Raw genomic sequence first — 57,126 nt, forward strand, 5'->3', positions numbered from 1 at the left:
CCACACTTGGACCGGCGAAAGCAGAAAGACATCGAGAAGGAGCAGGCCAAGAAGGTCTCGCTCGGCCGCATCTGGCGGCTCTTCCGCCCGCACCGGGCCCAGCTCGCCGTCGTCACCGCGATCATCGTCGCGGCCTCGGTGATCGCCATGGCCCAGCCCTTCCTCCTGCGCGAGGTCATCGACGTCGCGCTCCCCCACTCCGATCTCCGGCTGCTGAGCTGGCTGGTGGCCGGCATGGTCGCCGTCGCCGCCGTGACCGCCGCGCTGGGCGTCGTGCAGACCTGGATCGCCACCACCATCGGCCAGCGGGTGATGCACCGGCTGCGCATCGACGTGTTCGGACACCTGCAACGGCAGTCCGTGGCCTTCTTCACCAGAACACGCACCGGCGAGGTGCAGTCCCGCATCACCAACGACATCGGCGGCATGCAGTCGGTGGTGACCTCGACGGCCACCTCGATCGCCTCGAACCTGACCACCGTGCTCGCCACCGTGGTCGCCATGATCGCGCTGTCCTGGCAGCTCACGCTGATCTCGCTGGTGGTGCTCCCGCCGTCGGTGCTGCTGTCGCGCCGGGTCGCCCGGATGCGCCGGGCGATCACCGCCCAGCGCCAGCGCGAGCTCGCCGACCTCAACGTCACCGTCGAGGAAGGCCTGTCGATCAGCGGCATCCAGCTCAGCAAGACCATGCACACCGGCCCGGAACTGGTCCGCCGCTTCACCGACTCGTCGACCCGGCTGATCGACCTCGAGCTGCGCTCCGAGCTGGCCGGCCGGTGGCGGATGGCGACGATGAGCATCATCTTCGCGGCCATCCCGGCGGTCATCTACCTGAGCGCCGGCCTGCCGATGAGCGCGGGCGCGATGAGCATCGGCACGCTGGTCGCCTTCACCGCCCTGCAGACCGCGCTGTTCCGCCCGCTGACCCAGCTGCTCAACGTGGGCGTCTCGGTGACCGCGTCGCTGGCGCTGTTCGCCCGCATCTTCGAATACCTGGACCTCCCGGTCGAGGTGGACGACCCGGCCCACCCCGCCGACGTCTCCCACGTCGCCGGCCACCTCCGGCTCGAGGGCGTGACGCTGACCTATCCGGGCAGCCCCGGGCCGGCCGTCGAGGGCGTGACCCTGGACGTTCCGGCGGGCACCTCGCTGGCCCTGGTCGGCGCGACCGGCTCGGGCAAGAGCACGATCGCCGGCCTGATCGCCCGGCTGCACGACCCCACCGCCGGCCGGGTCACGATCGACGGCGTCGACCTGCGCGACATGAGCCTGGCCGACCTGGCCGGCATCGTCGGCGTGGTCAGCCAGGAGACCTACCTGCTGCACGCCTCGGTGCGCGAGAACCTGCGTTACGCCCGCCCCGGCGCGAGCGACGAGCAGATCGAGCGGGCCGCCCGCGCCGCGCAGATCCACGACCTGATCAGCAATCTGCCTGAGGGGTACGACACGGTCGTCGGCTCCCGCGGCCACCGCTTCTCCGGCGGCGAGAAGCAGCGCATCGCGATCGCCCGCACGCTGCTGCGCGACCCACGGATCCTGGTCCTCGACGAGGCCACCAGCGCCCTGGACACGACGACCGAGCGGGCCGTGCAGGCCGCCTTCGACGAGTTGTCCCGCGGCCGCACCACGATCACGATCGCCCACCGCCTCTCCACGGTCCGCGACGCCGACCGCATCGCGGTCCTGCACCACGGTCGCGTCCTGGAGTCCGGCACCCACCAGTCCCTGGTCCGGGCCGACGGCCGCTACGCCGCCCTCGCCGCATAGGGTTGCCTAACCTATCCTGGCGGGGAGCGCGTGACAGCGGCCTCGAGGGATGGAGTGCTTCGGATGAGCGGGACCACGTTGCCGATGCGAGTCTGGACCGGCACGGTGGTGCGGGCCGAAGACCTGACGCCGGGGATGCGGCGGGTGGTGTTCGGCGGCGCCGGCCTTTCCGGGTACGCGACCACGGGCGTCGGGGACGAATACCTGCGGCTGATCTTCCCGCGGCGGCGGGGCGAGGCGCCGCTCCTGCCGACGGTCACCGACGGCTGCCTCGACTACGACTCGATCGACCTCGCCACCATGCGGACCTACACCGTGCGCGACTTCGAGCCGGCCACCGGCGAGGTGACCGTCGACTTCGTCGTCCACGACGGCGGTGTCGCGGCCGAGTGGGCCCGGTCGGCCCGGCCCGGTGACCTGGTCGGGCTCAACACCCCGGACGGCATGTACGACGCGCCGGCCGGGCTGAGCTGGCAGTTCCTGGTCGCCGACTGCGCCGCCATCCCGGCCGCCGCGCGCCTCATCGAGAACGCGCCGAGCGGTGTGCGTACCCGGGCGATCCTGGAAGTTCCCGACCCGGCGCACCACCTCGATCTCACCACCACCCCCGACGTCGAGGTGACCTGGATCTACGGCGGCAACGGGCACGGGCCGAGCCGCCTCGAACAGGTCGTCCGCTCGATCCGGACCCCGGCCGAGGGCATCGGCTACATCTGGGTGGCCGGCGAGACCAAGGAGCTGCGCGGCGTCCGCCGCTATCTGCGGCGCGAGCTGGGGCTGCCGTCGTCCGCCTACAAGACCGTGGGCTACTGGACCGACGGCGCCGAGAAGTGGCGCGACCGCTACGCGGCGCTCGACGCCGAGACCAGGAGCGCGCTGGACGCGATCTGGGAGAGTGACGCTGATCTCGGTGAGATCGAGATCCGCTACGACGAGCAACTGGCCCGCCTCGGCCTATAAATGAGGCCGTGACCAAGACGATCTGGCGTGCGGCCGCCCCGGCGGTGCTGATGGCGGCCTGGGGCGGCAACCACTTCTCGCCGCTGCTGCTGCTCTACCGGCGGGTCGACGGCTACAGCCAGGTCGAGGTGAACCTGTTCTTCGCGTTCTACATCCTCGGGCTGGTCCCCGGCTTCCTGCTCACCGGCCCGATCGCCGACCGCCACGGCCGCCGCGGCACCGTGGCCGTGGCCCTCGGGCTGGGCGTGCTGGGCAGCGTCATCCTGATGACCGGGCACACCAGCGTCCTCTGGATGTGCGCCGGGCGGCTGGTCTGCGGGGTCAGCGTGGCCGCGGCGATGGTCGCGGGCACCAGCTGGATCAAGGAGCTGTCCGAGCACGACGCCGACCCACCGGCCCAGGCCCGGCGCGCTTCGCTGACGCTCACCGCGGGCTTCGGGCTCGGCGCGGGCGTCTCCGGCGCGCTCGCCCAGTGGGGCCCGGCGCCGACGATCCTCCCGTACGCGGTGCAGATCGCCCTGTCGCTCCTGGCCGCCGTCCCGCTGAGCCGCGCGTTGGAGACCGCCGGGCCACACGCACGCACCCCCGGGCCACACGCCCGCACCCCCGGGCCCGCGCCGGCTCCCGCGGGACTGTTGCCTATAGGTGCGCAGAGCAGCTCTGCGCACCTATACGCGTCACTGTGCCTGCCGCCGGGCGGATGGCGGCGCTTCGCCGGGGTGGTGGCGCCGATGGCGCCGTGGGTGTTCGGGGCGCCGGCGCTCGCCTTCGTGGTCGGTCCGGCCCTGGTCGCCGACCGCACCGGCGACCTGGGCATCGCCTTCGCCACCCTGCTGGCCGTGCTCACGCTGGTCACCGGGGCCGGCGTCCAGCCCTGGGTGCCACGGCTAGCCCGGCTGCTGCGCGGGCGTCAGGGCGTGGCCGGGCTGGGCGTGTTCGCGGTCGCCGCCCTGCTGCTGGCGGCCGACCCGGCGCCGCTGGGCGTGGGCGTGGCGGCGCTGCTGTTCGGCGTCGCCTACGGGGTGTGCATCGTCTCGGGGCTGGTCGAGGTGCAGACGATGGCGCCGCCCGGGAGCCTGGCCGCGCTGACCGGCGTGTACTGGTCGATCACGTACGTCGGCTTCGCGTTCCCGGTTGTTCTCGCCGCGATCGCGGGGGCCGGCGCCGGCTACCCGTTACTGCTTTCCGTGGTCGCCGTGATCACGCTGGGTTGTGCGGTTATCGTGGCCATCGCCCTCAGAAAGGACGGGAATGTCCGATGACCAGCGCGGCCTGAACCGATTCGGGACAGGTGTCGTACTAGGTATGTGCGGCACATGCCCGGCCGCGCGCGTGCTCGTACCGAAGGATCTGGTTCTGTGTCTGTTCCCGTCCTGTCCGCCGAGCGGTCCGAGGATCGGATGACCCCGGAAGCCGGCGTGAAGCGGCCCACCTGGCGGCGCGTCGTCGCGGGTGCGCTCACCGCCCTGGCCGGCGTGCTGGTGTTCCTGGCCCTGGCCACCCCGAACAACGTCAGCCGGCTCCCCGAGGGGTCGAACACCGCTCAGGCGTTCATCCGCATCCCGATCGAGGCGCTGATCGGCATCGCCGTGCTGCTCGTGCTGCCCGCCCGCGTCCGCCGGGTCGCGGCGGTCGCCGGCGGTGTGCTGCTCGGCCTGCTGACCGTGGTCAAGGTCATCGACATGGGCTTCTACGCGGCGCTGGCCCGGCCGTTCAACCCGGTGCTCGACTGGGTGCTGCTGGACGACGGCCTCAGCTTCCTCGGCGACTCGATCGGTGACACCCTGGCCAAGTTCGCCGCCGTCGGCGCCGGTCTCGTGCTCCTCGGCGTACCCGTGCTGATGGGTTGGGCCGTGCTCCGGACCACCCGCTTCGCCGAACGGCACCGCCCGGCGGCCGAACGCAGCGTGCTCGCGCTCAGCGCCGCCTGGGTGGTGCTCGCGCTGCTCGGCAGCCACTTCGTCTCGACCGTGTTCATCTCGTCGGACGCCGCGGTCACGCTGGCCCGCGAGACCGCGCAGAAGGTGCCCGACGGGATCCGCGACAAGCAGGCGTTCGCGGCCGAGGCGTCGGTCGACAAGTTCCGCACCACCCCGCCCGACCAGTTGCTCAGCGGCCTGGCCGGCAAGGACGTGATCTTCACGTTCATCGAGAGCTACGGGCGCAGCGCGGTCGAGGACCCGGACTACGCGGCCGGCATGGACGCCACCCTCAAGAGGGGCACCGAGCAGCTCACGGCGGCCGGTTACGGCACCCGCAGCGGCTGGCTCACGTCCCCGACCGCGGGCGGCGGCAGCTGGCTGGCCCACTCCACGTTCCAGTCCGGGCTGTGGATCAACAACGAATCCCGCTACCGTACGCTCACAGCCAGCGACCGCATGACGTTGACCAGCGCCTTCGGCCGTGGCGACTGGCGGACCGTCGGCGTCGAGCCGGGCCTGACCTACGCGTGGCCCGAGGGCCGGTTCTACGGGTACGACCAGATCTACGGCGAGCAGGCCCTGAACTACCACGGCCCGAAGTTCAGCTGGGCCACCATGCCCGACCAGTTCACCCTGGAGCGGTTCGAGCAGCTGGAGCACAGCAAGCGGGACCGGGCGCCGCTGATGTCCGAGATCACCTTCGTGTCCAGCCACACGCCGTGGGCGCCGATCCCCGACCTGGTCGACTGGGACCAGCTGGGCGACGGCTCGATCTTCGGCCCGATGACCGCGAACGACCCGGGCCCGGGCGAGGTGTGGAAGGACGAGAAGCGGGTCAAGGCCGAATACCTGCGCTCGGTCCAGTACTCGGTGGACAGCCTGGTGTCCTACGTGCAGAAGTACGGCGACGACGACCTGGTGCTGGTCTTCCTCGGCGACCACCAGCCGTCCCCGATCATCACCGGGCAGAACGCCAGCCGGGACGTGCCGATCAGCATCGTCGCCAAGGACCCGGCGGTGCTCGACAAAGCCGGCGGGTGGCAATGGTCGTCCGGACTCAAGCCGCTGCCCAGCACGCCGGCCGCCCGGATGGACCAGTTCCGCGACATGTTCCTCGGCACCTTCAGCCGGTGACGTCCCTTCCGCCATCCGATGCATGAAGGGGGACGCCCCCAGCGCCCCCTTCATGAGCCTCGTCGATCAGGCCGAGGCCTTCGCGCGCTCCTCCGGCTCGCCGCCGTGGGCCGCGGCCTCCGCCTCGGCGACGATCGCCTTCTCCTCGTCGGCGTTCTTGCGGTACTGGAGGAAGGAGTAGACGACCGCGGCCGCCCAGACCACGTAGATGACGCCGTAGACCGTGTAGCGGGCGGCGTCCGGCGCGTCGATCCAGTCGCTGCGCAGCAGCGTGCGGATGTTGGTCAGGATGATGACGCCGCCGACCAGCGAGCCGAGCACCCGCGGCGGGACGAGCCGGACCAGCCACGCGGCGATCGGCGCCGCGATGACGCCGCCGAGCAGCAGCATGAGGACCCAGGCGAAGTTCACACCCTCGGAGCCGATGCCGACGATGAAGCCGATGCTGGCCGCGATCGCGACCAGGAACTCGCTGGTGTCGATCGAGCCGATCGTCTTGCGGGGCTCGAGCCGGCCGCTGGCCAGGATCGCCGGCGTGCCGACCGGGCCCCAGCCGCCGCCACCGGTGGAGTCGACGAAGCCGGCCACCAGGCCCAGCGGGGCCAGGAACCGCTTGCGCAGCGGCTTGCCCAGGTGGCCCTTGGGCAGGCCCTGGGTGGTGAAGCGGATGAAGACGTAGAGGCCGAGGGCCAGCAGGATGATCGACATCAGCGGGGCGGCGGTCTCGGTGGACAGGCCCGACAGGAACGTGGCGCCGGCGAAGGCGCCGATCGCGCCCGGCACGCCGATCTTGAGCACGACCTTCCAGTCGACGTTGCCGAACCGCCAGTGCGCGACGCCGGACACCAGCGTGGTGCCGATCTCGGCCAGGTGGACGGTGGCCGACGCGGCAGCCGGGTTGGTGCCGATGGCCAGCAGCAGCGTCGTGGAGGTCACGCCGTAGGCCATGCCGAGGCTGCCGTCGACGAGTTGCGCGCCGAGGCCGACCAGGGCCAGCAGGATCAGCTTTCTCATGAGTCGGTCCCATCGGGGCAGTAGGTTTTCTAATTCCTACCCTGCCAGTCGGCTTAGAGCAATAGGGCGTCCCGGCTGATGGACCCGCGGCCGCACCCGTAGAATCGCCGCATCATGCCTAACGGTCGCGTCGTGATGCTGGTGGACAACGGTGTGCGGGGCGACTCCCGGGTGCAGAAGGCGGCGAGGTCGGCCGCCTCCGCGGGCTGGGAAGTCACCCTGCTGGGGTGCTCCCCGACCGCGGCCGAGGAACGCTGGCGCCTCGGTGACGCTGAGGTGCGGCTCCTGCCGCTCGACGGCGGCGGCGGTGCCGGTCCGGGCGGACCGGGCGGCCTCAAAGGACGCCTCCTCGCCAGCGGCGGGCTGCCGCTGCGGACGGCCCGGCTGGCCCGGCGCCCGGTCGAGCTGGCCCAGGTGCGCTACTACGGCGCGACGCTCGGCGACCGGTCGTGGCGCCGGCTCGAGCCCGGGCTGTGGACCTACGAGAAGGCGTTCGGCCAGGTCATCGACGAGCTCGCACCCGACCTGATCCACGCCCACGACACCCGGATGCTCGGCGTCGGCGCCCGCGCCAAGGAACGCGCCCGGGCCGCCGGCCGACCGGTGCGGCTGGTCTGGGACGCGCACGAGTTCCTGGCCGGGGCCCGGCCGCGCCGCGACAACGCCCGCTGGCTTCCGGCCCACCTGGCCTACGAACACGAGTACGCGACCGCCGCCGACGCCGTGGTCACCGTCTCCGACGGGCTGGCCGAGCTGCTCCAGCGCGAACACCACCTGCCCGCCACGCCCGGGGTGCTGCTCAACGCGCCCGAGTTCGGCGAGCCGGCCGATGACGTGCCCGACCTCCGCGAGCTGTGCGGGGTCGGCCCCGAGACGAAACTGCTCGTCTACAGCGGGTCGGCGTCACCGCAGCGGGGCATCGCCGACGCCGTCGAGGCGATCGACCAGCTTCCCGGCGTACACCTCGCCCTGGTTGTCGAAGACCCCTCGAAAGCGCCGCGGCACGAGCGGGTGCACGCCGTCCCCTACGTGCCGTACGACCAGGTCACCCGCTTCCTGGCCGGGGCCGACGCCGGGCTGATCCCGATCCACCACTGGCCCAACCACGAGATCGCCCTGATCACCAAGTTCTTCGAGTACGCGCACGCGCGGCTGCCGATCATCGTCAGCGACGTCCGCACGATGGCCAGGACGGTCCGGGAGACCGGCGTCGGCGAGGTGTTCCGGGCCCGCGACTCGGCCGACCTGGCTCGCGCCGCCCGCGAGGTGCTCGCCGATCCCGCGCGCTACCGGGCCGTCTACGACGGGCCGGACAGCCCGCTGCCCGGCTGGACCTGGGCCGCGCAGGCCGAGAAGCTGGACGCGCTCTACCACCGGCTGCTCGGCCCGCCGGACGTCAGCGTCGTGCTGGCCGTACACGATGTCATGCCCTATCTCACCGAATGCCTGGAATCGCTGGCCGCGCAGAGCATCGGACCGGCCGGCATGGAGATCGTCGCGGTCGACGACGGCTCGACCGACGGCAGCGGGGCCGAACTCGACCGGTTCGCCCGGCGGTGGGCCGGCCGGATGACCGTGGTGCACCAGCCCAACTCGGGCGGCCCGGCCCAGCCGTTCAACCGCGGCCTGGAGGCGTCGACCGGCCGGTACGTGTTCTTCGCCGGCGCCGACGACCGGCTCGGCCCCGAGGCGCTCGAGCGGATGGTCACGGCGGCCGACGAGTGGGGCTCGGACGTGCTGCTGGGCAAGGTGGTCGGCGTCAACAGCCGGCACATCTTCCAGGACATCTTCGTCCGCGACGAGGCCGACCTCGACCTCTTCGACTCACCGCTGCCGCGCTCGCTGGCCAACACCAAGCTGTTCCGCCGGTCGCTGCTCGACTCCGTCGGCATCCGCTACCGCGAGGACATGCGGATCGGCTCGGACTTCCCGTTCACGCTGGCCGCGTGCTTCCACGCGCGGCGGGTGTCGGTGCTGACCGGGTACGACTTCTACTACGCGGTACGCCGGTTCTCCGGCACCAACGTCACCTATCAGAGCCGGCAACCGCTGCGGGTGCAGACCGCCGAAAAGATTGTCGGGTACGTCGCCGAGCTGCTCCCCGCGGGCAAGAAACGCGACGCGCTGATGGTCCGGCGTTTCGACCACGAGCTGGCCCGGCTGCTCGAGGATGATCTGCTCGGGCTGGACCGGGCGACGCAGCAGATGGTGCACGACTCGATCGGCTCGATCGCCGCCGACCACCTGACCGACGAGATCGCCGCGCAACTGGCGCCCGAGACCCGCGTCCGGCTGACCGTGGCGCGCGACGGCGACCTCGACGACCTGCTGGCCGTGATCCGGCAGGACGCGAAGCACGGCCTGCCCAAGACGGTCGAGCGCGGCGGCCGGCGCTATGCCGCGTACCCCGGCTTCGGTCGCCTCCCGGACGAGGACTTCGACGTCACGAGCATGCCCGACTGGGACGCGAAGCTCGACGTCACCGCCGCGGTCTGGCACCGCGACCAGCTCGTGCTGACCGCCACCGGCAACGGCGCGGCCGACCTGTCGGCCGGCGCCGAGGAGATCGAGGCGCGGGTCAGCCGGGCCGGCCAGCGCGTGGAGATCCGCTTCGACCTGCCCGCATTGATCGCCGCCAGCGACACGACCGGCCAGCGCCGGATTCTGTCGGCCCAGGTCGGCGCGTACGACCCGATGAAGGCGCCGGGCCGGTTCAACGCGACCGGCGCGGCGGGCGGGGCGGCGCTGCGTGCCACCAAGCTCGACCGGCCGCGCCCGCGGGTGCTGCTGGCCGGCCGCCCGTCGGTCGTCGCCCTGGTCACCGAGGGGTCCGGCCGCCTGCTGATCTCGGTCATCCCGCTCAACGCACGGCAGATCGCCGCCCGCGTCACCAAGCGCTAGCTTCCCGGCGTCTTGCCGTAGACGAGGCGCAGGATCCCGTCGGTGAGCGTGTCGAGCAGCTCTTCCTCATCGAAGGCACCCGGGTTCGCGTACACCTCGGCGAAGGTGATGCTGCGCAGATGGACGGCGAGCTTGGCGAGCAGGTCGGGCCGGCCGCCCACGGTCCGGCCGGCCCGCGCGTCACGCGCGATGCGTGCGCTGAACTGGGTGGTCACCGCCAACCTGCTCGCCGCCACGGTGTTCACCCCCATGCTCGGCCGGCTCGGCGACCTGCACGGCCGGCGTCCCGTCATACTCGGCGTGCTGATCGTGGTGCTGCTCGGCTCGGTGCTCGCCGCCACCACCTCCAGCCTCCCCCTGCTCCTGGCCGGCCGGGTCGCCCAGGCGGCCAGCTTCGGCCTCTTCCCCCTGGCCATCGGCCTGCTCCCCGAGGAACTACCGCCGCAGCGCCTGACCGGCGCGATGGCCCTGGTCAGCGGCATGCTCTCGGTCGGCGCCGGTTTCGGCCTGGCCGTCACCGGCCTGCTGATGCGCGACGGCGGCGACTACCACCAGCTGTTCTGGCTGGCCGCCGCCCTCACCGCGGTCGGCCTGGCCGGGGTCTGGCTGCTCCCCCGCCGCGCCGGGGTGGCCACCGGCGGCCTCGACTGGGCCGGCGCCGCCCTGCTCGGGCTCGGCCTGGTGCTGCTGCTCCTCCCCCTGGAGGAGGGCAACGGCTGGGGCTGGGGCTCGGTCCCGGTGCTCGGCTGCCTGACCGGCGCGGTCATCGTCCTCGTCGGCGTCGTCCGGTTCGAACGCCGGGTCACGCACCCCCTGGTCAGCACGCGGATGCTCACCCACCGCGCGATCGTGGTGGCCAACGCGGCCGGCCTGTTCCTCGGCTTCTCGATGTTCGCCGTCTTCCTGGCCGTCTCCGCCCTGGTCCAGACGCCGCCCGCGGTCGCCGGCTACGGCTTCGGCGCCTCGGTGCTCGCCGCCAGCCTGGTCTACCTGCTCCCCGGCACGGCCGGCGGCATCATCTCGGCGCCCCTCGGCGGCCGTCTGGTCGCCCGCTTCGGGGCGAAATCCACCCTGGTCATCGCGGCCGTGCTGGCCGGCGCCGGCTTCACCATGCTCGCCGCGCTGCACGCGTCAACCTGGCAGGTCATCGTCGGCGCCCTGATGGTCAACACCGGCGTCACCTTCGGCTACGCGGCCCTGCCCGCCCTGATCGTCGCCCAGGTCGAGCCGGCCGAAACCGGCATCGCCAACAGCGTCAACTCGATCGCCCGCTCGGTCGGCATGTCCCTCGGCACCGCCTTCGTGGTAACGATGATGACCCGCAACCCGATCGCCGGCCCGGTCCCGCTCCCCCGCGAGTCCCAGCTCGTGACGGTCTTCATGGTCGGCGCAGCCTTGGCCGCGATCGCCGCCGTGGTGGTCGCCCGAGCCCTCCCCCGAGCGCAGCCACCCAAGCTCACCGTCCCCGAGGTCGAGGCCGACGAGGTGTACGGCGCGGCCGGCCTCGACGTCCCGGTCCGCCAGCCCTGACGCAGACGCCTGTCGCCTGTCGCCTGTCGCCCGTCACCCGTCACCCGTCACCCGTCACCCGTCACCCGTCACCCGTCGCCATCTTCTCCCCGGGGCTCTTTTGCTCTGAGCGCGTATAGGCAACACCCATTTGTTCTGAGCACATAGGCGCATCACCTCGGCCTTCGCTCTGGCAGGCGATGCCTACGTGGGCTCAGAGCAGGAACAAGGGTGTTGCCTATACGCGCTCAGAGCTGGCGTGTCACCCCGGCGTGTCGCGGATGACGGGCAGCGTGATCAGCGCCTTCGCGTGGAGCCGGGTGTTGCCTATACGCGCTCAGAGCAAAAGGGCCGCGGTGGTGCACGTATGTGCTCAGAGCAAAGCGCCGCGAGGATGTCCGCTGTGGAGGGACAGTCGGCACGGGTTCCGATGACCGCTGCGGCGGTGCGGCGGAGACGGCGGAGACGGCGACCGCAGCGGCTCCGGGACTCTGCGACGCGGGACCGAACGAGCTCAGCGCGGCCCTTGCGCTGTAACGGCGCTTCGCAGGAACATGTCGGGCTTCTCGCCCCACTCGTCATGCTCCGCGGCCAGCTCATACCGATCGGTTAGTTCGATCAATACCTTGGTGTACGGGAGTTCGTCGTCGGTCTTTCCGCGGTGGTCCTGGTGTTTGATTGAGGCGTGCCTCCAGCGGAGCGGGCGGTAAACCTGGACCTGGCAGCCGGTGACAGCTTCTCCAGCTCACGCCGGTCGAGTGACATGACGCGAGCATGGCATGCAGCTCCGCCTCGAGCCGGGAGCCTCAAGCCGGCATGATCGCGAGGTTGAGGCGATCACGACCCGGTCGGCACACCGGCCGGCACGAGGCCGAGTGTCGTGAGCATTCGGCGAAGCCCTTTTGCTCATGCGTGACCGGCGCCGATCAGGTTGTCGCGGAGGTGGCCGCGCTGGTCCACGACCTGCTGTGTCTGCCCGGCGTCACCAGCACCGGGGCTGGATCATGCAACGGACCGGGGTGCGCCTGGGCGGATGGCTTTCTGCGCCAGTGAGTCGTAGAGGTCTTCGAGTTTGGCGGACTGCTTGACCAGGTCGAAGTTCTCCACCACGTGGGCGCGGCCGGCGGCGCCCAGTTTGGCTCGCAAGGCGTCGTCGGCCAGGAGGTGCTCGATGTTGGCGGCCAGGGCCGCCACGTCGCCCTCGTCGCCGAGCAGGCCGGTCTCGCCGTCGAGGACGGCCTCGGGGATGCCGCTGTGGCGGGTCGCCACGACCGGGAGGCCGTAGGCGGCGCCCTCCAGGATGGTGGTGGGCAGGCCCTCCTCGTCGCCGTCGGCGGCGGTTCGGGACGGGGCGGCGAGCATGCGGGAGGCGGCCAGATGTGCGGCTACCTCGTCGGGTGGCAGGGAGCCGGTGAAGGTGACGTCGAGGCCGGAGGCGGCGGCTCGGAGGTCGGCCAGGAGGGGGCCGTCGCCGATGATCACGGCCTTGGCGGGTGTGCGGCGCAGGGCGGTCAGGAGGTCCGCTACGCCCTTCTTCTCGACCAGGCGGCCGACGAAGGCCACGTCCCAGCGTGGGGTGGTCGGGGTCAGGGACGCGGGCAGGGGGATGCCGGTGTGGTGGACGCGGACGCGGTCGGGGTCGGCGCCCAGGGACAGGGCTCGGGTGCGGATGCGGTCGGAGACGGCCAGGATCACGCGGGCGCGGCGGAAGACGTCGCGGAGGTTGCGGCGATAGCGGATGCCCAGCGGGCCGGGGGTGTTGGGCTGGCGGGTGACGTCGTGGCCGTGGACGGTCAGCACCAGGGGGGCGCCGACCGCGGCGGCCGCGCGGGCGACCAGCCAGCCGTCGCCGCCGAAGTGGGCGTGGACCACGGCGGGGTTGAGCGTACGCAGGGCGGCCGCGAGACGAGGCGACGAACCGGTCAGCCGCAGGCGCAGGAAGCCTTTGCCGTCGGGGAACGCGATCACGTCGGACGGCAGCGACAACGCCGACGTGATGCGGGTGGCGCCGAGGTAGGCCGGCGACCACCGGGTCAGGTAGGCGCCGTGGTTGCGTACGAAGGTCTCGGAACCGGGCAGCAGGGCGCTCCGCCAGACCACCACGGGCCGGCCCACGGGATCAGCCGACATCTACCCGCGCGGAGCGCTTGGCCTGGGCGGGCACGGACGTGGGGGCGGCGGTGCGGCCGAGCACCCTGTCGCGGAGGCGCGACCGGATGCCGGGCGGCAGCGCCCAGATCTGCAGGAACGTCACGTAGTCGATGATTCCAGGTCGCCCGTAGCCGCGCGCCTCGGCCAGGATCTCGCGGAAGACGGCGAAGCTTCGGGTGGTCGCGGCCATCGAGGACATCACGCTCATTGTGAACGCGGCGTACGCGCGCGGCGTGAACAACGTCTGGTTGGCGCGCAGCCACTTGAGCTGTTCGCGCCAGGGTGCGGTCAGGGTGATCCGTTCGCGGTCCTCATCCTGGTGCCAGAGGACCAGCGGCTCGGACGCGTAGACCAGCTCGGCGCCCTCCTGCTGCAGCGCCCGCAGCGTCCAGTCGAGTTCCTGCTGGCGGCGCAGGCCGACGGTGAACGGCACCAGCCGGAACAGCTCGGCCGGCGCCATGATGGTCGAGGTCTGGATGAACCCGTCGCCGTAGAACAGGCCGCGGCGTACGGTCAGGTATTCGCTGATCGGCTCGTCGGGGCCGGGCAGCCGCCGCGGCATGATCGAGTCGGCGCGCGGCGTGCGGTTGATCAGCCGGCTGGCCACGACCGGCAGCGCCGCCGTCGACGCGGCCGCGGCGGCGAGCTGAATCTCCAGCTTGGACGGCAGCCACTCGTCGTCGTCGTCGAGGTAGGCCACCCACTTACCGGTGGCGGCCCGGGCGCCCTGGTTGCGGGCGTTGGGCGCGCCACCCTTCTCGGGGAGCGTGATCACCCGGACCCGCACGTCGCCGAGGGCGGCCAGGGCTTTCTCGGTCGGCTCGTCCGGACCATCGATCACCACGACCACTTCAAGGTCGCCATGGGTCTGCGCGAGCGCGCTGCGCACCGCCCGGACGACGAGATCGGGGCGGAACCTGGTGGGCACGACAACGCTTACGTCCGGATTCGCAGACATCCGCGCCACTATAGGGACTTCGGGCGTCGCGGTGGTGACAACTAGCCGACTGTCCGGTCCGTTTTCACTACGGGAGTGTGAACTTCTGGATAACTGACAACCGTTCGGGTGACAGCAAGCGTCTAGGAACCGAGATCTTTCCGCCCGCGACGTCCGCCGCCCCGAGGAGCCCTTCGTTGTCCAAACGCCGTACCCCTCGCTGGGCTCTTGTTCTTGTCTGGGTCGGCGCCCTGCTCGTGGTGGGCAGCGGTGGCGCCGTCGCCGCGATGAAGGCGACGGTCAGCTCGGCGACCAGGACGGTGACCAAGCAGAACCTGCTCGGGTCGGTGCGCAAGGCGCCCGAGCGGGAACACGTGTCGGTCACCGGGGCCAAGAACATCCTGCTGGTCGGCGTGGACACCCGGAAGAACCAGGACCCGTCGGCGCTGACCCGCTCCGACTCGATCATCCTGCTGCACATCCCGGCCTCGCATGACGCCGGCTACATGGTGTCGCTGCCGCGGGACAGCTACGTGTCGATCCCCAAGTACGACAACGGCGCGGTTCCCTACCCCGGCGGCAAGGCGAAGATCAACGCGGCGTTCGCGTTCGGCAGCCGCGGCCTGACCGGGCCGAAAGCGCTGTCCGGCGGCTTCGAGCTGCTGGCGCTGACCGTGAAGAAGCTGACCGGGATCACCCCGGACGCCGGCGCGATCATCGACTTCGAGGGCTTCGCGGACGTCGTCAAGGTGCTCGGCAAGGTCTGCATGTACGTCGACGAGACCACCAAATCGGTGCACAAGGGGCGGAACAACAAGACCGGCGAGCCGACGGTCCCGTACAAGCTGAACACCGACGGCACGATCCGCCACAAGATTTCGGGGACCACGCCAAACACGTACAAGAAGGGCGATCACTGCTTCAACCCGACCGAGGCGCTCGACTTCGTACGGCAGCGCGACCTGCTCGAGAACGGCGACTACGACTACGGCCGGCAGCGCCACCAGCAGCAGTTCCTGCGCGCGCTGATGAAGCAGGCGGTGGACGACGGGCTCAGCTCGCCGCAGAAGCTGCCCGGGCTGCTCCAGGCGGTCGGTAAGACGATGACCGTGGACGACGGCGGCATCCCGCTGGAGGACTGGGTCTTCGCGATGCGCGAGGTGAAGCCCGACGAGCTGGTCACGCTCAAGACGAACGACGGCGAATTCCACAGCGACGAGATCCCCGGCATCGGCAGCGTTGAGATCTTGACCGAATTGAGCCTTCAGATGCTCAAAGCGGTACGCAACGATGACCTGGCGGCATTCATCCGGTCGCACCCCGAGGTCGTGGCCCAAACCTGAGTCACTGGTCAGCTGAAGTTTGCCTAACCGCCTACTGCCCTCGGCCAAGATCAACGCTGACCCCCGAGGAGGATTTCAGTGCGGACCCTTGCACGTTCAGCCGTCGCCGTCGTGGCGGCCACGGCTTTCGCGGCTACCGCGGCTTGCGCACCACCCGAGGACAAGGACTCGGGCGGCGGCGCGTCCGGCACCGCCGCCGGGACCGCGGCGTCGGCGGCCGACCTGGGCGGCCTGGACGCCCTGATCGCCGAGGCCAAGAAGGAGGGCCAGCTCAACGTCATCGCGCTGCCCCCGGACTGGGCCAACTACGGCGAGATCATCAAGGCCTTCGGCACCAAGTACGGCATCAAGGTCAACTCGGCCCAGCCGGACGCGTCCAGCCAAGACGAGATCAACGCCGCCGACCAGCTCAAGGGTCAGGACAAGGCGCCCGACGTGTTCGACCTGGGCGGCGCCGTGGCCGGCGCCAACACCGCCAAGTTCGCGCCGTACAAGGTGTCGACCTGGGCCGAGATCCCGGACAACCTGAAGGACGCGAGCGGCGCCTGGACCAACGACTACGGCGGCTACATGGCCATCGGGTTCGACAGCTCCAAGGTGCCCGCCCCGGCGAGCGTGACCGACCTGCTCAAGCCCGAGTACAAGGGCAAGGTGGCCCTGAACGGCGACCCGACCCAGGCCGGCGCGGCGTTCTCCGGCGTGGTCATGGCCTCGCTCGGCAACGGCGGCTCGGCCGACGACATCGCGCCCGGCGTCGAGTTCTTCAAGAAGCTGAAGGCGGCCGGCAACTTCCTCCCGGTCGACCCGACCCCGGCGACCATCGAGTCGGGCCAGACACCGGTGGTCATCGACTGGGACTACCTGAACGTGGCCCAGGCCAAGAAGACCCCGGCCTGGAAGACCGTGGTGCCGGCCGGCGCCGTGGTGGGCTCGTACTACGTGCAGGCGATCAGCAAGGACGCCCCGCACCCGGCCGCGGCGCGGCTGTGGCAGGAGTTCCTCTACTCCGACGAGGGCCAGAACCTGTGGCTGAAGGGTGGCGCCCGCCCGGTTCGGGCCGAGGCGATGGACAAGGCCGGCACGATCGACAAGGCCACGTACGCCGCGCTGCCCAAGACCGAGGGCACGCCGGTGTTCCAGACCGACGCGCAGACCACCAAGGCCAAGGAATACCTGACCGCCAACTGGGCCAAGGCCATCAGCTGACGTGCTGGGTATCGCGAAAAGAGCGCTCGGCACGGTCCCGTTCTTCGCCTACGTCGCGATCTTCCTGATCACCCCGACGCTGGTCGTGGTGGTCGGGGCGTTCGCCGGCGACGAGGGTGGCGTGACCCTGGCCAACGTCCGGGCGCTCGGCCAGGGCTACATCCTGGACGCCTTCGGGCGCAGCATCCTGCTGTCCGCGAGCACCGCGCTGATCGGCGCGGTGCTCGGGGCGCTGCTGGCGTACGCGCTGGTCACGGCCAAGCCGGGCGGTCTGCTCCGGCGCGCGGTGACCGCCGCGTGCGGGGTGCTGGCCCAGTTCGGCGGCGTCACGCTGGCGTTCGCGTTCATCGCCACCATCGGCCTCTCCGGCTTCGTCACGGTCGCCCTCAACGACGCGGGCGTGGACATCTACTCCGGCGGCGTGTGGCTGTTCGACCTGCCGGGCCTGGTGCTGGTCTACACCTACTTCCAGATCCCGCTGATGGTGATCGTCTTCCTGCCGGCGCTGGACGGGATCCGGCCGCAGTGGCGGGAGGCCGCCGAGAGCCTGGGCGGCACGACCTGGGTCTACTGGGCGAAGGTGGCCGGCCCGCTGCTGGCGCCGTCGTTCCTGGGCAGCACGCTCCTGCTGTTCGCCAACGCCTTCTCCGCGTACGCCACCGCGGCCGCCCTGGTCAGCCAGGGCAGCCCGATCATCCCGCTGCAGATCCGCGGCGCGCTGACCAGCGAGGTCGTGCTCGGCCAGGCCAACGTCGGCAAGGCGATGGCGCTCGGGATGATCGTGGTCGTCGCGGTGGTCATGACGCTCTACGCCCTGCTCCAGAGGAGGACGGCGCGATGGCTCGGCTGACGTTCCGAAGGCGCCAGAGCGTCTTCCGATGGGTCGTCCTGGGTCTGCTGGGCGTGTTCTTCGTCCTCCCCCTGGTGGCGATGGTCGAGTTCACCACCCGTGGCGACCAGAAGACCTGGTCGACCCTGGTCGACTGGCCGCAGCTCAGCGAGACGTATCCCGACCTGGCCGACGGCATCGTGATGTCGCTCGGGCAGGCGGCGCTGACCGCGGTGCTCATGCTGGTGCTGCTGGTGCCGACCGCGATCTGGGTACGCCTGCGGCTGCCCGGCCTGCGCCGGCTGGTCGAGTTCCTCTGCCTGTTGCCGCTGACCATCCCGGCGATCGTGCTCGTGGTCGGGCTGGCGCCGGTCTACGCGTGGGTCAACTACCTGATCGGCGGCTCGTCGCTGACGCTGACCTTCGCGTACACGATCCTGGTCCTGCCGTACGCCTACCGATCGATCGACGCGGGCCTGTCGGCCATCGATGTCAGGACGCTGGCCGAGGCGGCCCGTAGCCTGGGCGCGAGCTGGTTCACGGTGATCACGCGAGTCGTCCTGCCGAACATCCGCTCGGCGGTGCTGTCCGCGGCGTTCCTCACGGTCGCCCTGGTGCTCGGCGAGTTCACCATCGCCTCCCTGCTCAACCGCACCAACCTTCAGGTGGCGATCAACCTCCTGGGCAAGAGCAGCGCCACCATGTCGGTGGCCGTCTCGCTGGCCGCCCTGCTGCTGGCGTTCGTGCTGCTCCTGCTGCTGTCCCTGGTCGGCGATCGAAGGAAGAAGGCGTCATGATCGAGCGAAGCGAGCATCATGATCGCGGTCTTGTCATTTTCTGGTTGGGAGACACTGCATGAGCGGCGTCGCCGTACATCTGCAAGGCCTGCGGCGCACCTTCGGCACCGTACACGCGCTCGATGGTCTTGATCTGGAACTGCACCCGGGCGAGCTGATCGCGCTGCTCGGCCCGTCCGGCTGCGGCAAGACCACCGCCCTGCGGATCCTGGCCGGGCTCGACGACGCCGACAGCGGCAAGGTCGTGGTGGACGGCAAGGACATCACCCGGCTGCCCGCCAACCGGCGCGACATGGGCATGGTGTTCCAGGCCTACAGCCTGTTCCCACACCTGACCGCCCGGCAGAACGTCGAGTTCGGCCTCAAGCTCCGCGGCCGCGAGAGGACGACCGGACGGGCGACGGAGATGCTCGAGCTGGTCGGCATCGAGCAGCACGCCGACCGCTACCCACATCAGCTCTCCGGCGGCCAGCAGCAGCGGGTCGCGCTGGCCCGGGCGCTGGCCATCCGACCCAAGGTGCTGCTGCTCGACGAGCCGCTGTCCGCGCTCGACGCCAAGGTCCGGGTGCAGCTCCGCGAGGAGATCAAGCGGATCCAGACCGAGGTCGGCACGACCACGCTGTTCGTCACCCACGACCAGGAGGAGGCGCTCGCCGTCGCCGACCGGGTCGGGGTGATGCGGGCCGGCCGGCTGGAGCAGCTGGGCGCGCCGGCCGACGTCTACCTCTCCCCCGCGAGCGCGTTCGTGGCCGACTTCGTCGGGCTGAGCAACCGGCTGCCCGGCGTCCTCACCGGCGAGGGCGTCGAGGTGCTCGGCACCACGCTCCCCCTGGTGTCGCCGGCCACCGGGGCGACGAACGTCACCGCCCTGGTCCGGCCCGAGTCGGTCGACGTGGTGCCCGACCCGGCGGGCGCCGGGAAGGTGCTCACGGCGAGCTTCCTCGGGCCGTTCAGCCGGGTGATCGTCCAGGTCGGTGACGACCTGGTGACCGCTCAGGTGGCGTCCGGAACCGTCGCCGACCTGGCCCCCGGCACCCCGGTCCGGGTCGAGTTGCGGCCGGTAGCGGTAGCGCTGGAGGGCATTTCCTGACCAGTATCGGAGCATGCACTCCGAGGACATCACCCAGCATCGGCTCGACCGCGCCCTCCGTGACCGCCTGCTCCCGGCCGTCGCCACCCCGGTGGCAGACGTCGAGGTGCAGGCGTGGGAGGTGCGTGGCGAGCCGATCCCGTTCAAGGTCGCCAAGGAAGCCGACTACCACCCTTTCCCGATCGGCGGCCGGTGGGGCCGGCCGTGGGACACGACCTGGTTCCGGCTCACCGGCACGATCCCGGACGACGCCCGCGGTGGTCGCGTCGAGCTGGAGGTCGACCTGGGCTGGGCCGGCGAGCAGATGCCCGGGTTCCAGTCCGAAGGGCTGGTGTACGCGGCCGACGGCACCGTGATCAAGGCGGTCGAGCCGCGTAACACCTGGATCCCGCTGCCCGGCGAGGGCCCGGTCGAGCTCTACCTGGAGGCGGCGGCCAACCCGAAGTTCTTCGGCAACGGCATCTCCCAGTTCGCCCCCTCACCCCTGGGCGAGCGCTCGACGGCGAGCGACGACCCGCTCTACACGCTGGACGCGGCCAGGATCGTGGTCCGCGACCTGGCCCTGGCCGGCCTGGTGCACGACATCGAGATGGTGGCCGGGCTGCTCAACGAGGAGGGCATCGACATCACGCTGCGGGCGCTGGCCACCCGCGCCCTCGACCGGACGCTCGACCTGCTCGACGCGTACGGGACAAGCGATGTTGATCTTCTTCGTGAGCCGCTGGTCAAGGTGCTCGAAGCGCCGGCCAACGCCAGCGCGCACACGGTCAGCGCGGTCGGCCACGCGCACATCGACTCGGCCTGGCTGTGGCCGCTGCGCGAGACGCGGCGCAAGGTCGCCCGCACGGTGGCCAACGTGCTCCAGCTGATGGATGAGAACGAGGACCTGGTCTACGTGATGTCGGCCGCCCAGCACTGGGCCTGGCTCCGCGACGACCACCCGGCGCTGTTCGAGCGGGCCAAGCAGCGGGTCGCCGAGGGCCGGTTCGTGCCGGTCGGCGGCCAGTGGGTGGAGTCCGACACCGTGCTGCCCGGCGGCGAGGCGATGGTCCGGCAGTTCACCGAGGGCGCCCGGTTCTTCCGCGAGCAGCTCGGCCACGAGACCCGGGTGGCCTGGCTGCCCGACTCGTTCGGCTACTCCGGCGCGCTGCCGCAGATCGTCCGGCAGGCCGGCATCGACTACTTCCTGACCCAGAAGATCTCCTGGAACCGGGTCAACCGCTTCCCGCACCACACCCTGGAGTGGGTCGGCATCGACGGGACCTCGGTGTTCACCCACTTCCCGCCGGCCGACACGTACAACGGCGAGGTCACCGTCAAGGAGCTCAACTACGGGGCCCGCAACTTCAAGGAGAAGGGCGCGGCCACCCGGTCGCTGCTCCCCTTCGGGTTCGGCGACGGCGGCGGTGGTCCGACCCGCGAGATGCTCGCGCGGGCGCGGCGGGCCGCCGATCTGGAAGGCGTCCCCCGGGTACGGCTGGAAGCGCCCGAGGCGTTCTTCGACGCCGCGCGGGCCGAGCTGCCGCACCCACCCCAGTGGTACGGCGAGCTCTACCTCGAGCTGCACCGGGGCACGCTCACCTCCCAGGCCGGGATGAAGCGCGGCAACCGGCGCAGCGAGCACCTGATGCGCGAGGCCGAACTGTGGGCGACGACCGCGGCGGTGGCCGGGGTGGCCGACTACCCGTACGACCGGCTCCGCGAACTGTGGCAGACCGTGCTGCTGCACCAGTTCCACGACATCCTGCCCGGCTCGTCGATCTCCTGGGTGCACCGGGAGGCCCGCGAGACGTACGCCGCGCTGGCCGCCGAACTGGGCACGCTGATCGAGACCACCCAGAAGGTCCTGGCCGGCGCCGGTGACAACGCTGTCGTGTTCGACGCCACGGCCGGCGCCGCCACCATCCAGTCGCCGGTGCCGAGCCGCCGGGCCGAGGTCGACGGCCGGACCCTCCGGACGGACCGGACCGAGGTCACCTTCGCCGAGGACGGAACCATCGCCTCGCTGGTCGACGTGGCCACCGGCACCGAGGCCATCGCTCCGGACGGGCGCGGCGCCCGGCTCCAGCTGCACCCCGACTATCCCGCCCACTGGGACGCCTGGGACATCGACCGGCACTACCGGGAGACGGTCGAGGACGTCACCGAAGTGGTGTCGTTCGAGACCGGGGTGGCCGCCGACGGCTCGGCGTTCGCGGTGGTCGAGCGGGCGTTCGGCCGGTCGGCCGCCAGGCAGACGTTCACCGTACGGCCCGGCCAGGCCGGCGTGGAGATCCGCGTCGACGTCGACTGGCACGAGCAGCACCGGTTGCTCAAGCTCGGTTTCGACGCCGACGTGCACGCCGACCGGGCCCGCTTCGAGACCCAGTTCGGGCACGTCACCCGCTCCACCCACGACAACACGTCCTGGGACGCCGCCCGCTTCGAGGTGGCGGCGCACCGCTGGGTGCACGTGGGTGAGCCGGTCGGCGTGGCGCTGGCCAACGACGCGACGTACGGCCACGAGGTGCGCCGGGTGGCCCGGCCGGGCGGGGGCATGGCCACCCAGATCCGGGCCACGCTGGTGCGCGGGCCGAAGTTCCCCGACCCGGACACCGACCAGGGCAAGCACACGTTCGGGTTCCGGTTCGTCCCGGCGGCGTCCCCGGCCGACGCGATCGCCGCGGGCTACCAGCTCAACCTGCCGCCGTCGACCCGCACCGGCGGGCGCAGGGTGCCGGCGCTGGTCCGGCTGGAGGGCGACCCCGGCGTGCTGATCGAGGCGGTCAAGCTGGCCGACGACCGCTCCGGCGACGTCGTGGTCCGGCTCTACGAGTCGCTGGGTACGCCGGGCCGCACGACTGTGAACACTTCGTTCGAGGTGGCCGGCCTCGTGCGGACCGACCTGCACGAACGTCCGCTGGCCGGCTCGAGCGAGAACGAACGTTCTTTCTCTCTCCGGCCGTTCGAGATCGTCACGCTTCGGATCAAGCGGGCGAGCTGATCACCGACGGCGCCGCAACCGAGTCGCGGGCGCGCAACCTCATCACGAGCTTGTGCACCCGCGGCTCGGCCGCCCCGGTTGCGCTGGTCTCGGCGAGCAGCAGTTCGATTGCTCGGCAGCCCATGTCGAAGTACGGCGTAGACGAACCGGTCGACGCCGCGGGCCAGCAGCGCCCGGATGGCCGGCTCCTCCAGTTCGTCGACGCCCTCGCTGTCGGCCATCAGGACCACGTGGCCGCGTTCGGTGGCGGCCGAGATGCAGCCGCGGATCATCTTTGACACATTGATGAAACACGGCACAGACTCGCGCTAAAGATTTAGCCGCTCGGAGGTCGCCGATGCTTGTCGCGTTGTCCGCTGCCGGTGTCACCGTGCTCGTCGACCTGCGCGACGGGCGATTGCCCGCGATCGTCCACTGGGGCGCCGAGCTGCCCGGGCTGGACGCCGCCGAGGCCGAGGCGCTGGCCGACGCGGCCGAACCGGTGCTGGGCAGCAACAACGTCGAACCGGTGCCACGGCCGTCGGTGCTGCCCGAGCACCACCTGGGCTGGACCGGGCGGCCGGGCATCCGTGGCTCGTACCAGGGCCGGGGCTGGTCTCCGTTCTTCCGCACGACCGTCGTACGGCTGAACGGCGAGCCGGTGGACGGCTTCGTGGCGAGCGGGCCGGGCGTGCTCGAGGTGACCGCCATCGACGGCGACCGGCTCGGCCTGACCGTCGTCCTCGAGCTGCTGCCGAGCGGGCTGCTCCGAGCCAACGCCACGCTCACCAACCACGCCGACGACACCTACCAGCTGGACGACCTGGTGCTGGCCTTCCCGGCGCCGGCCGAGGCGGCGGAGTTGCTGGACTTCGGCGGGCGGCACAACTTCGAACGGCGGCCGCAGCGGCGACCCCTGACCACCGGCACCCACCTGCGCGAGAACCGGAAGGGCCGGACCGGGGCGGACAGCGCCTACCTGCTGCACGCCGGAACGCCCGGGTTCGGCTTCGCCGACGGCGCGATCTGGGCCGTGCACACCGCGTGGAGCGGCAACCACACGCACTACGCCGAGCGGGTCTTCACCGGCGAGCAGGTGCTCGGCGGCGGCGAGTTGCTGCTGCCCGGCGAGGTGCGGCTGGGCGCCGGCGAGAGCTACCGGAGCCCGTGGCTCTACGGCGCCTTCGGGACCGGGCTGGACGAGGTGGCCCGGCGCTTCCACCGGCACCTGCGCGCCCGCGAGCCCCGGGTGTCGCCCGACCGGCCGGTCACGCTGAACGTCTGGGAGGCCGTCTACTTCGAGCACGACCTGGACCGGCTGCTCGACCTGGCCGAGCGGGCCGCCGCCGCGGGCGTCGAGCGCTACGTGCTGGACGACGGCTGGTTCGGGAGCCGTCGCAACGACCACGCCGGGCTGGGCGACTGGGTGGTCTCGGCCGACGTGTGGCCGCGCGGCCTGCACCCGCTGATCGACCGGGTGCGCAAGCTGGGCATGCAGTTCGGGCTGTGGTTCGAGCCGGAGATGGTCAACCCCGACTCCGATCTGGCCCGGGCGCACCCGGAGTGGATCATGGCGGCGCGCGACGAGTGGCCGGTCGAGTCCCGGCACCAGCAGGTGCTCAACCTCGGCCTGCCGGAGGCGTACGAGCACGTCAAGGGTCAGATCCTCGCCATCCTAGACGAGTACGACATCGGGTACGTCAAGTGGGACCACAACCGCGACCTGATCGAGGCGGGCACCCAGCCCCTCGGCGGCCGGCCCGGCGTCCACGAGCAGACGCTGGCGTTCTACCGCCTGCTGGACGAGATCCGGGCCGCGCACCCGGGGCTGGAGATCGAGTCGTGCTCGTCCGGCGGCGCCCGGGTCGACCTGGGCGTGCTCGAACGTACCGATCGCGTCTGGGTCTCGGACAACATCGACCCGCACGACCGGCAGTCGATGCTGCGCTGGACCACCCAGCTGGTCCCGCCGGAGTACCTGGGCGCGCACATCGCCTCGGGCGCCTCGCACACCACCGGCCGCCGCCACGACCTCGGCTTCCGCGCGGCCACCGCGATCTTCGGCCACCTCGGCATCGAGTGGGACCTGGCCAAGGCGACCGAGGCCGAGTCGCGGGAGCTGGCCGGGTGGATCGCGTTCTTCAAGGAGCACCGCGGCCTGCTGCTCGGCGGCGACCTGGTGCGGATGGACACCGCCGACCCGAACGTGCTGGTGCACGGCGTGGTGTCGCCGGACCGCGACCACGCGCTGTTCGCCCTGGTGACGCTGGACAGCGTGGCGCCCGACCCGCCCGGCCGGCTGCGGTTGCGCGGGCTCGACCCGGCCCGCCGCTACCGCATCCGCCCCCGGTTCGTCGGCGCGGCGCAGTCGGCGCCGTCGCACGGCACGGGCGCCGGGTTCGGGACCGGGCCGGCGTGGTGGGGCGCCGCGAACGAGGGCGTGACGCTCAGCGGCGCCGCCCTGGAGCACGCGGGGCTCGCCTTCCCGCGGATACGACCTGACCAAGCCGTGCTGTGCAGCGTGGACGCACTGGGGGCCACGCCTAAGGAGTGAGATGGCCACAACGACGACAAGGAGTCCGGCTGCCACCGGAACGACCACCGCCCCACGAACACCGAAGCGCCGCGATGACACGCGGCTCGCCCTCCTCTTCATCCTGCCCGCGCTGATCGGCTTCCTGGTCTTCATGGTGTGGCCGACCCTCCGCGGCATCTATCTCAGCTTCACCAAGTTCAACCTGCTCACCCCGCCGGAGTTCAACGGGCTGGACAACTACGTGCGGATGGTCCAGGACCCGGTGTTCTGGAACTCGCTCGAGGTCACCATCTGGTACGTCTTCCTCAACATCCTCTTCCAGACGATTCTGGCGCTGGTCATCGCCGTGATGATGCAGCGGCTGACCAAGCGCACCTGGCTGCGCGGGATCGTGCTGACGCCGTACCTGGTGTCCAATGTGGTCGCTGCGATGATCTTCCTCTGGGTCCTGGACTATCAGCTCGGCATCGGCAACAAGCTGCTCGAGGTGATCGGCGTCGAGCGGATCGCGTTCTTCTCGTCCGAGGCCTGGGTGATCCCGACCATCGCGGCGGTCAACGTGTGGCGGCACGTCGGCTACACCGCCCTGCTGATCTTCGCGGGTCTGCAGACCATCCCGGAGACCATGTACGAGGCCGGGCGGATCGACGGCGCCAGCGAGCCCCGGATGTTCCGCAGCATCACCGTCCCGTTGCTGCGGCCGATCCTGGGGCTGGTCCTGATCATCACCGTGGTCGGGTCGTTCCAGGTGTTCGACACGGTCGCCATCGCCACCCGCGGCGGGCCGGTCGACTCGTCCCGGGTGCTCCAGTACTACATCTACGACGTCGCGTTCGGCCGGTTCCAGTTCGGCTACGCCTCGGCCATGTCGGTCGCGCTGCTCATCGTGTTGATGATCATCACGTTCCTGCAGTACCGGCTCACCCGGGCCGCCACGTCGGATCTGAACTGAGAGGCGGGCGACGATGACCGCAGTAACCGCAGACGCCACCGCTCCCCCGCGGTTCAGCATCGGCCGGGCGGCCGCCTGGACCTTCATGATCCTGGTCATCCTGGCCAGCCTGTTCCCCTTCTACTGGATCCTGCGCACCGCGCTGTCCAGCAACAACGCGCTCTACGCGGGCGGCGACAGCATCCTGCCGGTGCAGCCCGGCCTGGGCGGCTTCGAACGGGTCTTCGGCACGCAGACCGGCCAGGAGGCGATCGACCAGGGCGGCGCCGGCCAGGAGATCTTCTTCTGGCGCTACCTGCTCAACTCGGTGGTCGTGGCCACCCTGGTCACCGTGGGCCAGGTGTTCTTCTCGGCGATGGCGGCGTACGCGTTCGCCCGGCTGAAGTGGCGGCACCGGGACAAGGTGTTCGGCTTCTTCCTGGGCGGGCTGATGATCCCGGCCATCTTCACGCTGCTGCCCAACTTCGTCCTGATCAAGCAGCTCGGCCTGGTCGACACCCTGCTCGGCATCGCCCTGCCGACCATGCTGATGACCCCGTTCGCGGTGTTCTTCCTGCGCCAGTTCTTCCTCGGCATCTCGTCCGAGGTGGAGGAGGCGGCGCTGATCGACGGCGCGTCGAAGACCCGGGTCTTCTTCCGGCTGGTCCTGCCGATGTCGTCGGCCCCGATCGCCACCCTGGCCATCCTGACCTACATCGCCGCGTGGAACGAGTACTTCTGGGCGCTGATGGTCAGCTACACCGACCGGTCGCGGGTGCTGACCGTGGCGCTGGGCGTGTTCAAGTCGCAGACACCGCAGACCGGGCCGGACTGGGCCGGGCTGATGGCGGCCACCCTGGTCGCCGCGCTGCCGATGCTGCTGCTGTTCATGCTGTTCGCCAAACGCATCGTCAACTCCATCGGCTTCAGCGGGATCAAGTGAGGAGGGCCCGGCCATGTTGCGGAAACTGAGAGTGGGTGCGGCCGCGCTCACCATGGGCCTGCTGACCGCGTGCGGCGGCAGTGCCGCGGGCGGCGCCGACGGCGTCATCGAGTACTGGCTGTGGGACTCCGGTCAGCAGCCCGGCTATCAGAAGTGCGCGGACGCGTTCGCACGGCAGAACCCCGGTCTGAGCGTACGGATCTCGCAGTACGGCTGGGACACGTACTGGCAGAAGCTGACCGCCGGATTCATCGCCGACGCCGCACCGGACGTCTTCACCGACCACCTCGCGCGGTTCGCCCAGTTCGCCGACCTGAAGGTGCTCCGGCCGCTGGACGAGCTCGGCCCGACCCAGGACATCCAGGACACCGACTACCAGCCCGGCCTGGCCGAGCTGTGGAAGGGACAGGACGGCCACCGGTACGGCTCGCCGAAGGACTGGGACACGGTCGCCCTGTTCTACTCCAAGAAGGCGCTGTCCGACGCCGGGGTCGACCCGGCCGAGCTGCAGAACCTGAGCTGGAACCCGCAGGACGGCGGCTCGTTCGAGAAGCTGGTCGCCCACCTGACCGTGGACGTCAACGGCAAGCGCGGCGACGAGCCCGGCTTCGACTCCCACCGGGTGAAGACGCACGGGATGTCGGCCGAGGGCTCCGGCGGCCAGGGCTGGGGGCAGACCCAGTGGTCGGCGTTCACCGGCAGCGCCGGGTGGCAGGTCACCGACAAGAACCCGTGGGGCACCCACTTCAACCTCGACCAGCCCGCCTTCCAGGACACCCTGAAGTGGTACTTCGGCCTGGCCCGGAAGGGCTACCTGCCGACGTACGCGGAGATCGGCGGGGCCAACCCGATCAACACCGACAAGCAGATCCAGTCCGGCATCGCCGCGATGGGCATCAGCGGCTCGTGGATGATCTCCACCTTCAGCAAGCTGACCGACGAGGCCGGCAAGCCGCTGGAGATCGGCGTCGCGCCCACCCCGATCGGGCCGACCGGCAAGCGGGCGTCGATGTTCAACGGTCTCGCCGACTCCATCACCACGCTGTCGAAGCAGCCGGAGAACGCGGCCAAGTGGGTCAAGTTCCTCTCCGGCGCCGAGTGCCAGAAGATCATCGGCGAGTCGGGCGTGGTGTTCCCGGCCCGGCCGGAGGCGACCGAGCTGGCCATCCAGTACAACCAGAAGGAGCGGAACCTGGACGTCACGCCGTTCACCGATCAGGTCAAGAACAAGACCACGTTCCTGTTCCCGGTGACCAGCAACGCGGCCGACATCATCGCGCTGGTCAATCCCCGGATGGACTCGGTGTACATCGGCAGCGATCCGCCCAGCTCGCTGACCAAGGTCAACGACCAGCTCAACGACCTCTTCAAGGTGGTCGGATAAAGAGGTGGTCGGATAAATCGGTCGCCTCGCGGTCGGCACGGCCGTATTTTCGAGGCATGTTGCGCTTCGTGATGACGACGACGCCGGATCTCCCCGGCGCCGCGTAACAACGCGACTTTTCCAGGCCCGGGGCACCTCGCCCCGGGCCTGGCGCCTTTCTCGGGGCGTGTGCTCACGGCGTACACCGAGAAGGAGACCGTGATGGCCGACCACCGCAAGCTGGGCCGCGAGCTCGAGCTGTTCGATTCCGACCCGCTGGCCGGCGCGGGCCTGCCGTTCTGGCTGCCGGCCGGCGCCGCGGCCCGGCACGCCGTCGAGGAATACCTGCGCGAGCTGGAACGGCGCAACGGCTACCAGCACGTCGTGTCACCACCGCTGGGCCGCCCGGCCCTGTTCCAGCTGTCCCGGCACCTCGACCACTTCGCCGACGACATGTTCCCGGCCGTCGCGTTCGACGACGACGATCAGCTCATGCTGCGGCCGAGCCTGTGCCCGCACCACGCGCTGGTCTACCGGTCCCGCGGCCGCTCCCATCGTGAGCTGCCGCTGCGGATCGCCGAGATCGGGCAGATGTTCCGGGCCGAGCGCTCCGGCGTGCTCGGCGGGCTGAGCCGGGTCCGGGTGATCGCGCTCAACGACGGGCACACCTTCTGCGCGCCGTCGCAGGTCGTCGACGAGGTCGGCCGGGAGCTGCGGCTGATCCGGCGGGCGCACGCCGACCTGGGCGTCCGGGCGTCCAGCTTCCGGCTCTCGCTGCGGGACGGCAGCGCGAAATTCATCGACGACGACGCGATGTGGGCGCAAGCCGAGCAGGTGCTGCGCGATGCGCTTGATCGCGCCGGAGTCGAGTACGAGGACGCGCCCGGCGAGGCGGCCTTCTACGGCCCGAAGATCGACATTCAGGTACGCGACGACGCCGGCCGTGAGCAGACCCTGTCGACCGTGCAGGTCGACTACGACAAACCGGCCCGTTTCGCGTTGGACTACGCGGCGGCGGACGGCTCCCGGCAGCGGCCCGTGATGATCCACCGCAGCCTGGCCGGCAGCATGGAGCGGCTCTTCGCGCACCTGATCGAGGTGCACGAGGGCGCCTTCCCGGCCTGGTACGCGCCGGTCCAGCTGGCCGTCCTGCCGGTGTCGCCCGCGCAGGACGGCGCCGCGCGCGCCCTGGTCGAGGCGGCGTCGGATCTGCGCGCCGAGCTGTCGTTCGAGGGGTCGCTCGGTGCCCGCATCAGGCAGGCGGCGCTGCGGAAGATCCCGTACGTCGGGATCATCGGCGAGCGGGAGGCCGCCGCCGGCCAGGTCTCGCTGCGCCTCCGCGACGGCCGGGAAATCCCAGCTCAGGAGGTGTCTTCGGCGCTCGGACGGATAGCCGAGGTGGTGGAATCCCGATCACATGATCTCCACGGCTGAACCGTTGTATGCGGATCGTCCGTAACAAGAGGGCGTGACCAACCGCCTACGCTCGATCCTCGCCGTGTCCCTGACGGTGCTGGCCGCTCTGCTGGTGTTCGTCGCCCTCGTGGTGCCCGACGGCATCGGCCGGCTGCGGCCCGGGACCTGGGTGCCCGGCGCGTTCCTGCGCCTGCCGATCGAGGCGATCGTCGCGGCGGCGGTGGTGCTGGTCGCGCCGGCCCGGTTCCGGAAGCCGGCCGCGCTGATCATGGGCGCCGGGATCGGCGTACTCACGATCCTCAAGATCATCAACATCGGTTTCCTCAACGTGCTGGCCCGGCGCTTCGACCTGGTGCTGGACTGGCCGCTCCTCGGCGACGGCTACAACTACGTCACCGAGACCTCGGGCAAGCCGGCGGCGGTGGCGGCCGTCGCCGGCGCGATCCTCGGCGGCATCGGCCTGATCGGCCTGATGGCCTGGTCGGTGCTCCGGCTGTCCGGGCTGGTGGCCCGGCACCGGACGGGCGCGCTGCGGGCGGTGCCGGCCGGGATCGCCGCGTGGGTGGCGCTGGCGCTGGTCGGTGTGACGCTGTTCCCGTACGCGCCGGTCGCCTCCGACACCACCGCGATGCTGGCGCGGAACACGCTGACCGGCATCCCCCGGTCGATCAACGACCAGCGGGCGTTCGCGATCGAGGCGGCGAACGACCCGCTGGCCAAGGTCCCGGCCGGCCAGCTGCTGCGGGCCCTGCGCGGCAAGGACGTGCTGATCGGCGTGGTGGAGAGCTACGGCCGGTCGGCGCTGGAGAACCCGAAGATGGCCGCCATCGTCGACCCGGCGCTGCAGAAGTCGAACGCCGAGCTGGAGGCGGACGGCTTCCACGCCCGCAGCGCCTTCCTGACCTCGTCCACCTACGGCGGCGGCAGCTGGCTCGCCCACGCCACCTTCCAGTCCGGCATGTGGGTCAACCAGCAGCAGCGCTACCGCCAGCTGACCTCGGGCGCGGGCAACCGGCTCACCATCACCAAGGCGTTCCAGAAGGCCGGCTGGCACACCGTCGGCATCGAGCCCGGCAACAAGCACACCTGGCCCGAGAAGGACTTCTACGGGTACGAAGAGGTCTACGACGCCCGGAACCTCGGCTACAAGGGCCCGCAGTTCGGCTGGTCCTCGATGCCGGACCAGTTCACGCTCGCGTCGTTCCAGCGCAACGTCTACTCGCGACCCGACCGCGGCCCGCTGTTCGCCGAGGTCACGATGACCTCCAGCCACACGCCGTGGGCGCCGCTGCCCGAGATGATCGACTGGAACCAGGTCGGCGACGGCTCGGTGTACGGCCCGCAGATCGCCAACGGGCCCAAGGAGGACACCTGGACCTCGACCGGCAAGGTGCGCACCGCGTACGCCACCTCGGTCGGCTATTCGGTCAACGCCCTGACCTCGTGGGCCACCACGTACGGCAGCGACGACCTGGTGATGATCATGTTCGGTGACCACCAGGCCGCGCCCCGGGTCAGCGGCGTCGACGCCAGCCACGACGTGCCGATCTCGATCGTCAGCAAGGACCCCGCGGTCCTCGACCGGATCGCGTCCTGGGGCTGGCAGGACGGCCTGCGCCCGGACGAGGACGCGCCGGTCTGGAAGATGGACAGCTTCCGCGACAAGTTCCTCACCACGTTCGCCGCCCCGGCGGGCGCCAAGTCGCACTGACGCTCTTGCCCGCACCCCCACGTACTGATAGTCGTTGATGTATGGTCAGCAGGCGGCACGTCCTCGGCGGCGTGGCCGCCTCTTTCCTTCCCCTCCCCTCTTCCGCGTCGTCGACCCGGGTCACCATCACGCGGGACGACTGGGGTATCCCGCACGTCGCCGGGCGGACCGACGCCGACGCGGTCTTCGGGATGATGTACGCCCAGGCCGAGGACGACTTCCCCCGGATCGAGCGGAACTACCTGGTCAGCCTGGGCCGGCTGGCCGAGGCCGAGGGCGAGACCGCGATCTGGCAAGACCTGCGGCAGCGCCTGTTCGTGGATCCCGCCGCACTTCGCCGCGACTTCCTGAAGTGCCCCGCCTGGCTCCGCAAGCTGATGACGGCGTGGGCCGACGGGCTCAACCACTACCTCGCGACGCACCCCTCCGTGCGGCCGAAGGTGATCACCCGGTTCGAGCCGTGGATGCCGCTGAGCTTCTCCGAGGGCAGCATCGGCGGCGACATCGAACGGGTGGTGCTGAGCCAGCTCGAAGCCTTCTACAGCGGGCGTACGCTGCCGATGACCGACGACGAGCTCGCGCTCACGTTCCGCGAGCCCGGCGGCTCGAACGGCTTCGCGATCGCGCCCGGCCACACCCGGGACGGCCACGCGCTGCTGCTGATCAACCCGCACACCAGCTTCTTCTTCCGCTCCGAGCAACACGTGACCAGCGACGAGGGGCTCAACGTCTACGGCGCCGCGACCTGGGGCCAGTTCTTCATCTACCAGGGCTTCAACCAGCACACCGGCTGGATGCACACCTCCAGCGGCGTCGACAACGTCGACGAGTTCGCCGAGACGATCGTGACCGGCGCCGGCGGCCGGCTGCGGTACCGCTACGGCGACGCGCTGCGGGCCGTGACGACCAAGGAGATCACCCTGGCCTACCGCGCCGCCGACGGCTCCCGGATGACCCGCACCTTCACCACGTACGCCACCCACCACGGCCCGATCGTGCGGGAGGCGGACGGCAAGTGGATCGCGTTCGCCCTGATGAACAAGCCGCTCGAGGCGCTGCAGCAGAGCTTCCTGCGCACCAAGACCCGCGACTACGCGGACTACCTGCGGGTGGCGCGCCTCAAGGCCAACAGCTCGAACAACACGCTGTTCGCGGACACCCGGGGCGAGATCGCGTTCCTGATGCCGCAGTTCATGCCGATCCGCGACGACCGGTACGACTACCGCCGCCCGGTCGACGGCAGCGACCCGGCGACCGACTGGCACGGGCTGCACAGCCTGGCGAGCCTGCCGCAGGCGGTGAACCCGCGCACCGGGTGGGCGTACAACTCGAACAACTGGCCGTGGACCGCGGCCGGCCCCGACAGCCCCCGGCGCGACGACTTCCCGCGCTACTTCGACCAGGCCGGCGAGAACCCGCGCGGGCCGCAGGCCATCCGGGTGCTGACCGCCCGGCGCCGGTTCACGCCGCGGACGCTGATGTCGGCCGCCTTCGACCCGTACCTGACCGCCTTCGACCGCCTCGTGCCGCTGCTGATCGCGGCGTGGGACCGGGCACCCGACCCGCGTCTGGCCGACCCGATCGCCCTGCTGCGGCGCTGGGACTATCGCTGGGGCACACACTCGACCGCCACGTCGCTGGCCGTCTTCTGGGCCGAGGCGCTGTGGGCGCCGCTGGCCCAGGCCGCCCGGGACGCGGGCCTGTCCATGTGGGACTACCTGGCCGAACGCGCCACCGACGCCCAGCGCCTGGCCGCGCTCGACGAGGCGGTGACCCGGCTGACCCAGGACTTCGGCCGCTGGCCGGTGCCCTGGGGCGAGATCAACCGCTTCCAGCGCAACGACGGCGCGATCACCCAGACCTTCGACGACACCAGGCCCAGCCTCCCCGTCCCGTTCACCTCGGCGCAGTGGGGTTCGCTCGCCTCGTTCGGGGCCCGCCGCTACCCCGGGACGAAGCGCTACTACGGCACCAGCGGCAACAGCTTCGTGGCCGTCGTCGAGTTCGGCCCCCGCCTGCGAGCCTGGGCGATCACGGCCGGCGGCGCCAGCGGCCACCCCGAGTCCCCGCACTTCAACGACCAGGCCACCCGCTACGCCGCCGGCGACCTCCGTCCGGTCTACTTCTACCCCGAGGACCTCGCCGGCCACATCGAACGCCGCTACGTCGTTCGGCGCCCCTGACGCGCCGGCGCCCTCGCCGGGCCCGAATGGCCTGGTCCGGCGGCGTGGACAACTTCACCCCTGCGTACAATTCGGGGCATGCGAAGCTTTCCCGGATGCAGCAAGGCGGGCCTTGTTCGCGGTGACGAGGACACAGAATGACACTCGGGGGCCAGGCGGTGCTCGTGGTCGAATACCCCTGCGAACAGTTCTGCCGCATCGAGGTCGACCTGAGCGGCGAGCAGAGCGGGGTCACCTTGAAGCAGCTGCGCGAGAAGGCTGACACGGCACACGAACGGGTGCACAACCCCGATTCCGCCGAGCCCGCCGAGCCGATCGCCGACGAGCCCGTGACCGGCCGTCCCGCGGCCACCATCTTCCTCTCCGCCCCCGGCCGCAACAGCGACCAGCGCCGCCGCTGACCAGGCTGCGGCCGCCTTCGCACCAGGAAGGCGAGCGTCCGCGTGGCGGGCTGCCGGTGGGCCGGGCTCCGTGGGCGGGGACAAAATCAGAGCCGCGGCCGGTAATCATTCGCGTTATGGCTCGCTTGTCGTGGCCCGGATCTGGGCGGGACGGGATATCCTTAGCGCATATGGCTACCTTTCGCAGCGCCTCAGTGCTTCTCGCCGCCGACGGCACCCGGATCCCAGGAACCGCCGCGCTCTTCGCCGAGCCCGCCCGTAAGGGCGGAGTTCCGCCGTGGGCCGGGGACTTCCGTCTCGCCAACGACGCCGGCAACGGCCCCAAGAACGCGGTCGGTAAGACGTTCACGTTGGAGTTGCCCGACGGCAGCACCGGCAAGGTTGTGGTCCAGAACCTCAAGAGCGGCAAGGGCGGCGTCGTGCTGGCGTTGATGGGCCAGGACGCACCACCCTTCTGATCATGACGTCAGCGCCGCCGTGATCGGGTCGAGGCCGGTGATCAGTTCGTCGAGCTCGTCCGCGCTGAGCACTTCGTAGGCCGGCGCGGCCAGCTCGTCGGTGACGGTTTCGATCCGTTCCCGGAGGTCTCGGCCGGCGTCGGTGAAGTCGCCGGCCGCGTTCACCAGGCCTCGGGCGCGCAGGCCGTCGACGACGGCGGCCAGCCGCGCCGGGGGCAGGTGGTGGACCCGGCCGAACTTCTCCGCCCGCAGGCCCATTTTCAGGGCCATCAGGACGTGCGCCTCGGTGCCGCCGATGTGGTGGGCGACCAGGACGGCGTTGTGGCCGTCCCCGCGGTGCTCGCGCCGCTCGGGCTCGCGCCGCCCGAAGTCGTGCACGCGGTCTTCTACAACTTCGCCGAGGGCGAGGTGGCCCGGACCTGGCCCAGTTGGTGTGGCATCGGTCGGCACCTCCCGTGGTCGTGACCGCACCCTGGTGGGCGGCCGTTCACCATGGCTACGAACGGCGAGGCCCGGATCGGACAACGGTCAGCGGCGGGCGGTGGCCAGGTCGGCGGCGGCCCGGACGGCGCGGGCGGCGATGTGTTCGGCCGAGCCGTTGTGCATCGCGAAGAAGCCGTCGGTGAGCAGCGTCGTGTAGCCGTGCGCGACCGCGATGATCTCCTGGAGGAGGTGCAGAACCTCGTGGTACGAGCTGGGCTCGACCGCCACGGCCAGGTCGATCAGGGTGGTCATCAGGGCCCGGGTGTGCTCGCGGCGATCCTCGTCGGGCAGCTCGGACAGGCCGGCCGCGAAGATCACGTGGAAACCCGCGCCGGTCCGCGTCATGTACCGGACGTAGGCGCCGGCCAGCGCGGCCAGCCGATCGACCGGGTCGGCGCCCGCCGCGTCGGCGGCGGTGACGACGGCCTCGCGCAGGTCGCGTGCGGCCACGCCGGAGACCGCGCTGAGCAGGTGATCCCGGTCGGGAAAGTGCCGGTACGGCGCCGCCGAGCTGACCCCGAGCCGGCGCGCGACCGCGGCGACCGAGAACCGCTGCAGGCCGTGCTCCCCCAACGCGTCGAAGCTGGCCTCGATCAACGCCGCCCGGAGGTCACCGTGGTGGTAACCCATGCCTTCTTGCCCTCCTGTAAGAGGGCTCTTACATTAACATGTGAGAGCCCCCTTACATCGGCGTACGGAGTCATCATGAGCATCCGGCTCGGTTACCAGATCCCCAACTTCACCTACCCGGGCGTCGCGCCCGGCCAGCTCTTCGACACCGTCCTGGCGCAGGCCCGGGAGGCGGAGGGCGCCGGCTTCGACACCGTGCTGGTGATGGACCACTTCTATCAGCTGCCCGGCATCGGCCCGGCCGAGAACGCGATGCTCGAGTCGTACACGACGCTCGGCGCCCTGGCCACCGGCACCTCGACCGTGCAGCTGTCCACACTGGTCACCGGCAACACGTACCGCAACCCAGCCCTGCTGGCCAAGACCGTGACCACCCTCGACGTGGTCTCGCACGGCCGGGCCGTCCTGGGCATCGGGGCCGGCTGGTACGAGCGCGAGCACCACGACTACGGCTTCGAGTTCGGCACCTTCGGGCAGCGCTTCGAGCGGCTCGAGGAAGCGCTGACGATCATCTCGCCGATGCTGCGCGGTGAGGAGGCCACGCACGACGGCAAGTGGTACACCGCGCGGGGCGCCATGAACAATCCCCGGTTCCGCGAGAGCATCCCGATCATGCTGGGCGGCAGCGGCGAGCAGAAGACGTTCCGGCTGGCCGCGCGGTTCGCCGACCACATGAACATCATCTGCGACGTGGCCGACCTGGCGCGCAAGGTGTCGGTGCTGCGCGAGCGGTGCGAGGAGATCGGCCGCGACCCGGCCACCCTGAAGACCAGCTTCCTGGCCATGGGCATGGTCGGCGAGACCGAGCAGGAGGTGACGGAACTCGCCGGGACCATCCCCGAGGACCGCCGCAACCGGGCCTTCCTCGGCGCCGCCGACCAGGTGGCCGAGCAGCTCCAGGAGCGGGTCCTGGGCGCCGGCATCGACGGCATCACCATCAACCTGATGCGCAACGGCCACCGCCCCGGCGTGGTCAGCATGGTCGGCGAGGCCCTGCGCCCGCTGGTCGCCGCCTGAGCGGTTCGGGGCGCGTGACGTGCTGAGATAGGGCGTGGAGTTCGTCTTCGAGGCTCGTCAGCCGCCCGCGCTCGCGCGGTTCGTGGAGTCGATCTGGTATGCCCGCGGCCAGATCGGCTACCGCCGCGAGCTGATCGCGCCGACCGGCTCCACGGTCGCCGTCGTCGTGCTCGGTGACCCGATCCGCCTGGTGGCCGGCGATGGTCCGGCGCTCGTGGCCGGCGAGGGCTTCCTCCTCGGCCCGCACGACCGCCCGGTGATCAACGAGCCCCTCGGGGAGACCCACTGCTTCGGGGTGGTCACCACGGCGGTCGGCGGCCAGGCCCTGTTCGGCCTGCGGCCCGCTTCCGTACGCGGAAAGGTCGTTGATCTTCTTCAAGCCTGGCCGGGCGCGGTGGCTCTGCGGAGCGCGCTTCTCGCCGACGGCACCCTCGATGTGGTCGAGAAGGCGCTGACGCCCGGGGCGCCCGGCCCGGCGCTGCTGCGCTGCGAGGCGGCCGTGCACGCGCTCGAAGCCGACCCGCTGCGGCCGATCGCCGGGCTCGCGGCCGAGCTGGGTGTCTCGCACGGGCACCTCGACCGCGAGTTCACCACGACGGTCGGGCTCGGCCCGCGGGTGGTGTCCCGGATCCTCCGGTTGCGGGCGCTGCTGGCGGCGATCGACGTCTACGCGCCGGTGGACTGGCCCGGCCTGGCCGCCGCGTACGGCTGGTTCGACCAGAGCCACTTCATCCGGGACTTCCGGCGGCACACCGGGGTGACACCGTCCGCGTACGTCACGGCTCAGCGGGCCGCGTACACCCCCGACCAGGCCGCCCCGGGGTTTGTGCCGGAACTGACAAAGCCGCCGGAGATCGATGTGAAATCCGTCCAAGACGCGGATCGAGCCGACCGGCCACGCTGACCGCCGTGACCACAGCCTTCATCGTCTCCGCCACCATCGATCGTCCGGCCGCCGAGGTGTGGGCCCGGCTGACCGACTGGCCCGCCGCCACCGCCTGGATGCCCGGCGTGCGGAGCATCCGGGTGAACGACGACGAACTGATCTTCCACACCCGCGGCCGGGACCGCACGGGCCGGGTCGAGACGGTCGAACCCGGCCGTACGGTCGTCGTGCACTCGGCCCAGGGCGGCGTGTCCGCCGCGTACACCTACACCTGCGTGCCCGACGGCGGCCGGACGACGGTCACCCTGACCGCCGACTGCCGCGTCGAGGGTGTCTGGCGCCCGTTCGCCGGCCTGCTCCGCACCGCGATCCGCCGCACCGATGGTGGGCAGGTCGCCGCCCTCAAACGGGTGATCGAGGCGGTCAGCCCTGACGGCCGTTCCAGCGCGGGTTCTTCCGGTTGATCACCACGAGCCGGCCACGCCGACGGGTGAGGACCGAACCGGGCTTGTTCTTGAGCGACCGGAGTGAGTTGCGAACCTTCATCACGAACCTCGTTCCCAGCCGGCCGGGAAGCCGGCACCGTCAGCGGAACGTCGGCGCGCGGCGCGGCATTCCGGCCCGGGACCGCCGTGGCAGGATGGTCCGGCGGGTGCGAGTCGGCGGGGAGCGGTGGGGTTGGATCTGTCGAGAGCGAGGCAGCTGGCCTCCGATCTGATGGCCGAGCACGGGCTGGCCGGGTGGCGTCTGGTGTTCGACAACGCCAAGACGCGGGCCGGGGTCTGCCGGTTCGCCACGAAGGAGATCGGGCTGTCCCGGCCGCTGATCTCGCTCTACGACGTCGAGCACGTCACCGATACGGTGCTGCACGAGATCGCCCATGCCCTGGCCGGTCCGAGGCATGGTCACGACCGGGTGTGGCGGGCCGTGGCCCGGCGGATCGGCTGCTCGGGCGAGCGATGCGTGCCGGCCGACGCGCCCGGCGTCGACGGACCGTGGGCCGGGGTCTGCCCGGCCGGTCATCGCACGACGGCACACCGGCGGCCGATCCGGGTCAAGTCGTGCCGCGCCTGCTCCCCCGGCTTCGATGTGTCCGCCGTCTACACCTGGTCCCATCGTGGCCGGCCGGCCGAGATGGACCCGCGCTACCAGGCCGAGCTGGCGCGCATCCGGGCCGGTCAGGTCGCCACGCAGCTCCCGCGCGTGCCGCTCCAGGTCGGCGAGCGGGTCCGGGTGATCGGCCCGGGCAAGTACGCGGGCGTGGCCGGCACCGTGGTCAAGCGGGGCCGGACCCGTTACCAGGTCCAGACCCGGGCCGGCCTGTTGAGCGTGGCGTTCACCGCCGCCCAGCGTGATCCGTCGGCAGGGTGAACCGGGTCAGGACCGGCGGGCCTGACGGGCCGCGCGCAGGCGGCGGATCGCGGCGACGATGCCGAAGCCGAAACCCACGGTCAGGGCCAGGCCGAAGATCAGAAGAAAGACCGACCCGCTGCGTACGTCGGGATCGGGATCGTTCATCGTGATCAGCGAGACCGACCCGAGCAGGCACGACACCAGCATCAACGGGATGAACACGGCGAGCATGATGATCGGGCCGGTCGATCGGCCGGTCCTGGCCTTCGCCTGGGCCTGCGGCTCGGGGCGCGGGATGTTGTCGGGGCTGCGGGGCGGCTGGTTCACCCGGGCGGCCGCCGGGACGCGGGCGTCGAGGTGCGGGATCGCCGCCGCCGAGCCGCCGTAGAGGGTCGGCTCCACCCGCAGCGTGATGCCGTCCGCGCCGATCAGGAAGCGGCCGCCGTCGGGCCAGGCCAGCATCGCCGACACCTGGTCGAAGCGGACGGTCGCGACGTCGGTGTCCTCGATGATGCTGACGCCGTCGTTCCCGACGACCAGGCGGGCGCCCTTGGATTCCAGGCTGGGGTGGGCGTGGCCCTGGACCGCGGCGTGCGAGCCGGTCGGCGCGGCGGCCAGGCCGGCCCAGTCGGCGGACCGGCCGCCGGGCGTCATCAGCAGGCCGGTCGACCAGGCCTGGCCGGCGATCTCGGTCAGCCGCTCGGGGGTGACCGCCCGGATCTCGGCCAGGATCTGCTCGAGGGCCTCCATCGGGCGGCCGGAGACCAGGTTCAACGCCTGGCCGGGCAGCCGGCCGCCGCGCTCCTCGGCCTGGCTCAGCTCGTCCACCCGGTGCCCGATCACGGTGGCGACGTCCTTCTCGTCGACCTGACCGAAGCGCAGCGCGGCCAGCACGTCGAGGAAGCCGCCGAGGACGGCGCCCCGCTTCTCCGGCAGCGAGTCGGCCGCGGCGGTGATCAGCGCGGTGCCGTCCGTACGCGGGTCGTAGTCGGTGTTGACCGAGTAGGACAGGCCCTGCTCCTGGCGCAGCGACCGCATCAGCGACCGTTCCAGCACGGCGGTGAACACGCCGGAGGCGGGCTGCCGGGGCACCACCGCGTCCCAGACGACCGTGCCGGACGAGCCGGGGAACCAGGCCGGGGTGCGGGGCAGCGCCGACGACGGGCGAGGGGCCGGGCGGCTCGGGCCGTCGGGCAGGTCGAGCGTCAGGCCGGCCGGCACGTCGTCGGCGGCGATCCAGAGGGCGGCGTTGCCGCGGGTGAAGTAGGTCGCCACCCAGGCGCGCAGCTCCTCGGGGCCGATCGCGGGCAGGCCCCACTCGGGGTAGCCGGTCAGGCCGTAGTCGCGGGCGCCGTGCCGCCACAGCGCCATCGAGTCGCCCAGTCCGCCCTGACGGCCGTTGCGCTCCGTACGCAGCAGCTCCTTCTCGACGTCGAGGCGGTGCATCGGCAGGTCGCGCAGGGACCGGCAGACCCCGGCCAGGAACGCGGCGATCTCGTCGGCCGTGCCCTGGGTGTGGAAGTAGGTGAACTCGGGCGTCGTGGTGCCGTTGTAGTGGTGGTCGGCCACCCCGAAGGTGTGCAGCGCCAGATGTTCGACCAGATGCGTGATGCCGCGCCGGGCGAGCGTCTCGTCGGCCTGCCCGACCCGGAAGGCCAGCCCGGCGTGCATCGGCCCGGTGGTCGGGCCGACCATCGCGGGGATGCCGTCGATCTCGATCCGCCGCATCAGTTCTGCCCTCCCAGGGCCCAGGCGCGGGCCGCGTACAGCGCCCCGGACGGCATGTCGGAGTAGCCGTCCCACGGCGGCATCGCGGCGCGGTTGCCCATCAGCCGGAAGACCCGCCCGGCGTACTCGCGGTCGCCGAACCGCTGCAGAACCACGGCGAACGTGCCCAGGGCCAGGTCGGCGGCGTAGGTGCCGGTGACGAAGCCCGGGTTCAGGACCGACCGGTCGGCGGCCGCGCGCAGGTCGGGCCCGGCCTGCTGGAGGTACGCGCGCTGCTCGTGGCCGCTGAGCTCGAGGACGTGTTCGATGTGCGCCTCGGCCACCAGCACGCCCTGGGGGTATCCGGGCGGCGCGGCCGCCGTGCGTTCCCGCGCGAAGGCGTGGGCCAGCTCGAAGCTGCCGCTCCACTTCGGCAGCAGCTGCTGGAGGTGGTGGGCCTGCCCGGGCAGGTGGTGCTGGTCGATCGCGGCGAGCCGGTTGTAGCGGCGGGTCTCCTCGTCGACGCCGAGCGAGATGCCGCGGGCCGAGGGCAGCCGGGCGGTCCAGATCGCCGGGTCGCCCGGGTGCCGGGCCGCGCCTTCGAGCAGCACCTGCTCGGCCAGGTTGAGCCAGTGGTAGAAGGCCCGCCACTGGTCCTTGCTCACGTGCTGGGCCCGGGCCGCGGTGCGGATGTTCCAGCCGGTGACGGTCAGGAACTTGCCGAGCAGGGCGAACGCCGCCGGGTCGTCGGGGTTGGTCCGGACCAGCCCGCGCAGGAAGTCCTCGCTGAGCCGCTGCTCGGAGCCGAGCGTGATCAGCTCGGTACGCTCCGCCGGTGTGACGGAGTCGAGCACAACGCGGGCGGCCGACCAGTCGAGCCGGAGCAGCGCGTCGCGGAACGTCGCGAACGCGGGCCACAGCTTGGCGACGTCGGTTTCGAGCGTGAGGGGCACCGACGCATCGTAGAGATCGATGGATCATCCCGTGCGGATGGGGGCACCGACTGTGCACCCGCCGTCCTTCCCTCGGACACGCTGACCTCTTAGATTCACATCCATCTATTGAGACGCATCCGCGGGAGAGCATCATGCGAGGTCGCAGCAGGATCGCCCTGGTCATTGCCCGGGTGCTGGCCGGGGTGCTGGCCGGGGTCGGGCCGGCCGCGCCGGCCCATGCGGCGGTCAGCCGGGAACAGCTGGCGTTGCGCTGGGCGCCGATCCACTACCAGGACGTGGACGCCACCGGAGACCACGCCCTGGGCGGCCGGTCCGACTACATCACCGCGTACGACTTCGACGGCGACCTGTCCGGCCGGAACAACTGGGACCGGACCGGCGCCGGGTCGATGGCCGCCACCGCCTACTACTCGGTGGTGGAGACCAGCAGCCACTGGTACCTGACCTACTTCTTCTACCACCCGCGGGACTGGGTGGATCACCCGTTCTTCGAGACCGAGCACGAGAACGACGGCGAGGGCCTGCTGCTCACGGTCGAGCGGGACGGTTCCGACTACGGGCTGCTGCGCTCGGCGGTCACGGTGGCGCACAGTGACTTCTACTCGTACACGCCGGTCGGGAGCACCTGGTCGAGCGGGCGCGAGTCGGTCGACGGGACGCTGCAGACGCAGTCGTCGCCGCACGACTCGTTCCAGCACCCGGTGACCGCGCAGGAGGCCAAGGGGCACGGGCTGAAGGCCTACCCGCAGTACAACATCAACGGCGACGGCATCGTCTACTACCCGTCGACGGTGGCCGAGGCGCCGGCCAACGGCGACGACCGGGACGTGCGGTACCAGCTGGTCGACATCTTCGCCCCGGGCGGGCTGTGGGCGCAGCGCACCAACACGGCCCTGTTCGCCTCGCTGGGAACCTTCGCCGGCGACACCAGCGGAGGCTGCGGCCAGGGCACCTACTCCTGCGGCACCAACTCGGCCAACTCGCCGTGGGGCTGGGACGACGGCAACGACGTGCCCGCCCGCGGCGAGCTCGCGTCGGACCCAGCGAGGCTCGTCACCGAGTACTTCACCATCCCGGCCGCGGTGTCCCGGACGTACACCTACAACCCGTACCGCTCGGAACTGGCCGAACTGGCCCGCCTCGACAAGGTCGCGCCCCGCCCCGAGGATTAGGCCGTATTTCGTAACGAGGCGTAGGTCGGGCTACGAAACACGGCCTACGCCTCGACCAGGTTCTTCAACGTGAGAAGGTCGGCGCGTACGGCCTCGGCGTCGCGGTCGAACTCCTCGTCGCTCATCTCCGGGCGGCGGCGGACGGTGAACACCAGTTCACACCCGTCGCCGTCCGGAAGCAGGCGCATCGGGTTGTGGAAGGTCTCCCCCGAGGCCACGGTCACGTCGTGGTCGAGGACGCCGAACTCGTTGCGCGGCGTGAAGTCGATCACGACGCGTCCCATCGGCGATTCCGCGACCCAGCGCCCGTCGGCCGGCTCGATCGAATTGAGCAGGCCGGGCGCCCATTCCGGCAGGTGCGACGGGTCGGAGGCGTAGTCGTAGACCTCCCCGAACGGGCGGTCGATGTGTGCGCTGACATGACGGGATTCCATACCGGCGAAGCTACCGCCGACCGATCACGCCGTCTTGACGAAACCGGACAGGCCTACTCGCCGAGGTCGATGAGGACCTGGCGGAGGATCTCGGGGGTACGCTGCGGCGGCTCCGCCTCGATCGACAGCCGGCCCATGGCCTCGGCGTACTGGTCGACGTCTTCGCGTTTGTCCAGGTAGAGGCCGCTGGTCAGGTGTTCGATATACACCACGTCGGGCACGTCGGAGTGGCCGAAACGCAGGATGGAGAATGCACCGCCGGCAGCCGCGTGCCCGCCCGACCGGAAGGGCATGACCTGCAGGCGTACGTTGCGGAGCTTGCTGACCTCGAGCAGGTACTCGATCTGCTCCCGCATCACCGCCACCCCGCCGATCGGACGGCGCAGCACCGCCTCGTCGAGCACCGCCCACACCCGCGGCGGGTCGGGGCGGGTCAGCAGCTGCTTGCGGGCCATCCGGAACTCGGCGCGGCGGGCGATCTCGGCCTGCGCCTTGGAGCCGTGGCCGAGCATGATGACGGCCCGGGCGTACGCGTCGGTCTGGAGCAGGCCCGGCACGAACTGGATCTCGTAGGTGCGGATCAGCTCGGCCGCCTGCTCGAGGTCGAGGTAGTTCTGGAACCACGTGGTGAGCACGTCGCCGTACGCGTGCCACCAGCCCGGCGTGTTCGCCTCGCGGGCCAGCGCCAGCAGCCGGGCGTGTTCGCTCTCGTCCTCGATGCCGTAGAGCCGGAGCAGATCGGTGACGTCACGCTCCTTGAACGCGACCCGGCCCAGCTCCATCCGGCTGATCTTGGATTCGGAGCCCCTGATGGCCCAGCCGGCCTGGTCACGGGTGATGCCCTTGGCCTGACGGAGGTTACGCAGGCGGGCGCCCAGCTGCATCCGCCGGACGGTGGGGCCGCCGTTCTGCTGTGTTCCGGCCACGTCAGGCTTCCTGCGGCAGGCTCAGATCCATGATGGAGGAGTGGTCCATCATGGATGAGTGCGGCAAGGAGGCAACGGCCACGTCAGCATCCCTCGATCAGGTGACAGAGAAGATCGGCGCAAGCATAGACCGGTCCAACGTGCAATTTGCACCGGCCGGAGGGACTAGGCACCACCAACCAGGCGTACCAGGTATCCGGAGCGCTCCTACCGGGCGCCGGACGCGGCGTAACGGGCCAGCCAGGCGCGGCCGACCGCGGTGAACGGCTCGGCGCCGGCGGTCACCTCGGCCATCAGGCGGTCGGCCTCGATCTGGGCCGCCGCGATCACATGCGGCGGATAGCCGTAGCGGACCTGGTGCGCGGCGAACTCGTCCTCGTCGTCCAGCATCACGCGGCCGTCGCGGGCCCGGAGGACGTCCAGGTCGAGGTCGACGGCCTCGATCAGGTCGCCGGTGATGGTGGGCGGGGTGCTGATGTCGATGTAGAGGTCGATCCGCCAGTTGGCGTGGGTGTTGAAGGCGGCCACGTACCAGCCCTCGGCCGGGATCAGGGTGACGAAGTCGTGCTCCTGGACCTGGGCCGGCTCGTGGCCGCGCTGGATGCGCGCGCCCTGTGGGGTGCCGTACCAGCTGCCCCACTCGTCGGTGCCCAGCGGCGTCACCGGGAAGTGCCAGTGGAGCTTGCCGCCCCACTTGGTGAATCGCATCTCCACACCGACCAACGTAGTGGGAGGAGCGGCCAGGCCGCCCCTCCCACGGAAGAGTCAGGCCGCCGGCGTACCCGTGACCTTGAAGCTGTTGGTCCGTCCCACGTTGTCGAACGAGCCGAAGCCGACCCGGCCGCTCTGGAAGGTCGTGTCGCGGGCGGTCATCAGCGGGTCCTTGGCGCCGTCCAGGTAGACCGCGATCTCACCGGTGGCGGGCAGGTGCTTGACCCGTACCTCGTGGTAGGCGCTGTCGGTGATGGCCGGGTTGGCGCCGCGGCTGCGGCCGTTCCACTGGTAGTCGAGGCGTTCCCGGTCGGCGTTGTTGACCTTGAAGATGCCGTTGTGCGGCAGGATCGTGTTGTCGGTCGAGACGTGCGCGTAGTAGAACTCCGTGTCCGACTTGTAGCCGAACACGATGATCACGTCACGGTTGGTGATCTCGACCGGGGTGTCCAGCCGTACGTTGGCCTTGATCTCGACCGACGACATGACCGGGCCGGCGGTCAGGATGGCGTACTCGAACGGGCGCCGCGGCCCGGGCCGCTCCACGCCGGCCTCGGCCAGGATGACCTCGCGGCCGGTGAACTGCCACTTCGACGGGGTGACCGGACGCCAGTTGGTGCCTCGCAGCGTGTCCGCGACCCTGGTCGTGCCGACCGGGCCGGCGGCGAAGGTCCTGGTGCCGGTGACCTTCCAGATCTTGCCGTTGGCCTTGGCCAGGATGTAGAGCTCGCCCGAGCGGTCGGTGCCGAAGCGCAGGTCGACCCGGTTGGGGTCGCCGACCGAGCCGGGCCCGGAGATGTCCTGCATCCGGATCGGGGTGCCGGCCGCGGTGAAGAGGTTGAGCCGGTGGATGGTGGCGGGCGCCTGGCCGCGCTTCATCTCGGACGCCTCGGTGTAGAAGACCCAGCCGCTGACCAGGTCGCCGAAGATGTACTTGCCGCGCAGGGCGGGGATCGCGGCGCCGCGGTAGACGAAGCCGCCGGCGACGGCCACGCCGACGTCGGAGGTGCAGTTCCAGCCGGGCGCGGGGTTGTGGTCGTACTCGGCGACCGGGTAGACGAAGCCGGCGTCGTCGGCCGGCAGCGGGTAGAGCCGGTCACAGGGGTTGGCCGGCGCGCGGTCGAACCGGTACCGCCCCTCGCGCTCGCTCCAGCCCAGATTGTCGCCCTTCTGGACCTCGTAGATCGACTCGACGGCGTGCTCGCCGATGTGGCCGAGGTAGAGCTTGCCGGTGGCCTTGTCCCAGCTGAACCGGTGCGGGTCGCGGAAGCCGTACGCGTAGATCTCGCCGGCCTTGCCCGCCTGGCCGACGAACGGGTTGTCGACCGGGATGCCGTAGCGGCCGTTGGGGGCGTTGGTGCCCTTCGGGTCGATGCGGATCAGCTTGCCGTGCGGGATGGCCAGGTTCTGCGGGTCGGTGTTGCCGACGCCCTGGCCACCGTCGCCGACGGCCAGGTAGAGCAGGCCGTAGTCGGGGTCGCCGCGCTTGGCGTACGGATTGAAGTTGATCTCCTGGACGCCGTGGATCTGCCCGCCGAAGCCGATCCGCAGCACCTCGCGGTGGGTGCCCGAGAAGGTGCCGGCCGCCGGGTCGGTGGCCTTCCACTCGGTGATGATGGCCTGGTAGATCGTGTTGGCCTGGGCGTAGTCGGGCGTCCGGGTGGCGTTGGCCACGGCGGTGGTGTGGATCGTGTAGAAGGTGCCGTTGCGCCGGAACTCCGGGTGGAACGTGACGTAGCCGAAGCCCTGGCCGAGCCCGCGGCCCGAGAAGAACTCGGGCGCGAAGGTGGCGGCCACGTCGAGGTAGACGTGCGGGACGCCGTTCTCGACGAGGTAGAGGTTGCCGTTCAGATCGGGAACGGCCCGGCGCCCCGAGCCGTCGGGCAGTTCCATGATCGTGTTGATCCGGGCGATCCGGTTGAGCCGCTGGTCGATCAGCGGCGGGTTGGTGAACGACTGCGGGAACTGGGCGTACTCGGAGAGCACGAGCCCGAGCTTGGACGTGACCGGCTCGGTGGGCACCGGGTCGTAGACGGGTGCGTCCGCGGCATGCGCAGCGGGGACACCCACCAGAGTGGACAGAAGGAGCGTGGCAGCGAGGACGACTAGGCGGCGCACGGATTACCCCCGAATCATGAAGCGGTACTGGTTCGCAACCTCACGCGAGGACAGCGATCGGCCGAGGAACATGAGCGCGTCCATCCGGCAGTCGCACGGGTTCCGGTCGGCGGAGCCCTGCCAGGGGAAGCTGCCACCGATCTTGATGCCGCGCGGGTCGGTGGCCGTGGTGACGTGCGGTCCCGGGCCGTTGACCAGCCACGGGTCGTCGTTGCGGGTGTAGGCGCCGGGCACCGGCTGACCGTTGCGGTAGAGCGCCATGGTGCCGTGACCGAAGTCGAAGGTGGCGGCCAGATGCACCCACTCCCCCTTGGGCAGCAGGGTGCGCCAGTCCTCGGTGGCCGCGAAGGTCTGCGAGTTGCCGCCGTCGATCCGCCGGCCCAGCGCGACCAGCCGCAGGGTGCCGTTGACGTCGATCAGCTCGAGCAGCGCGCGTACGGCGTGGCCGTCGGAGTCGCCGGTCAGCACCCCGGTCAGGCCGATCGCGTTGAAGCCGGCGGCCGGGCCGTCCATGTCGCGCTTGAACCAGCCCATCGTGGTGGCGCCCTCGGTCGCGTTGAACGCGCGGAGGGTGCGGACGCCGCTGGCCGACCAGATGCCGGCCTTCCAGTCGTCGTCGGCGCCGCCCTTCGGGCCGGTCTGTAGGACCTTGCGACCACCGGGGTACGCGCGGTCGGCGACCCGCTGCCCCGCTCCCCCGTTGATCAGCTCGATCTCGGTGCCGGAGCGTCCCTGGTCGCGTTCGAGGGCCGGGTCGCCGGGCACCGGGTGATCGAAGTCGTAGAAGGCGACGAGGTCGCCGCGTAAGGCGGGATGGACGTCGCTGGGACCCGTGGGGTCCGCGCTGACCGGCGCCGCCGCCCCGCCGACCGCGAGGACCGCGGCGACAGCGACAGCGACACGTGCGGCTCGGTTCATGACTGTGCCTCCTTCGAAGCGGGTCGTCCTCCGAGATAGAGCTCGCCGAGCTGCGGGTCGGCGAGCAGATCGGAGGCGGGGCCGGAGATGTGTACGCGGCCCAGGTCGAGCACGCAGCCCAGGTCGGCGGTCTCCAGCGCGCGGCGGGCGTTCTGCTCGACCAGCAGCACCGCGGTGCCGGCGTCGCGCATCCGCACCACCTGCTCGAAGACGGTGCTGGTGGCCTTGGGGTCGAGGCCCATGGACGGCTCGTCCAGCAGCACCACCGACGGGTCGACCATCAGCGACCGGGCGAACTCGACCTGTTTCTGCTGGCCGCCGGAGAGCAGGCCGGCCAGCGCGCCCCAGCGGTCGGCGACCACCGGGAAGATCTCCTTGACGAACTCCACCCGCTCGGCGATCTTCGCCTTGTCACTGATGGTGTACGCGCCCAGGCGCACGTTCTCCTCGACGGTCATCTCGCGGAACACGCTGTGTCCCTGGAGCACCAGTGACACTCCGGAGCTGAGCATCTTCTGCGGGCCCAGCCCTGTGACGTCCCGGCCGTCGATCAGGATCCGCCCCTCGCGCGGCTTCAGCAGCCCGCTGGCCACCTTGAGCACGGTCGACTTCCCGGCGCCGTTCGGCCCGACCAGGCAGACGATCGAGCCTCGCGGAACGCTCACGCTGAAGCCGCGGAGCACCGGCGCCGCCCGGCCGTAACCGGCGACGACGTTGTCCAGGGTGAAAAGATCAGACACCAAGGTACGCCCCCAGCACGCGCTCGTCGGTCCGGATCTGCTGCGGTGGCCCCTCGGCGATCGGGCGCCCGCGGTCGAACACCACGATGTGGTCGCTGATGCTCATCACCAGGTCCATGTTGTGCTCGACGATGACGAACGTCCGTCCCTCGGCGTTGAGCTCGCGGACCAGGGTGCCGATCCGGTCGAGCAGGGCCGGGTTGACGCCACCGGCCGGCTCGTCGAGCAGGATCGTCTCGGGCCCGGCGTTCAGCACCCCGGCCAGCTCGAGCAGCTTCTGCTGGCCCCAGGACATGGTCCGGGCCTCGACGCCGGCCAGGTGCTCGATGCCGAGCCGGGTCAGCCAGCTCCGGGCCCGGTCCACCTCGGACCGGTGCCGGGCGCCGAGCAGCGCCCGCGTGACGCCGACCGGCCGGACCGCGGCGAGCACGTTGTCCAGCGCGGTCATCCGCGGGAACACCCGGCACAGCTGGAAGGTGCGCCCGATCCCGGCGTGGACGATCCTGTGCGGCGCCTTCCGGGTGATGTCCTGACCCTGGTAGGTGGTCGTGCCGCTGTCCGGCCGGATCATCCCGGTGACGCAGTTGAAGAACGTGGTCTTGCCGGAGCCGTTCGGCCCGATCAGCGCGTTCACCCGCCCGTGCCGGAAGCTCACGCTGGCGCCGTCCAGGGCGGTGACCCCGCCGAACGCCTTCCGCAGTTCATGCGTCTCCAGGCTCTTCGTCATCGCCGATCTCCCGCCGTGGACGAGGCGAGCCGCTGGTCGCGCAGTTCCGAGGCGGTCTCCTCGCGGATCGACGCCGTGTCGTCCGGGCGCAGCCGCTTGACCAGCGAGCCGAGCGCCGGCAGCACCCCGTCCGGCATGAACATCACGACCAGCCCGAGCAGCACGCCGGTCGCGACCAGGTGCAGCTGGGTGTCGCCGAAGGACACCTTGAAGTACTCCAGCGCGACACCGACCACGACCGCGCCGACCACCGGCCCGAACAGGTTGCGCACCCCGCCGAGCAGCGCCATCAGCACCAGGTAGGAGCCGCTCAGGATGGAGAACTGGAACACCGGGTCGAGGTCGCCGAACCACAGCGCGTAGAGGCCGCCGCCGAGCGCGGTGAAGAAGGCCGAGACCACGAAGACGATCAGCTTGTACGCGAAGGTCGGCGTACCCAGCGCCTCGGCCTTGTCCTCGTCCTCCCGGATGGCCTTCAGGCCCAGCCCGAAGCGGGACCGGTCGATCAGCCACCAGGCGATCAGGACGAGCGCGAGCAGGCCGGCGTAGAGGTACCAGAAGGCGCGATGGTGTTCGGGGCGGGACAGGTCGGGGAACGGCCGCGGGATCACCAGGCCGCGGGAGCCGCCGGTGAACGACGCCCAGCTCTGGAACACCAGCAGCAGGATCAGCACGATCGCGATGGAGACGATGACGAAGGACGCTCCGCGGACCCGCAGGGCGGCCATCCCCAGCGGCACCGCGAGCAGCGCGATCAGGACGGCCGCGACGGCCAGGGCGAGGAACGACGCCAGGCCGGCCTTGGTGACCAGCAGGCCGGTGGCGTACCCGCCGAGGCCGGCCAGCGCGCCGTGACCGAGCGAGATGTAGCCGGTGAAGCCGCCGACGAAGTTCCACGAGGTGGCGACCACCGCGTAGTTGAGCACGACGATGCCGGCCGAGAGCACGTACGGGTTCGGCGCGACCGACGGGAAAAGCAGGAGAGCCGCCGCGAGCACCACAGCGGCGCCGAGCGTCGCCACCCTAGAAGCGTTGCGCAAGGCGGCCTCCGAAGAATCCCTGCGGCCGGAAGGCCAGCGTGGCGAACAGCGCCAGGTAGAAGACCGTCTGGGCCCAGGTGGTGCCGAGCGGGATCTGCAGCACGCCCTGGGCCAGGCCGAGGACCATCGCCGCGACCGCCGCGCCGGGCACGCTGCCCAGCCCGCCGACCACGATGATGGCCATCAGCGGGCCGATCCAGTGCCAGTGCAGCGACGGGTAGATCGTGGTGTCCAGCGACAGCGCGGTGCCGCCGATCGCCGCGGTGGCCAGGCCGAGGCCGAAGCCATACCCGGCCACCCGGCCGGTGTCGATGCCGACCAGGCGCGCGGCGTCCTGGTGCTGGATCGTGGCCCGCAGCGCCCAGCCGAACTGCGTACGCTTCATCAGCAGGTAGAGCCCGCCGAGCGCGACCACCGCCAGGCCGAACGCGATCAGCTTGACCACCGCGATCCGCGCGCCGAATAGCCCGATGCTCTCCGAGCCGTAGCCGAGCTGGACGCGGCGCTGGGTGCCGGTGAAGGCGAACCCGAGCAGCCCCTCGATGAGCACCGCGATGGCGAAGGTGAGCAGCACCGACATCATCGTCAGGGTCACCGGGCGCAGCCGGGACAGCAGCCCGCGCTGGAGCAGCACGCCGGCGCCGAAGAACAGCGGGACGGTGACGAGCATCGACAGCAGCGGGTCGATGCCCAGCCGGGAGTGCGTCCACCAGGCGAGGTAGGCCGCGAGGATGAGGAACGCCGAATGGGCGATCATCACCACCCGCATGATCCCGAAGTAGAGCGTCAGGCCCGCGGCGAGGAGGGCGTACAGCCCGCCCAGCAGCAGACCCAGGATGACGCTCTGGAACAGCAGGGCACCGTCCATCGTCCGGTCACCAAGCCGGCTTGGGGTAGACGAACTCGGTTTCCTTGGTCTCCTTCGGGAACACGATCTTGATCTCGCCGCCGACCCACTGCTGGATCATGTGGGCGCCCTGCGGCTTGCCGGTCGCGTCCCAGGTGAGCGGGCCGACCACCGTCTCGATCTTGTTCTTGCGGACGAAGTCGACCAGCTTCTTCTGGCACTCGCCCTGCTCGGCGCAGTTCGCAGCCTTGACCGCGGCCTCGACGACCTGACCCGTGGTGTACGCGTTGGCCTGGTCCTCCTCCGGATCCCGGCCGAACTGGGCCTTGTACTTCTCCACGAACTCCTTGTTGCTCGGGTACGGCGCGTCCTGGCTGTAGCCGGTCGGCGAGAGCACACCCTCGGTCTTGTTGCCGATCGCCTTGGCGAACTCGGGCTCGGTCGGCGCGGTGGAGAAGGCGGCCAGCTTCGGCTGGTACCGCAGCTGTTGCAGGGCGACGATCAGGTTGACGCCGTCCTGGTACTGCGACCCGCCGATGAGCACGTCGGCCTTGGTCGCCGCGATCTTGGCCGCGATCTGGTTGAAGTCGGTGGTGTTCGGCGGGTAGACCTCGTCGGCCACGATGGTCAGCCCGCCGGCCTTCAGCTTGTCGCGCAGGCCGTAGGCGGTCCCCTGGGCGAACGGGTCGTCCATCGAGGCCACCGCGACGGTCTTGGGCCGCTGGCCGGCCGGCATCGCGAGGATCGCCTCGGCCAGGTGGTTGTAGTGGTCGTTGGCGACCGCCGGGGCGGCGTAGAACAGGTTCTTGAAGCCCTGCTCGAAGACCGCCTTGGCCGCGCCGGCCGGCTCGACGAAGAGCATGTCGTACTCCTCGGCGACCCGGGCCGCGGGCACCACCAGGCGGGTGGAGAACGGGCCGACGACCAGGTCGACCTGGTCCTTGCCGATCAGTTGCTCGTAGTCGGCGACCACCCGGTCGGCGTTGGACTGGTCGTCCAGGATCTTCAGCTCGACCTGGCGGCCGAGCAGGCCACCCTTGTCGTTGACGATCTTGGCCCAGGCCTGGTAGCCCTGCTGGACGCCCTTGCCCGGTTCGGAGAAGTCACCGGTCAGCGGCAGCGAGATGCCGACCGTGATCTTGTCCTCGGCGGCACCACCGCCGTCGCCGTCGCTGGAACACGCGCTGGTCAGAAGTATGGTGGCGGCGCCGAGCGCGGCGACCCGCCGGAAAGTGTTCGACATCCTCGGACGCTCCTCGTGTCGGGGAACGAAAGCGCTTACGAAAGCGCTTTCGCAATCTATGCTGTGCGGTGCGTGACTGGCAATAGGCGTACAGCGATGTTTCCGGGGAGTGAACGATGCCCAAGCCCGGCCCGAGGTTGCGGCTCGTCGACGTGGCCCAGCGCGCCGGCGTCTCGCTGGCCACCGCGTCCCGCGCCCTGGCCGGCCGCGACGGCGTGAGCGAGGAAGTGGCGGCCCGGGTCCGGTCGGTGTCCCGCGAGCTGGGATACGTGGCCAACCCGTTCGCCCGCACCCTGGCCGGCGGCGCCAGCACCACCGTCGGACTGGTCGTGCACCAGGTCGACGACCCGTACTTCTCGGAGATCGCCGGCGGCGTCATCCAGCTCGCCGACCAGCAGGGCCTGCTCGTGCAGATCTGCCACTCGGGCCGCGACCCCGACCACGAGCTGCGCCAGATCCGACACCTGATCGCCCAGCGGGTGGGCATCATCATCATCGCCGGATCGGGCTATAGCGACCCCCGGCTGGAGGCCGAGGCCAAGGCCGAGCTGGACGCCTACCAGCAGGCGGGCGGGCGGGTCGCGGTGATCGGGCGGCACTCGCTCGGCGTCGACGCGGTGCTGCCGGACAACGAGGCCGGCGGTGAGGCGCTGGGTTCGTTCCTGCTCGAACTCGGCCACACCCGGATCGCGGTGGTGGCCGGGACCGGGGCACTGACCACGGTGGCCGACCGGCTGGCCGGGGTGGCGGCGGCGCTGCGCTCACGCGGGCTGTCGATCGACGATCTGCCGGTCGTACACACCGACTTCATCCGGGAGGGCGGGCGGGACGCGGCCGAACGGATCCTGCGCGACCACCCGGACACCACGGCGATCATCGCGCTGAACGACGCGATGGCGATGGGCGTGCTGTCCATGCTGCGCGAGCGGGAGATCGCGGTGCCCGGGCGGATGTCGGTGGTCGGCTTCGACGACGTGTCGGTGGCGGCCGACCTGGCGCCCGCGCTGACCACGATCCGGCTGCCGATGACCGATATGGGCCGGATGGCCCTGGAACTGGCGCTCAAGCCCCGGGCGGCCCGGGCCCGCCGCCGCTCCACCGGACATCAGCTGATCGTGCGGGACTCGACCGGCGCGCCCCGCTGACATTCGGCAACATCTCACCCACCCTCAGCAACATCCTCACAGGTTCTGAGAAAGTTCTTCAGAAGAGTGCACAGTTTGCTCCCGGCGTGTGTCATAGGGGACGTGACCTTCGAGAATTTCGCGGTGGCCCGGCTCCCCAGCCTGCTGCGCTACGCGATCGTCCTCACGGGCAATCGTGACCTGGCACAGGATGTCGTGCAAGAGGTGCTGGCCAGGGCGCAGGTCAAGTGGAAGCGGATCAGCGAGGCCGACTCGCCCGAGGCATACGTGCGACGGATGGTGCTCAACGAGTACCTGTCGTGGCGGCGGAGCTGGGCGGCGCGCAACGTGCACGCGGTCGGTGAGCGCCTGGTCGAGCTGGACGACGCCCGCGGTGGCATCGGCGACCACGCCAACCACGTCGTCGAGGCCGACGAGCTGTGGAACCGGCTCGCCGTGCTGGGCCGCAAGCAACGCGCCGTGCTGGTTCTGCGCTACTACGAGCAACTCGACGACGACCAGATCGCTGATCTGCTCGGATGCTCGCCCGCGACGGTCCGCAGCAACGCGTCGAGGGCCCTGAAGACGCTCCGGCTCTCGTCGGACCGGCCGAACCGCATCCCCGTCGAGGAGAAGTCGTGATCGAGCACCGTGACCAGCTCCGCGAGGCCATGGTGGCCCACGAGCACCTCGCGCCGGAGCCTGCGGCGGTGTACGCCCGCGTACAGGAACTGGCGAAGACCTACCGCCGGCGCCGGCTGATCGCCCAGACCGCCAGTGGCGCCGTGCTCGGCGTCGCGGTCATCGCCGGGGCCTTCCAGATCCCCCACCTGGTGGGCGGTCAGAACAACGGCGGCAGCACGGTCGTGCTGCCGGCCGCCCCCTCGACCCCGTCGGCCGCCCCGTCGCCGGTTCCGGCCGAGCCGTCGGTCGAGCCCAGCTACGACGACCCCGAGTTCACCGACGCCGAGGAGAAGGCCCGCAACAAGTACTTCGACGAGGGCTACGGCCTCGACGACGGCGAGAAGCTGGCCAAGATCTGGAAGACGGACATCACCGCGGCCAAGACCCGGGCCGGGCAGATGCTGCTGGACGGCAAGAAGCTGCCGATCAAGCCGCCGGTCGCCCCGCCCGGCTTGCCGTCGACCGCCCAGGAGGCCCAGGCCGAGGCGTTCTTCGACAAGGGCTACGACTTCGACGACGCGGAGCGGCTCGCCAGGCTGTGGAAGCTGCCCACCCCGTGGGACGCGAAGGTCGCCGCCGGCAAGAAGATCATGGCCGGCGAGACGCTGCCGATCCAGCCGTGACCCCGGAACTGCACCGGCGGATCGGGTTCGAGATCGAGCTGCTGGCCCCGGCCGGCCGCAGCCGGCTCGCCCTCGCCGAAGATCTGGCCGCCCGCACCGGCGGTCAGGTCCGGCCGGTGTGGCACCACGACAGCGAGCCGTCCCTGGTCCCCGGCCTGGAACGGTTCCGCCACCTCACCCAGGGTTTCGAGGTACGCCGGGCCGGCGGCGAGCTGCTCTGCACGCTGGTCGACGACGTCACGCTGCTGGCCGACCTCGACCCCCGCCTCCCGCCGCTGCCCGGCTGGTTCCGGGTTCTCACCGACGACCCCCGGCTGCTGCGGCTGATCGCCCTGCACACCGACCCCGCGACCACGATCGGCAAGGCGCTCGACGCCACCGCGCTGCTCTGGCGGACCAAGGTCACCCAGCACGGCGACGTCTACCGGGTGGACGACCGGAACGACGTCACGATCGCGCTGGCCGCGCCCCAGGGCGGCGGGCGGGAACGCCCCTGCGAGATCGTCACGCCGCCGCTGGCCGCCGGTCACCACGAGGCGCTCGAGGAACTGCTCGGGCCGGCCCGCGAGATGGGCTTCACCGTGCCGCAGGAGGCGGCGGTGCACCTGCACGTCGACGGTGGCCCGTTCCGGTCGCCGCAGGCCCTGGCCAACCTGGTGCGGCTGTTCGCGCATTGGCGCGATCCGCTGCGTACGCTGCTTCAGACCAACCCGAACTGCCGCCGCCTCGCTCCCCTGCCCGACCCCCTCGTGAAGGTCGCCGACGGCCACGAGCCGACCGAGCAGGCGCTGCGGCGGGCCGGCGAGGAGGGCGAGATCAGCAAGTACTTCGACGTCAACCTGACCCAGGTGCTGACCGACACGCCGCTGCGCGACACGGTCGAGGTCCGCATCCTGCCCGGCGCGATCACCGCCGACGAGATCGTGGCCCGCGCCGCCATCGTCGAGCTGCTGCTCGACCGCTGCGCGACCGACGTCCCGTTCCCGGACCCGCCCAGCGACCCGGCGACCGCCGTCGAGACGTTGCTGCACCTGGCGGCGAGCACGCTGAGCGACCGCTAGTCTGCGTATCCCATGGGGATGAGTGGCAATTGGGCCCGGGTGGCGGCGGCCGAGCTTTCGCCGGAGCGCCTTCCGCCGGCCGACCGGTCGATCAGCACCGACAAGAACTGGGCCGGCTTCGACTACCTGCTGCGGCGGCGTGGCTTCCCGGTGGACATCGTCTTCGGAGAAGAGACCTTTCCGGGTACGACGCCCGGTGACGAGTTCAGCGAAGGAACCTGGGGGTACGGGCCGCCGACCTACCTGACCCCGGAGCGGGTGGCCGAGGCCGCTCGCGCGCTGGCCGCCCTGTCACCCGCCGACCTGATCCGAGGCGTGACCCCCGACGATGTCACGGCGGCCGATCGCTACTCGTTCCACCCGGACGACCTCCTCGACGTGGCCGCCGAGCTGCCGCCGGCCCAGGAGTTCTTCGCCGCCGCCGCGGCCGCCGGTGACGCGGTGCTCTGCTGGCTCGACTGACCGTTTCCCTTCCACGACCCTCACTGTTTCCTAGAGAACGTGGGTGCGGAAGGCGGTCAGGGTGTCGGCGAGGATGTCGTCGCCCGGGCGTTGCCACAGGGCCTCGTCGAAGACCTCGACCTCGATCGGGCCGGTGTAGCCGGTCGCGTCGACGGCCTCGCGGAAGCGGCGCGTCTCGACCGCGCCGGTGCCGGGCAGGCCCCGGCCGAGGAGGACGCCGGCCGGCAACGGGGTGACCCAGTCGGCCACCTGGAAGCAGGCGATGCGGTCCTCGCGGCCGGCCCGGGCGATCGCCGACCAGATCGTGTCGTCCCACCACAGGTGGTAGGTGTCGATGGCCACCCCGACCGCGGCCGGCGGGTAAGGGGCGGCCAGGTCGAGGGCCTGCGCCAGGGTCGACACCACGCAGCGGTCGGAGGCGAACATCGGGTGCAGGGGCTCGATGGCCAGGCGGACGCCGGCGGCCAGAGCATGCTCGACCAGCTCGCCGATGCGGGCGCCGACGGTGGCGCGGGCGCCGTCGATGTCACGGCTGCCGGGTGGCAGGCCGCCGGAGACCAGGAGCAGCACCGGCGCGCCGACGGCACGGGCCTCGTCGATGGCCTTCTTGTTCTCGTCGAGCCAGCCGTCGGTGTGGAAGAAGCCACTGCGGCACAGCGAGGTCACGGTCAGGCCGTGGTCGTCCATGAGGCGGCGCGACTTCTCCACCCCGTACCCCTGGATGTCTTCTCGCCAGAGCCCGACCTGGGTCACGCCGGCCGCCACGCAGCCGGCCGCCAGCGCGGGCAGCGGCCAGTACT

Annotated in this window: 53 protein-coding genes and 1 pseudogene (1 of these 54 only partly in view); 33 read left to right on the plus strand and 21 right to left on the minus strand. The window is 70.9% G+C overall.

Features of this window, described 5'->3' with window-relative positions; genetic code table 11:
- Nucleotides 1–6 precede the first annotated feature (6 nt).
- The 4 genes from AB0O15_RS17225 to AB0O15_RS17240 all read left to right on the plus strand — a co-directional run bounded on the left by AB0O15_RS17225 (nt 7) and on the right by AB0O15_RS17240 (nt 5,783).
- The gene (locus AB0O15_RS17225) at nt 7–1,767 is read left to right on the plus strand and encodes an ABC transporter ATP-binding protein (protein WP_364319344.1); all 1,761 of its coding nucleotides are present in this window, start codon (nt 7–9) and stop codon (nt 1,765–1,767) included.
- 63 nt (nt 1,768–1,830) lie between these two features.
- Nucleotides 1,831–2,727, plus strand: a complete 897-nt coding sequence (locus tag AB0O15_RS17230) for a siderophore-interacting protein (RefSeq protein ID WP_364319346.1) — start codon at nt 1,831–1,833, stop codon at nt 2,725–2,727.
- Between the two features lie 8 nt (nt 2,728–2,735).
- The gene (locus AB0O15_RS17235) at nt 2,736–3,989 is read left to right on the plus strand and encodes an MFS transporter (RefSeq protein WP_364319348.1); all 1,254 of its coding nucleotides are present in this window, start codon (nt 2,736–2,738) and stop codon (nt 3,987–3,989) included.
- A 96-nt stretch (nt 3,990–4,085) separates the two neighbouring features.
- Nucleotides 4,086–5,783, plus strand: coding sequence for a sulfatase (locus AB0O15_RS17240; RefSeq protein WP_364319350.1), 1,698 nt, complete (start codon nt 4,086–4,088; stop codon nt 5,781–5,783).
- Between the two features lie 66 nt (nt 5,784–5,849).
- Here AB0O15_RS17240 and AB0O15_RS17245 read toward each other — a convergent pair whose 3' ends face one another.
- Nucleotides 5,850–6,797, minus strand: coding sequence for a sulfite exporter TauE/SafE family protein (locus AB0O15_RS17245; RefSeq protein ID WP_364319352.1), 948 nt, complete (start codon nt 6,795–6,797; stop codon nt 5,850–5,852).
- 135 nt (nt 6,798–6,932) lie between these two features.
- On the opposite strand from AB0O15_RS17245, the pseudogene AB0O15_RS17250 reads away from it, so the two are divergent.
- Nucleotides 6,933–8,186: pseudogene (locus tag AB0O15_RS17250) on the plus strand (glycosyltransferase family 4 protein); the annotation flags it as partial.
- Between the two features lie 36 nt (nt 8,187–8,222).
- Nucleotides 8,223–9,698 carry a glycosyltransferase family A protein gene (locus AB0O15_RS17255; RefSeq protein ID WP_364319741.1) on the plus strand — a complete coding sequence of 492 codons (1,476 nt, stop codon included), beginning with the start codon at nt 8,223–8,225 and terminating at the stop codon, nt 9,696–9,698.
- Here AB0O15_RS17255 and AB0O15_RS17260 read toward each other — a convergent pair.
- Nucleotides 9,695–9,913, minus strand: a complete 219-nt coding sequence (locus AB0O15_RS17260) for a hypothetical protein (protein ID WP_364319354.1) — start codon at nt 9,911–9,913, stop codon at nt 9,695–9,697. The genes AB0O15_RS17255 and AB0O15_RS17260 overlap by 4 nt on opposite strands.
- Here AB0O15_RS17260 and AB0O15_RS17265 point away from each other — a divergent pair.
- The gene (locus AB0O15_RS17265; RefSeq protein ID WP_364319356.1) at nt 9,906–11,228 is read left to right on the plus strand and encodes an MFS transporter; all 1,323 of its coding nucleotides are present in this window, start codon (nt 9,906–9,908) and stop codon (nt 11,226–11,228) included. The two genes, AB0O15_RS17260 and AB0O15_RS17265, sit on opposite strands and share 8 nt — an antisense overlap.
- Nucleotides 11,229–12,209: 981 nt before the next feature.
- On the opposite strand, the gene AB0O15_RS17270 is transcribed toward AB0O15_RS17265, so the two are convergent.
- The gene (locus AB0O15_RS17270; RefSeq protein WP_364319358.1) at nt 12,210–13,322 is read right to left on the minus strand and encodes a glycosyltransferase; all 1,113 of its coding nucleotides are present in this window, start codon (nt 13,320–13,322) and stop codon (nt 12,210–12,212) included.
- A 4-nt stretch (nt 13,323–13,326) separates the two neighbouring features.
- Entirely contained in the window at nt 13,327–14,316 is a 990-nt protein-coding gene (locus tag AB0O15_RS17275) for a glycosyltransferase (protein ID WP_364319360.1), read from the minus strand.
- A 176-nt stretch (nt 14,317–14,492) separates the two neighbouring features.
- Here AB0O15_RS17275 and AB0O15_RS17280 point away from each other — a divergent pair, with 176 nt between their 5' ends.
- The 6 genes from AB0O15_RS17280 to AB0O15_RS17305 all read left to right on the plus strand — a co-directional run bounded on the left by AB0O15_RS17280 (nt 14,493) and on the right by AB0O15_RS17305 (nt 22,543).
- Nucleotides 14,493–15,638 carry an LCP family protein gene (locus AB0O15_RS17280; RefSeq protein WP_364319362.1) on the plus strand — a complete coding sequence of 382 codons (1,146 nt, stop codon included), beginning with the start codon at nt 14,493–14,495 and terminating at the stop codon, nt 15,636–15,638.
- A 78-nt stretch (nt 15,639–15,716) separates the two neighbouring features.
- Entirely contained in the window at nt 15,717–16,844 is a 1,128-nt protein-coding gene (locus tag AB0O15_RS17285; protein WP_364319364.1) for an ABC transporter substrate-binding protein, read from the plus strand.
- A 1-nt stretch (nt 16,845) separates the two neighbouring features.
- Nucleotides 16,846–17,694 carry an ABC transporter permease gene (locus tag AB0O15_RS17290; RefSeq protein ID WP_364319365.1) on the plus strand — a complete coding sequence of 283 codons (849 nt, stop codon included), beginning with the start codon at nt 16,846–16,848 and terminating at the stop codon, nt 17,692–17,694.
- The gene (locus tag AB0O15_RS17295) at nt 17,682–18,470 is read left to right on the plus strand and encodes an ABC transporter permease subunit (RefSeq protein WP_364319367.1); all 789 of its coding nucleotides are present in this window, start codon (nt 17,682–17,684) and stop codon (nt 18,468–18,470) included. Before AB0O15_RS17290 ends, AB0O15_RS17295 begins: the two co-directional genes overlap by 13 nt.
- Before the next feature lie 58 nt (nt 18,471–18,528).
- Nucleotides 18,529–19,560 (plus strand): ABC transporter ATP-binding protein, encoded by a 1,032-nt coding sequence (locus AB0O15_RS17300; RefSeq protein WP_364319369.1) that lies wholly within the window; start codon nt 18,529–18,531, stop codon nt 19,558–19,560.
- A gap of 13 nt (nt 19,561–19,573) precedes the next feature.
- The gene (locus AB0O15_RS17305; RefSeq protein ID WP_364319371.1) at nt 19,574–22,543 is read left to right on the plus strand and encodes a glycoside hydrolase family 38 C-terminal domain-containing protein; all 2,970 of its coding nucleotides are present in this window, start codon (nt 19,574–19,576) and stop codon (nt 22,541–22,543) included.
- Here AB0O15_RS17305 and AB0O15_RS17310 read toward each other — a convergent pair.
- On the minus strand, nt 22,527–22,667 hold the full coding sequence (locus AB0O15_RS17310; RefSeq protein ID WP_364319373.1) for a hypothetical protein: 141 nt from the start codon (nt 22,665–22,667) through the stop codon (nt 22,527–22,529). The two genes, AB0O15_RS17305 and AB0O15_RS17310, sit on opposite strands and share 17 nt — an antisense overlap.
- Between AB0O15_RS17310 and AB0O15_RS17315 the strand changes: the two genes are divergently transcribed.
- From AB0O15_RS17315 to AB0O15_RS17360, 10 genes are all read left to right on the plus strand, one after another.
- The gene (locus AB0O15_RS17315) at nt 22,666–22,821 is read left to right on the plus strand and encodes a hypothetical protein (RefSeq protein ID WP_364319375.1); all 156 of its coding nucleotides are present in this window, start codon (nt 22,666–22,668) and stop codon (nt 22,819–22,821) included. The genes AB0O15_RS17310 and AB0O15_RS17315 overlap by 2 nt on opposite strands.
- Before the next feature lie 59 nt (nt 22,822–22,880).
- Nucleotides 22,881–25,076, plus strand: coding sequence for an alpha-galactosidase (locus tag AB0O15_RS17320; RefSeq protein WP_364319376.1), 2,196 nt, complete (start codon nt 22,881–22,883; stop codon nt 25,074–25,076).
- A gap of 1 nt (nt 25,077) precedes the next feature.
- Nucleotides 25,078–26,010: a sugar ABC transporter permease gene (locus AB0O15_RS17325; protein WP_364319378.1), complete on the plus strand. Its 933-nt coding sequence runs from the start codon at nt 25,078–25,080 to the stop codon at nt 26,008–26,010.
- A gap of 13 nt (nt 26,011–26,023) precedes the next feature.
- Nucleotides 26,024–26,932, plus strand: a complete 909-nt coding sequence (locus AB0O15_RS17330) for a carbohydrate ABC transporter permease (RefSeq protein ID WP_364319380.1) — start codon at nt 26,024–26,026, stop codon at nt 26,930–26,932.
- Nucleotides 26,933–26,945: 13 nt separating this feature from the next.
- Nucleotides 26,946–28,316: a sugar ABC transporter substrate-binding protein gene (locus tag AB0O15_RS17335; protein WP_364319382.1), complete on the plus strand. Its 1,371-nt coding sequence runs from the start codon at nt 26,946–26,948 to the stop codon at nt 28,314–28,316.
- A gap of 168 nt (nt 28,317–28,484) precedes the next feature.
- Nucleotides 28,485–29,729, plus strand: a complete 1,245-nt coding sequence (gene thrS / locus AB0O15_RS17340; RefSeq protein WP_364319384.1) for a threonine--tRNA ligase — start codon at nt 28,485–28,487, stop codon at nt 29,727–29,729.
- 34 nt (nt 29,730–29,763) lie between these two features.
- Nucleotides 29,764–31,422 carry a sulfatase gene (locus AB0O15_RS17345; RefSeq protein ID WP_364319386.1) on the plus strand — a complete coding sequence of 553 codons (1,659 nt, stop codon included), beginning with the start codon at nt 29,764–29,766 and terminating at the stop codon, nt 31,420–31,422.
- 41 nt (nt 31,423–31,463) lie between these two features.
- Complete coding sequence (locus AB0O15_RS17350; protein ID WP_364319387.1) at nt 31,464–33,605, plus strand: penicillin acylase family protein; 2,142 nt, start codon at nt 31,464–31,466, stop codon at nt 33,603–33,605.
- Nucleotides 33,606–33,742: 137 nt separating this feature from the next.
- Nucleotides 33,743–34,006 (plus strand): hypothetical protein, encoded by a 264-nt coding sequence (locus AB0O15_RS17355; protein WP_364319389.1) that lies wholly within the window; start codon nt 33,743–33,745, stop codon nt 34,004–34,006.
- Nucleotides 34,007–34,176: 170 nt separating this feature from the next.
- The gene (locus tag AB0O15_RS17360) at nt 34,177–34,464 is read left to right on the plus strand and encodes a hypothetical protein (RefSeq protein WP_364319391.1); all 288 of its coding nucleotides are present in this window, start codon (nt 34,177–34,179) and stop codon (nt 34,462–34,464) included.
- Here the strand turns inward: AB0O15_RS17360 and AB0O15_RS17365 are convergent, their stop codons facing one another.
- On the minus strand, nt 34,465–34,842 hold the full coding sequence (locus AB0O15_RS17365) for a hypothetical protein (protein ID WP_364319393.1): 378 nt from the start codon (nt 34,840–34,842) through the stop codon (nt 34,465–34,467).
- Between the two features lie 150 nt (nt 34,843–34,992).
- Nucleotides 34,993–35,577, minus strand: coding sequence for a TetR family transcriptional regulator (locus tag AB0O15_RS17370; protein WP_364319395.1), 585 nt, complete (start codon nt 35,575–35,577; stop codon nt 34,993–34,995).
- A 75-nt stretch (nt 35,578–35,652) separates the two neighbouring features.
- Between AB0O15_RS17370 and AB0O15_RS17375 the strand changes: the two genes are divergently transcribed.
- From AB0O15_RS17375 to AB0O15_RS17385, 3 genes are read left to right on the plus strand one after another with little or no spacing between them, the layout of a single operon-like run.
- Nucleotides 35,653–36,594 (plus strand): LLM class F420-dependent oxidoreductase, encoded by a 942-nt coding sequence (locus AB0O15_RS17375; RefSeq protein ID WP_364319397.1) that lies wholly within the window; start codon nt 35,653–35,655, stop codon nt 36,592–36,594.
- A 34-nt stretch (nt 36,595–36,628) separates the two neighbouring features.
- Complete coding sequence (locus tag AB0O15_RS17380; protein ID WP_364319399.1) at nt 36,629–37,498, plus strand: helix-turn-helix domain-containing protein; 870 nt, start codon at nt 36,629–36,631, stop codon at nt 37,496–37,498.
- A gap of 5 nt (nt 37,499–37,503) precedes the next feature.
- Nucleotides 37,504–37,944, plus strand: a complete 441-nt coding sequence (locus AB0O15_RS17385; RefSeq protein WP_364319401.1) for an SRPBCC family protein — start codon at nt 37,504–37,506, stop codon at nt 37,942–37,944.
- Here the strand turns inward: AB0O15_RS17385 and AB0O15_RS17390 are convergent.
- Complete coding sequence (locus AB0O15_RS17390) at nt 37,904–38,026, minus strand: ribosomal protein bL36 (protein WP_285680117.1); 123 nt, start codon at nt 38,024–38,026, stop codon at nt 37,904–37,906. The genes AB0O15_RS17385 and AB0O15_RS17390 overlap by 41 nt on opposite strands.
- Before the next feature lie 132 nt (nt 38,027–38,158).
- Here AB0O15_RS17390 and AB0O15_RS17395 point away from each other — a divergent pair, with 132 nt between their 5' ends.
- Nucleotides 38,159–38,851, plus strand: coding sequence for a SprT-like domain-containing protein (locus AB0O15_RS17395; protein ID WP_364319404.1), 693 nt, complete (start codon nt 38,159–38,161; stop codon nt 38,849–38,851).
- Nucleotides 38,852–38,857: 6 nt separating this feature from the next.
- Here the strand turns inward: AB0O15_RS17395 and AB0O15_RS17400 are convergent, their stop codons facing one another.
- Together AB0O15_RS17400 and AB0O15_RS17405 are read right to left on the minus strand one after the other, a co-directional pair.
- A complete protein-coding gene (locus tag AB0O15_RS17400; RefSeq protein ID WP_364319406.1) occupies nt 38,858–40,561 on the minus strand; it encodes an insulinase family protein in 1,704 nt (567 codons plus the stop codon).
- The gene (locus AB0O15_RS17405) at nt 40,561–41,493 is read right to left on the minus strand and encodes a hypothetical protein (protein WP_364319408.1); all 933 of its coding nucleotides are present in this window, start codon (nt 41,491–41,493) and stop codon (nt 40,561–40,563) included. The genes AB0O15_RS17400 and AB0O15_RS17405 overlap by 1 nt, the downstream gene beginning before the upstream one ends.
- Before the next feature lie 134 nt (nt 41,494–41,627).
- On the opposite strand from AB0O15_RS17405, the gene AB0O15_RS17410 reads away from it, so the two are divergent.
- On the plus strand, nt 41,628–42,668 hold the full coding sequence (locus tag AB0O15_RS17410) for a hypothetical protein (RefSeq protein WP_364319410.1): 1,041 nt from the start codon (nt 41,628–41,630) through the stop codon (nt 42,666–42,668).
- A 44-nt stretch (nt 42,669–42,712) separates the two neighbouring features.
- Here the strand turns inward: AB0O15_RS17410 and AB0O15_RS17415 are convergent, their stop codons facing one another.
- The 10 genes from AB0O15_RS17415 to AB0O15_RS17460 all read right to left on the minus strand — a co-directional run bounded on the left by AB0O15_RS17415 (nt 42,713) and on the right by AB0O15_RS17460 (nt 52,372).
- Nucleotides 42,713–43,102, minus strand: coding sequence for an SRPBCC family protein (locus tag AB0O15_RS17415; protein ID WP_364319412.1), 390 nt, complete (start codon nt 43,100–43,102; stop codon nt 42,713–42,715).
- Between the two features lie 53 nt (nt 43,103–43,155).
- Complete coding sequence (locus tag AB0O15_RS17420; RefSeq protein WP_364319743.1) at nt 43,156–43,986, minus strand: helix-turn-helix transcriptional regulator; 831 nt, start codon at nt 43,984–43,986, stop codon at nt 43,156–43,158.
- A 249-nt stretch (nt 43,987–44,235) separates the two neighbouring features.
- Nucleotides 44,236–44,736 carry a DUF402 domain-containing protein gene (locus tag AB0O15_RS17425; RefSeq protein WP_364319745.1) on the minus strand — a complete coding sequence of 167 codons (501 nt, stop codon included), beginning with the start codon at nt 44,734–44,736 and terminating at the stop codon, nt 44,236–44,238.
- Nucleotides 44,737–44,793: 57 nt separating this feature from the next.
- Nucleotides 44,794–46,809, minus strand: coding sequence for a PQQ-dependent sugar dehydrogenase (locus AB0O15_RS17430; protein ID WP_364319414.1), 2,016 nt, complete (start codon nt 46,807–46,809; stop codon nt 44,794–44,796).
- A gap of 51 nt (nt 46,810–46,860) precedes the next feature.
- The gene (locus tag AB0O15_RS17435) at nt 46,861–47,775 is read right to left on the minus strand and encodes a LamG-like jellyroll fold domain-containing protein (RefSeq protein WP_364319416.1); all 915 of its coding nucleotides are present in this window, start codon (nt 47,773–47,775) and stop codon (nt 46,861–46,863) included.
- Complete coding sequence (locus AB0O15_RS17440; RefSeq protein WP_364319418.1) at nt 47,772–48,515, minus strand: ABC transporter ATP-binding protein; 744 nt, start codon at nt 48,513–48,515, stop codon at nt 47,772–47,774. Before AB0O15_RS17440 ends, AB0O15_RS17435 begins: the two co-directional genes overlap by 4 nt.
- Nucleotides 48,508–49,242, minus strand: a complete 735-nt coding sequence (locus tag AB0O15_RS17445) for an ABC transporter ATP-binding protein (protein WP_364319419.1) — start codon at nt 49,240–49,242, stop codon at nt 48,508–48,510. The genes AB0O15_RS17440 and AB0O15_RS17445 overlap by 8 nt, the downstream gene beginning before the upstream one ends.
- Complete coding sequence (locus tag AB0O15_RS17450) at nt 49,239–50,264, minus strand: branched-chain amino acid ABC transporter permease (RefSeq protein WP_364319421.1); 1,026 nt, start codon at nt 50,262–50,264, stop codon at nt 49,239–49,241. The genes AB0O15_RS17445 and AB0O15_RS17450 overlap by 4 nt, the downstream gene beginning before the upstream one ends.
- Nucleotide 50,265: 1 nt before the next feature.
- A complete protein-coding gene (locus AB0O15_RS17455) occupies nt 50,266–51,150 on the minus strand; it encodes a branched-chain amino acid ABC transporter permease (protein WP_364319423.1) in 885 nt (294 codons plus the stop codon).
- Nucleotides 51,151–51,157: 7 nt separating this feature from the next.
- Nucleotides 51,158–52,372, minus strand: coding sequence for an amino acid ABC transporter substrate-binding protein (locus AB0O15_RS17460; protein WP_364319424.1), 1,215 nt, complete (start codon nt 52,370–52,372; stop codon nt 51,158–51,160).
- Nucleotides 52,373–52,488: 116 nt separating this feature from the next.
- Between AB0O15_RS17460 and AB0O15_RS17465 the strand changes: the two genes are divergently transcribed.
- From AB0O15_RS17465 to AB0O15_RS17485, 5 genes are all read left to right on the plus strand, one after another.
- The gene (locus tag AB0O15_RS17465; RefSeq protein WP_364319425.1) at nt 52,489–53,517 is read left to right on the plus strand and encodes a LacI family DNA-binding transcriptional regulator; all 1,029 of its coding nucleotides are present in this window, start codon (nt 52,489–52,491) and stop codon (nt 53,515–53,517) included.
- Between the two features lie 102 nt (nt 53,518–53,619).
- The gene (locus AB0O15_RS17470) at nt 53,620–54,138 is read left to right on the plus strand and encodes a SigE family RNA polymerase sigma factor (RefSeq protein WP_364319427.1); all 519 of its coding nucleotides are present in this window, start codon (nt 53,620–53,622) and stop codon (nt 54,136–54,138) included.
- Nucleotides 54,135–54,803: a hypothetical protein gene (locus tag AB0O15_RS17475; protein ID WP_364319428.1), complete on the plus strand. Its 669-nt coding sequence runs from the start codon at nt 54,135–54,137 to the stop codon at nt 54,801–54,803. The genes AB0O15_RS17470 and AB0O15_RS17475 overlap by 4 nt, the downstream gene beginning before the upstream one ends.
- Nucleotides 54,800–55,864 (plus strand): amidoligase family protein, encoded by a 1,065-nt coding sequence (locus AB0O15_RS17480; RefSeq protein WP_364319430.1) that lies wholly within the window; start codon nt 54,800–54,802, stop codon nt 55,862–55,864. Before AB0O15_RS17475 ends, AB0O15_RS17480 begins: the two co-directional genes overlap by 4 nt.
- An 18-nt stretch (nt 55,865–55,882) precedes the next feature.
- A complete protein-coding gene (locus AB0O15_RS17485; protein WP_364319432.1) occupies nt 55,883–56,326 on the plus strand; it encodes a DUF1877 family protein in 444 nt (147 codons plus the stop codon).
- Between the two features lie 30 nt (nt 56,327–56,356).
- Here the strand turns inward: AB0O15_RS17485 and AB0O15_RS17490 are convergent, their stop codons facing one another.
- Nucleotides 56,357–57,126: the 3' portion of a sugar phosphate isomerase/epimerase family protein gene (locus AB0O15_RS17490; RefSeq protein ID WP_364319434.1), read on the minus strand. The gene runs 37 nt beyond the window's last position; 770 of the gene's 807 nt are visible here — the last part of the coding sequence; the start codon falls outside the window, past its right edge; it ends in the stop codon at nt 56,357–56,359.

This window comes from Actinoplanes sp. NPDC089786 (assembly GCF_040684855.1).
In the GTDB taxonomy this organism is placed as follows: Bacteria; Actinomycetota; Actinomycetes; order Mycobacteriales; family Micromonosporaceae; genus Actinoplanes.

Excerpts from the sequence above, each read along its gene's own strand:
- AB0O15_RS17445 (WP_364319419.1), bottom strand. The coding sequence starts at position 49,242 with ATGACGAAGAGCCTGGAGACGCATGAACTGCGGAAGGCGTTCGGCGGG.
- AB0O15_RS17310 (WP_364319373.1), bottom strand. The coding sequence starts at position 22,667 with ATGGGCTGCCGAGCAATCGAACTGCTGCTCGCCGAGACCAGCGCAACC.
- AB0O15_RS17435 (WP_364319416.1), bottom strand. The coding sequence starts at position 47,775 with ATGAACCGAGCCGCACGTGTCGCTGTCGCTGTCGCCGCGGTCCTCGCG.
- AB0O15_RS17355 (WP_364319389.1), top strand. The coding sequence starts at position 33,743 with ATGACACTCGGGGGCCAGGCGGTGCTCGTGGTCGAATACCCCTGCGAA.
- AB0O15_RS17460 (WP_364319424.1), bottom strand. The coding sequence starts at position 52,372 with ATGTCGAACACTTTCCGGCGGGTCGCCGCGCTCGGCGCCGCCACCATA.
- AB0O15_RS17410 (WP_364319410.1), top strand. The coding sequence starts at position 41,628 with ATGCGAGGTCGCAGCAGGATCGCCCTGGTCATTGCCCGGGTGCTGGCC.
- AB0O15_RS17325 (WP_364319378.1), top strand. The coding sequence starts at position 25,078 with ATGGCCACAACGACGACAAGGAGTCCGGCTGCCACCGGAACGACCACC.
- AB0O15_RS17335 (WP_364319382.1), top strand. The coding sequence starts at position 26,946 with ATGTTGCGGAAACTGAGAGTGGGTGCGGCCGCGCTCACCATGGGCCTG.
- AB0O15_RS17315 (WP_364319375.1), top strand. The coding sequence starts at position 22,666 with ATGTCGAAGTACGGCGTAGACGAACCGGTCGACGCCGCGGGCCAGCAG.
- AB0O15_RS17305 (WP_364319371.1), top strand. The coding sequence starts at position 19,574 with ATGCACTCCGAGGACATCACCCAGCATCGGCTCGACCGCGCCCTCCGT.
- AB0O15_RS17330 (WP_364319380.1), top strand. The coding sequence starts at position 26,024 with ATGACCGCAGTAACCGCAGACGCCACCGCTCCCCCGCGGTTCAGCATC.
- AB0O15_RS17425 (WP_364319745.1), bottom strand. The coding sequence starts at position 44,736 with ATGCGATTCACCAAGTGGGGCGGCAAGCTCCACTGGCACTTCCCGGTG.
- AB0O15_RS17370 (WP_364319395.1), bottom strand. The coding sequence starts at position 35,577 with ATGGGTTACCACCACGGTGACCTCCGGGCGGCGTTGATCGAGGCCAGC.
- AB0O15_RS17415 (WP_364319412.1), bottom strand. The coding sequence starts at position 43,102 with ATGGAATCCCGTCATGTCAGCGCACACATCGACCGCCCGTTCGGGGAG.
- AB0O15_RS17390 (WP_285680117.1), bottom strand. The coding sequence starts at position 38,026 with ATGAAGGTTCGCAACTCACTCCGGTCGCTCAAGAACAAGCCCGGTTCG.
- AB0O15_RS17485 (WP_364319432.1), top strand. The coding sequence starts at position 55,883 with ATGAGTGGCAATTGGGCCCGGGTGGCGGCGGCCGAGCTTTCGCCGGAG.
- AB0O15_RS17375 (WP_364319397.1), top strand. The coding sequence starts at position 35,653 with ATGAGCATCCGGCTCGGTTACCAGATCCCCAACTTCACCTACCCGGGC.
- AB0O15_RS17420 (WP_364319743.1), bottom strand. The coding sequence starts at position 43,986 with ATGCAGCTGGGCGCCCGCCTGCGTAACCTCCGTCAGGCCAAGGGCATC.
- AB0O15_RS17245 (WP_364319352.1), bottom strand. The coding sequence starts at position 6,797 with ATGAGAAAGCTGATCCTGCTGGCCCTGGTCGGCCTCGGCGCGCAACTC.
- AB0O15_RS17255 (WP_364319741.1), top strand. The coding sequence starts at position 8,223 with ATGCCCTATCTCACCGAATGCCTGGAATCGCTGGCCGCGCAGAGCATC.
- AB0O15_RS17230 (WP_364319346.1), top strand. The coding sequence starts at position 1,831 with ATGAGCGGGACCACGTTGCCGATGCGAGTCTGGACCGGCACGGTGGTG.
- AB0O15_RS17350 (WP_364319387.1), top strand. The coding sequence starts at position 31,464 with ATGGTCAGCAGGCGGCACGTCCTCGGCGGCGTGGCCGCCTCTTTCCTT.
- AB0O15_RS17400 (WP_364319406.1), bottom strand. The coding sequence starts at position 40,561 with ATGCGGCGGATCGAGATCGACGGCATCCCCGCGATGGTCGGCCCGACC.
- AB0O15_RS17320 (WP_364319376.1), top strand. The coding sequence starts at position 22,881 with ATGCTTGTCGCGTTGTCCGCTGCCGGTGTCACCGTGCTCGTCGACCTG.
- AB0O15_RS17275 (WP_364319360.1), bottom strand. The coding sequence starts at position 14,316 with ATGTCTGCGAATCCGGACGTAAGCGTTGTCGTGCCCACCAGGTTCCGC.
- AB0O15_RS17465 (WP_364319425.1), top strand. The coding sequence starts at position 52,489 with ATGCCCAAGCCCGGCCCGAGGTTGCGGCTCGTCGACGTGGCCCAGCGC.
- AB0O15_RS17455 (WP_364319423.1), bottom strand. The coding sequence starts at position 51,150 with ATGGACGGTGCCCTGCTGTTCCAGAGCGTCATCCTGGGTCTGCTGCTG.
- AB0O15_RS17360 (WP_364319391.1), top strand. The coding sequence starts at position 34,177 with ATGGCTACCTTTCGCAGCGCCTCAGTGCTTCTCGCCGCCGACGGCACC.
- AB0O15_RS17295 (WP_364319367.1), top strand. The coding sequence starts at position 17,682 with ATGGCTCGGCTGACGTTCCGAAGGCGCCAGAGCGTCTTCCGATGGGTC.
- AB0O15_RS17300 (WP_364319369.1), top strand. The coding sequence starts at position 18,529 with ATGAGCGGCGTCGCCGTACATCTGCAAGGCCTGCGGCGCACCTTCGGC.